The sequence below is a fragment of the Deltaproteobacteria bacterium genome, assembly GCA_026129095.1.
Classification (GTDB): Bacteria; JAGRBM01; JAGRBM01; order JAGRBM01; family JAHCIT01; genus JAHCIT01.
Genome location: JAHCIT010000012.1, coordinates 1 through 57,671, shown reverse-complemented (window position 1 = coordinate 57,671; position 57,671 = coordinate 1). Strand labels below are relative to the sequence as shown.

51 protein-coding genes (1 of these 51 running past the window's edge) are annotated in these 57,671 nt (G+C 61.5%); 19 read left to right on the top strand and 32 right to left on the bottom strand.

Features of this window, described 5'->3' with window-relative positions; genetic code table 11:
- On the top strand, positions 1 to 822 hold the 3' portion of the coding sequence (locus KIT79_14805) for a hypothetical protein (GenBank protein MCW5830574.1). Its footprint begins 51 nt before the window's first position; 822 of the gene's 873 nt are visible here — the last part of the coding sequence; its start codon lies beyond the left edge, outside the window; it ends in the stop codon at positions 820 to 822.
- A 43-nt stretch (positions 823 to 865) separates the two neighbouring features.
- On the opposite strand, the gene KIT79_14800 is transcribed toward KIT79_14805, so the two are convergent.
- The 9 genes from KIT79_14800 to KIT79_14760 form a co-directional block, all read right to left on the bottom strand.
- Positions 866 to 1,642: a YwiC-like family protein gene (locus KIT79_14800; GenBank protein MCW5830573.1), complete on the bottom strand. Its 777-nt coding sequence runs from the start codon at positions 1,640 to 1,642 to the stop codon at positions 866 to 868.
- A 144-nt stretch (positions 1,643 to 1,786) separates the two neighbouring features.
- Positions 1,787 to 3,463, bottom strand: a complete 1,677-nt coding sequence (locus tag KIT79_14795; protein MCW5830572.1) for a c-type cytochrome — start codon at positions 3,461 to 3,463, stop codon at positions 1,787 to 1,789.
- Positions 3,464 to 3,585: 122 nt separating this feature from the next.
- A complete protein-coding gene (locus KIT79_14790; GenBank protein MCW5830571.1) occupies positions 3,586 to 3,978 on the bottom strand; it encodes a cytochrome c in 393 nt (130 codons plus the stop codon).
- A gap of 7 nt (positions 3,979 to 3,985) precedes the next feature.
- On the bottom strand, positions 3,986 to 5,179 hold the full coding sequence (locus KIT79_14785; protein ID MCW5830570.1) for a protein nirF: 1,194 nt from the start codon (positions 5,177 to 5,179) through the stop codon (positions 3,986 to 3,988).
- Positions 5,161 to 6,345, bottom strand: a complete 1,185-nt coding sequence (locus KIT79_14780; GenBank protein MCW5830569.1) for a radical SAM protein — start codon at positions 6,343 to 6,345, stop codon at positions 5,161 to 5,163. The genes KIT79_14785 and KIT79_14780 overlap by 19 nt, the downstream gene beginning before the upstream one ends.
- A 73-nt stretch (positions 6,346 to 6,418) precedes the next feature.
- Positions 6,419 to 8,137 (bottom strand): VWA domain-containing protein, encoded by a 1,719-nt coding sequence (locus tag KIT79_14775; protein ID MCW5830568.1) that lies wholly within the window; start codon positions 8,135 to 8,137, stop codon positions 6,419 to 6,421.
- A gap of 5 nt (positions 8,138 to 8,142) precedes the next feature.
- The gene (locus tag KIT79_14770) at positions 8,143 to 8,973 is read right to left on the bottom strand and encodes a CbbQ/NirQ/NorQ/GpvN family protein (protein MCW5830567.1); all 831 of its coding nucleotides are present in this window, start codon (positions 8,971 to 8,973) and stop codon (positions 8,143 to 8,145) included.
- 54 nt (positions 8,974 to 9,027) lie between these two features.
- The gene (locus KIT79_14765) at positions 9,028 to 10,401 is read right to left on the bottom strand and encodes a cbb3-type cytochrome c oxidase subunit I (GenBank protein MCW5830566.1); all 1,374 of its coding nucleotides are present in this window, start codon (positions 10,399 to 10,401) and stop codon (positions 9,028 to 9,030) included.
- 53 nt (positions 10,402 to 10,454) lie between these two features.
- Positions 10,455 to 11,297 (bottom strand): c-type cytochrome, encoded by an 843-nt coding sequence (locus KIT79_14760; protein MCW5830565.1) that lies wholly within the window; start codon positions 11,295 to 11,297, stop codon positions 10,455 to 10,457.
- Positions 11,298 to 11,496: 199 nt separating this feature from the next.
- Between KIT79_14760 and KIT79_14755 the strand changes: the two genes are divergently transcribed.
- Positions 11,497 to 12,591, top strand: coding sequence for a TIGR04053 family radical SAM/SPASM domain-containing protein (locus tag KIT79_14755; GenBank protein MCW5830564.1), 1,095 nt, complete (start codon positions 11,497 to 11,499; stop codon positions 12,589 to 12,591).
- Positions 12,592 to 12,600: 9 nt separating this feature from the next.
- Here KIT79_14755 and KIT79_14750 read toward each other — a convergent pair whose 3' ends face one another.
- Positions 12,601 to 13,314, bottom strand: coding sequence for a Crp/Fnr family transcriptional regulator (locus tag KIT79_14750; protein MCW5830563.1), 714 nt, complete (start codon positions 13,312 to 13,314; stop codon positions 12,601 to 12,603).
- Between the two features lie 130 nt (positions 13,315 to 13,444).
- Here KIT79_14750 and KIT79_14745 point away from each other — a divergent pair, with 130 nt between their 5' ends.
- The 14 genes from KIT79_14745 to KIT79_14680 all read left to right on the top strand — a co-directional run bounded on the left by KIT79_14745 (position 13,445) and on the right by KIT79_14680 (position 24,627).
- Entirely contained in the window at positions 13,445 to 13,921 is a 477-nt protein-coding gene (locus KIT79_14745) for a DUF2249 domain-containing protein (protein ID MCW5830562.1), read from the top strand.
- 9 nt (positions 13,922 to 13,930) lie between these two features.
- Entirely contained in the window at positions 13,931 to 14,434 is a 504-nt protein-coding gene (locus KIT79_14740; protein MCW5830561.1) for a pyridoxamine 5'-phosphate oxidase family protein, read from the top strand.
- Entirely contained in the window at positions 14,424 to 15,065 is a 642-nt protein-coding gene (locus KIT79_14735) for a hypothetical protein (GenBank protein MCW5830560.1), read from the top strand. The genes KIT79_14740 and KIT79_14735 overlap by 11 nt, the downstream gene beginning before the upstream one ends.
- Entirely contained in the window at positions 15,062 to 15,448 is a 387-nt protein-coding gene (locus tag KIT79_14730; protein ID MCW5830559.1) for a hypothetical protein, read from the top strand. Before KIT79_14735 ends, KIT79_14730 begins: the two co-directional genes overlap by 4 nt.
- The gene (locus KIT79_14725) at positions 15,445 to 15,648 is read left to right on the top strand and encodes a DUF542 domain-containing protein (GenBank protein ID MCW5830558.1); all 204 of its coding nucleotides are present in this window, start codon (positions 15,445 to 15,447) and stop codon (positions 15,646 to 15,648) included. Before KIT79_14730 ends, KIT79_14725 begins: the two co-directional genes overlap by 4 nt.
- A gap of 18 nt (positions 15,649 to 15,666) precedes the next feature.
- Positions 15,667 to 16,137, top strand: a complete 471-nt coding sequence (locus KIT79_14720) for a cytochrome c (protein MCW5830557.1) — start codon at positions 15,667 to 15,669, stop codon at positions 16,135 to 16,137.
- A 97-nt stretch (positions 16,138 to 16,234) separates the two neighbouring features.
- Positions 16,235 to 16,711: a Rieske 2Fe-2S domain-containing protein gene (locus KIT79_14715; protein MCW5830556.1), complete on the top strand. Its 477-nt coding sequence runs from the start codon at positions 16,235 to 16,237 to the stop codon at positions 16,709 to 16,711.
- A 59-nt stretch (positions 16,712 to 16,770) separates the two neighbouring features.
- Positions 16,771 to 17,181, top strand: coding sequence for a cytochrome c (locus tag KIT79_14710; protein ID MCW5830555.1), 411 nt, complete (start codon positions 16,771 to 16,773; stop codon positions 17,179 to 17,181).
- A gap of 25 nt (positions 17,182 to 17,206) precedes the next feature.
- Positions 17,207 to 19,105, top strand: coding sequence for an FAD-dependent oxidoreductase (locus KIT79_14705; GenBank protein ID MCW5830554.1), 1,899 nt, complete (start codon positions 17,207 to 17,209; stop codon positions 19,103 to 19,105).
- Positions 19,098 to 20,699 (top strand): cytochrome b N-terminal domain-containing protein, encoded by a 1,602-nt coding sequence (locus KIT79_14700; protein ID MCW5830553.1) that lies wholly within the window; start codon positions 19,098 to 19,100, stop codon positions 20,697 to 20,699. Before KIT79_14705 ends, KIT79_14700 begins: the two co-directional genes overlap by 8 nt.
- A gap of 18 nt (positions 20,700 to 20,717) precedes the next feature.
- On the top strand, positions 20,718 to 22,115 hold the full coding sequence (locus KIT79_14695) for a c-type cytochrome (GenBank protein MCW5830552.1): 1,398 nt from the start codon (positions 20,718 to 20,720) through the stop codon (positions 22,113 to 22,115).
- Between the two features lie 100 nt (positions 22,116 to 22,215).
- Positions 22,216 to 23,592 (top strand): alginate export family protein, encoded by a 1,377-nt coding sequence (locus tag KIT79_14690; protein ID MCW5830551.1) that lies wholly within the window; start codon positions 22,216 to 22,218, stop codon positions 23,590 to 23,592.
- Positions 23,593 to 23,702: 110 nt separating this feature from the next.
- Positions 23,703 to 24,137: a hemerythrin domain-containing protein gene (locus tag KIT79_14685; protein ID MCW5830550.1), complete on the top strand. Its 435-nt coding sequence runs from the start codon at positions 23,703 to 23,705 to the stop codon at positions 24,135 to 24,137.
- A gap of 28 nt (positions 24,138 to 24,165) precedes the next feature.
- Positions 24,166 to 24,627 (top strand): hypothetical protein, encoded by a 462-nt coding sequence (locus KIT79_14680; protein MCW5830549.1) that lies wholly within the window; start codon positions 24,166 to 24,168, stop codon positions 24,625 to 24,627.
- Positions 24,628 to 24,631: 4 nt separating this feature from the next.
- On the opposite strand, the gene KIT79_14675 is transcribed toward KIT79_14680, so the two are convergent.
- The 8 genes from KIT79_14675 to KIT79_14640 form a co-directional block, all read right to left on the bottom strand.
- On the bottom strand, positions 24,632 to 25,612 hold the full coding sequence (locus KIT79_14675) for a class I SAM-dependent methyltransferase (GenBank protein ID MCW5830548.1): 981 nt from the start codon (positions 25,610 to 25,612) through the stop codon (positions 24,632 to 24,634).
- A gap of 29 nt (positions 25,613 to 25,641) precedes the next feature.
- On the bottom strand, positions 25,642 to 26,106 hold the full coding sequence (locus KIT79_14670) for an SCP2 sterol-binding domain-containing protein (protein ID MCW5830547.1): 465 nt from the start codon (positions 26,104 to 26,106) through the stop codon (positions 25,642 to 25,644).
- A 19-nt stretch (positions 26,107 to 26,125) separates the two neighbouring features.
- Positions 26,126 to 26,653, bottom strand: a complete 528-nt coding sequence (locus tag KIT79_14665; protein ID MCW5830546.1) for a hypothetical protein — start codon at positions 26,651 to 26,653, stop codon at positions 26,126 to 26,128.
- The gene (locus tag KIT79_14660) at positions 26,650 to 28,251 is read right to left on the bottom strand and encodes an NAD(P)/FAD-dependent oxidoreductase (GenBank protein MCW5830545.1); all 1,602 of its coding nucleotides are present in this window, start codon (positions 28,249 to 28,251) and stop codon (positions 26,650 to 26,652) included. Before KIT79_14660 ends, KIT79_14665 begins: the two co-directional genes overlap by 4 nt.
- A gap of 51 nt (positions 28,252 to 28,302) precedes the next feature.
- The gene (locus KIT79_14655) at positions 28,303 to 29,931 is read right to left on the bottom strand and encodes an NAD(P)/FAD-dependent oxidoreductase (protein ID MCW5830544.1); all 1,629 of its coding nucleotides are present in this window, start codon (positions 29,929 to 29,931) and stop codon (positions 28,303 to 28,305) included.
- A 196-nt stretch (positions 29,932 to 30,127) separates the two neighbouring features.
- Positions 30,128 to 31,222, bottom strand: a complete 1,095-nt coding sequence (locus KIT79_14650) for a hypothetical protein (protein ID MCW5830543.1) — start codon at positions 31,220 to 31,222, stop codon at positions 30,128 to 30,130.
- A gap of 5 nt (positions 31,223 to 31,227) precedes the next feature.
- Entirely contained in the window at positions 31,228 to 31,521 is a 294-nt protein-coding gene (locus KIT79_14645) for a metal-sulfur cluster assembly factor (protein ID MCW5830542.1), read from the bottom strand.
- A gap of 33 nt (positions 31,522 to 31,554) precedes the next feature.
- Entirely contained in the window at positions 31,555 to 32,130 is a 576-nt protein-coding gene (locus KIT79_14640; GenBank protein MCW5830541.1) for a hemerythrin domain-containing protein, read from the bottom strand.
- 335 nt (positions 32,131 to 32,465) lie between these two features.
- On the opposite strand from KIT79_14640, the gene KIT79_14635 reads away from it, so the two are divergent.
- Both KIT79_14635 and KIT79_14630 read left to right on the top strand, forming a co-directional pair.
- Positions 32,466 to 33,899 carry an NAD(P)/FAD-dependent oxidoreductase gene (locus KIT79_14635; GenBank protein MCW5830540.1) on the top strand — a complete coding sequence of 478 codons (1,434 nt, stop codon included), beginning with the start codon at positions 32,466 to 32,468 and terminating at the stop codon, positions 33,897 to 33,899.
- Positions 33,900 to 33,925: 26 nt separating this feature from the next.
- Positions 33,926 to 34,573 carry an SCP2 sterol-binding domain-containing protein gene (locus KIT79_14630; protein ID MCW5830539.1) on the top strand — a complete coding sequence of 216 codons (648 nt, stop codon included), beginning with the start codon at positions 33,926 to 33,928 and terminating at the stop codon, positions 34,571 to 34,573.
- Between the two features lie 63 nt (positions 34,574 to 34,636).
- Here the strand turns inward: KIT79_14630 and KIT79_14625 are convergent, their stop codons facing one another.
- Positions 34,637 to 36,064 carry a GMC family oxidoreductase gene (locus KIT79_14625; GenBank protein ID MCW5830538.1) on the bottom strand — a complete coding sequence of 476 codons (1,428 nt, stop codon included), beginning with the start codon at positions 36,062 to 36,064 and terminating at the stop codon, positions 34,637 to 34,639.
- Positions 36,065 to 36,300: 236 nt separating this feature from the next.
- Here KIT79_14625 and KIT79_14620 point away from each other — a divergent pair, with 236 nt between their 5' ends.
- Entirely contained in the window at positions 36,301 to 37,218 is a 918-nt protein-coding gene (locus KIT79_14620) for a radical SAM protein (GenBank protein ID MCW5830537.1), read from the top strand.
- On the opposite strand, the gene KIT79_14615 is transcribed toward KIT79_14620, so the two are convergent.
- The 13 genes from KIT79_14615 to KIT79_14555 all read right to left on the bottom strand — a co-directional run.
- Complete coding sequence (locus KIT79_14615; GenBank protein MCW5830536.1) at positions 37,201 to 38,532, bottom strand: cation:proton antiporter; 1,332 nt, start codon at positions 38,530 to 38,532, stop codon at positions 37,201 to 37,203. The genes KIT79_14620 and KIT79_14615 overlap by 18 nt on opposite strands.
- Before the next feature lie 57 nt (positions 38,533 to 38,589).
- Positions 38,590 to 39,060, bottom strand: coding sequence for a YbhB/YbcL family Raf kinase inhibitor-like protein (locus KIT79_14610; GenBank protein MCW5830535.1), 471 nt, complete (start codon positions 39,058 to 39,060; stop codon positions 38,590 to 38,592).
- Complete coding sequence (locus KIT79_14605) at positions 39,057 to 40,856, bottom strand: hypothetical protein (GenBank protein ID MCW5830534.1); 1,800 nt, start codon at positions 40,854 to 40,856, stop codon at positions 39,057 to 39,059. Before KIT79_14605 ends, KIT79_14610 begins: the two co-directional genes overlap by 4 nt.
- Before the next feature lie 38 nt (positions 40,857 to 40,894).
- Positions 40,895 to 41,839 carry an alpha/beta fold hydrolase gene (locus KIT79_14600; GenBank protein ID MCW5830533.1) on the bottom strand — a complete coding sequence of 315 codons (945 nt, stop codon included), beginning with the start codon at positions 41,837 to 41,839 and terminating at the stop codon, positions 40,895 to 40,897.
- Between the two features lie 5 nt (positions 41,840 to 41,844).
- A complete protein-coding gene (locus KIT79_14595) occupies positions 41,845 to 42,879 on the bottom strand; it encodes a nitroreductase family protein (GenBank protein ID MCW5830532.1) in 1,035 nt (344 codons plus the stop codon).
- 32 nt (positions 42,880 to 42,911) lie between these two features.
- On the bottom strand, positions 42,912 to 44,036 hold the full coding sequence (locus KIT79_14590) for an acyl-CoA/acyl-ACP dehydrogenase (GenBank protein ID MCW5830531.1): 1,125 nt from the start codon (positions 44,034 to 44,036) through the stop codon (positions 42,912 to 42,914).
- Positions 44,037 to 44,056: 20 nt separating this feature from the next.
- The gene (locus tag KIT79_14585) at positions 44,057 to 45,502 is read right to left on the bottom strand and encodes an acyl-CoA/acyl-ACP dehydrogenase (GenBank protein MCW5830530.1); all 1,446 of its coding nucleotides are present in this window, start codon (positions 45,500 to 45,502) and stop codon (positions 44,057 to 44,059) included.
- A 24-nt stretch (positions 45,503 to 45,526) separates the two neighbouring features.
- On the bottom strand, positions 45,527 to 47,281 hold the full coding sequence (locus KIT79_14580) for an AMP-binding protein (protein ID MCW5830529.1): 1,755 nt from the start codon (positions 47,279 to 47,281) through the stop codon (positions 45,527 to 45,529).
- Positions 47,278 to 48,765, bottom strand: a complete 1,488-nt coding sequence (locus tag KIT79_14575; protein ID MCW5830528.1) for a thiolase family protein — start codon at positions 48,763 to 48,765, stop codon at positions 47,278 to 47,280. Before KIT79_14575 ends, KIT79_14580 begins: the two co-directional genes overlap by 4 nt.
- A 6-nt stretch (positions 48,766 to 48,771) precedes the next feature.
- Positions 48,772 to 53,055 (bottom strand): hypothetical protein, encoded by a 4,284-nt coding sequence (locus tag KIT79_14570; protein MCW5830527.1) that lies wholly within the window; start codon positions 53,053 to 53,055, stop codon positions 48,772 to 48,774.
- Entirely contained in the window at positions 53,052 to 54,626 is a 1,575-nt protein-coding gene (locus tag KIT79_14565) for a HAMP domain-containing histidine kinase (protein MCW5830526.1), read from the bottom strand. The genes KIT79_14570 and KIT79_14565 overlap by 4 nt, the downstream gene beginning before the upstream one ends.
- A gap of 44 nt (positions 54,627 to 54,670) precedes the next feature.
- Positions 54,671 to 56,779: a bifunctional aldolase/short-chain dehydrogenase gene (locus tag KIT79_14560; protein MCW5830525.1), complete on the bottom strand. Its 2,109-nt coding sequence runs from the start codon at positions 56,777 to 56,779 to the stop codon at positions 54,671 to 54,673.
- Positions 56,772 to 57,671: hypothetical protein (locus tag KIT79_14555; protein MCW5830524.1), on the bottom strand; the 900-nt coding region annotated here is incomplete at its 5' end. The genes KIT79_14560 and KIT79_14555, both read right to left, overlap by 8 nt.

The window sequence follows — 57,671 nt, the reverse complement described above, 5'->3', positions numbered from 1 at the left end:
GGGGCACAGCAGCCCGCCGTCCTGGACAAGAAGAAGCTCGAAATGGCCCTCGCCAGGGTGGAGGCGGCGCTGAAAGGCCAGGAAGTCCACGGTGATGTCGCTTTCCTGCTCGGCCAGGTCGAGAAGTGGTCAGGACACCGCGTGGATATCCGGCTTCCCGGCTACGTCGAGGCAAAAAAAGACATCTACCCGGTATCGCTGGAGTATTACCTCTGGACCATACGGCACGAAGCCATCGCATTGCCCCAGTCACCGCAACCCCGCGCATCCAGTCACGGGACCTCCGCATCTGCAGGAATTCCCGCCAAGGCAGCTCGCGACAACATGCGCTGGAGCCAGGATTTTGACCGTGCGTATCACCAGATGGGCAAAAGGGTCATGCAGATCATGTCCGATGCCATTACTTGTGAGCCTTTGGGAAAGGACGGGAAACCCCGGAAAGGGCGGAATCTGGTCGGATTGCCGGATCAGGGCTACGTGCTGACGCACCAGGCAATCGGCCTGCTGATCGCCCGTTTCCGGAAATGCTTTTCGACGGATTCCGACATGGAACTGGGAGCCTATACCCGGCGTATCCATGACGAGTTTATCGTGAACCTCGACATTCTCTCCGACCTGCAGGCCGAGCGGGCGCTGACGCTGATCCTGACCGGACAGAAGCACCTCATCCCCGCGGAGTTCGCAAACCGCCTGGCCAGATCCCAGCGCCCGGATGGCACCTGGGCATTCGATGAGCCGGTCATTACTCAGAGGCTTATGCTGCCGGAACATACCACGGGGCTCGTGTTCGCCGTTCTGGCTGCATTTGCGGGTGATATCTAACTATTACGCCTGACCCATCCGGGGAGGGTCCAGTGGCTCAGGACTATGGCTGGAACTGGATTGCCAGCCCCACCGCAGCCACGACCAGCCCCGCCGTCTGCGCGATGCCCAGCTTCGGAAATGATACCTTGCGGCCGAACCGGGAAAGTGTGGCGATGACGACAAGCCCTTCTCCCACTCCCGGCAGCAGCGAATAGATAGGCAGCCAGCCCAGAAAGCAGAAGACACCCACCAGACCGATCAGCCCGGTGTGAACCAGCAGGCTTATGTTGCGGAATCTCGCCCGCCGGTCCTCGTCATGGGCTCCAAGCGCTTCGATCCAGAGGCGGACATGCACCGTGGCGGCCACCTGGACAAGTGTATAGACGAGTGCCGCCTGTGCGATCGGAAGGGGTATCAGTTTGTACCCGGCCGAGCCGGAAACCAGCATCCCGAAGCCGAGAACAAAGGCCGCCACCGACTCAAACTGAACGGAGCGCCGTTCCTTCGGCGGCGACATCAGGAAATGGATGGCCAGCGAACCCAGCCCCATGCCGCAGGCAACCATGAGCCCGGCCGGGACACCTGACAGCACAAATCCCGCCAGTGCGATCAGCACCGCAAGCACGACAGGAGCCGTCACATAGGGACGCCGCGACGGATGGACTATCCAAGTCTTGACCCCCGTGCTGGAGAGCACGAGCAGTACCCACGAAAGCCCGGCCATGGCTGCCGAAGCCGCGTGCTCCCAGTTGAGCGCAACCCCCGCCGCCGCAGGCAGGATCGCCATCACATAGAACCCATGCTCGCGTGGGAACAGTTCATGTGCCTTCAAACGCATACGGGGCCTCCACAGCCCCAGTCTGGCACCGGCCGGAACCGGGCAATATGACCGATTTCATACTCTCAAAAGGGCTCCGCCCGGGCCCTCAGGAGGCCCAGGCGGAGCGGCAAGAGAGGCGGGGCTGCCCGCCCGCCACACTTATCAGTAGACGTCGTTCTTCGTGTTATACACGTTGAACTTGCCGGTCGGGGTGATCAGCCAGTCACCCTTGATGCTCTTCTTCAGGGTCATGGTCTTGTCGTCATAGACCAGGATCTCGCCTTCCTTGTCCCACACCGACACCCACACCTCGTCACCGGCCTTGTTGTATTCGAAGTGGACGATACGGCCCCGGTCAGTCGCCCGGAAGCACTTTTCAATTGCCGCCGTCTTCTTGCTGAGAACGCAGATCGTCTGCGCCTTTTCGGCGTCGGAGTTCAGAGGCGCGTCTGTCCACACCCAGGGGGACTTGTCATGGGTCTTGATGAACAGCCCGCCGGCGCGGCCCTTCAGCTCGATGTCACGGACAACCTTCCAGGCGTTCTTCTTGTACTTGCGGCTCTCCGGATCGGTTCCGATGAGGCTCATCCGCCCCTCGCCGATATGGGTTGTTGCCCAGACCGGCCCGTATTCCGGGTCCACCCAGTTGGCACCGCGCCCGGGATGCGGCTTGTTGCCCGTCACGATGTTGGTGACGAACTTCTTTTCCTTGACATCGATAACCGACACGGTGTTCCGCATGTTGGCGGCCACCAGGAAGTAACGTTTCGTGGCGTCCCATCCGCCGTCATGGAGGAAGCGTTCCGCCTCAATGTTGGTGATCTTGAGATTCGTCAGGTCGGAGTAGTCCACCAGCGCGACATATCCTGATTCCTTCAGGCTCACGACCCAGAGCGGGTCATAGTGGGAGGCGATGATGGACGCCACGCGGACTTCCGGCAGGTATTCGTTCGTATCGTATGTGTAGCCTGATGTCCGGACCAGCTTCTTCGGCTCCAGCGTGAGTCCGTCGACAATGGCGTAGTGTGGCGGCCAGTAACAGCCGACAATCGCCAAGGTGTCGGAGAAGTTCAGCTCGGGCTTCTTCCCCTTGAACTTGCTGGAATCGACTGACCGGGCATCGATGCACGGCTTCACCTCCGCCACCAGCGATGGCTCGGTGGTCCAGAGGTCAATCAGCGAGATACGTCCGTCACGGCCAACGACGTAGAAGTACCGGCCGGACATGCTGCTCCGGAGGATATGCACGGCGTATCCGGTCTTGATCGTGCTGATCATTTCCTTGGTATCGCCGTCAATGATCGCCACCTTGCCCTCGTCCCGGAGGATGATTCCGAAGTAGTTCTCCCAGTTGCGCTTGTGGGTGGGCTTGCCGGGACGCTGATCGACCGGAACGTAGGTCTTCCAGCTTTCCTTGATCTGAGCCAGCGACATCTCCGGCGGCTGCGGAGGCTCCTGCTGGATATACCGGGCAACCATGTCGATTTCCTTCTCGGTCAGGATGCCGTCCTCGCCCCACGCCGGCATTCCGCCGGGCATGCCGTACTGGAGGATGTCCCGCAGCCGGCTGGTGCCCATCTTGATCGTCTTCGCAGGAAGGATTTCAGGTCCGGTGGCACCGGTCCGCAACGTGCCATGGCAGCCCGCGCACCGGTCGAAATAGATGGACTTGGCAGCCTCGAACTCCTCCGGCGTGATTGTTGGCGCCACCTGGACTACCGGTGTGCCGGGAGCCGGTTTCTGCGCGACCGCCGTGAGGCCGAAGTAGGCCGAAACGGACAGGGCCAGAGTGAGTACCCATTTGAGAGGCTGATATCCCGACGCAATTCGTTTATTCATGGCGCTTACCCCTAATCATGCTCCCGGTTACCGGAAGTCCTTTCCTTGTGCTTACGCTAACTGCTTGCCCGGTTTCGGCTTATGAGACTGGTCATATATCCGTCAGGTAAATCCCGCCGGGTTCATTTTGCAGCGGGGCTGAAGCGGTTCGACAGGTAATACTGGAGCGCGTCGATCTCCGCTTCCGTAAGCATCGCGCCATAGCCGGGGGGCATGAGTCCTGCCTCGTATCCGGGCGTAATAATGGCGTCCGGATCGAGGATGGATTCACGAACGTAGGTCGGGTCTGCCACGCCTGCGAGTTTGTCCAGATTCGGTCCGCTTTTCCCGCCCTCTCCCTCGCGGATATGGCATTCCATGCAGCCCTTTTCCCTGAACGTGCGGCGCCCAAGTTCGGCGAGCAGGCTGTCACTGGGGCCCGGTTCCGCCACTGGCGGCCTGACCCTGGGGGCGGGTGCGCAGCTGTATACGGTGAAAACGGCGGCGGCCACCAGCAGGAAATACGGCCGGTCCATCGTGCGCTCAGAATCCGATCTGGAAAGCGCGCCAGGGGCCGAAGATTCCCGACGGAGAGGGGATTTCATATTCACCGGTAATCTGGCGCGTGCGCGTATCAATCACAATGAACCGGTTGTCCTGGTTGGCACTGACATACATTTCGTCGCCCCGCGGGCTGAATGCCAGATGGAAAATCTTTCTTCCCGCCTCTATCTGGCCACGCACGGCTCCGGTCTCGACATCGATGATCTCGATAAACCGGTCGTCCTCGGAGCCCGAGAACGTCACCCAGATCTCCCGCCCGGCTGGCGACATCGCCGCATAGACCGGATTTCCCCGCAGCGGGATCGATTTCCGGTACTGCCAGGTCTTGCGGTCCAGCACGGCAAGCCGCTTTTCACCGACCACCGGAATGTAGGCCTCGTCCCCGGATGCGGCCCACATCGCCATGTGCGGCATCTTGATGGGGCGGCTTCGCTCCACCTCGCTCGCCATGTCACGGATGGTGATCTCCCGTGGCTCGGCATCCGGGTACCAGAGGTCCATCAGTGTCAGCTTGTCGCTTTCGAAATGTCCCGCGACATAGAACCGTCCCTCGGAAGTCTGGAACGCATCAAAAGGGTTGGGAGCCGGCGTCTTCCATTTTTTCTCGACCGGGAAATCCGGCCGCGAGGCATCAATCATCCATATCTCGTTGCCGTCCATGAGGCCGCACACGAACCGGTTTCCGTCCGTATCGCCTAGACCGGTCACGCGGGACCGGACTTCCTGCCCGTCCACCACGGTCAGGGCGGGAATCCGGGCCACGACCTCCATCGTGTCGGCCGCCACGATGGTGATGCCGCCGGGCTTGTACTCGGCGACTGCGACAAAGCGGCCGTCCTGCGATATCGCCAGCCCGATCGAGTTGTCCGACGTCTGGATCTGCACGTCAGCCTCAAGGGTGTTCAGGTCAATTCGGGACAAAAGGCCGTTACGGGTCGCCACGTAGCCCCACCGGAGATCACGGGAAAAGACCATCGTCGCATGGCGCATGTTGCCAAGACCCGACACTTTTACCGGAAGTATCTTGCGGTTCACGCTGTCATACACCGAGAGGCTTTCGGTCTCGCGCTGGACGATGAACAGGCGGCCGCCCACGCCGCTTCCGCTGGCGACTGGAGCACAGGCAGAGATGGCGATCGTCAGCAGAAGGACAATCAGGCAGTTGCTTCGCACACGGTCTCCCTGCGGATCTCGGCATCGGTCAGGTAGCACGACGGGTCGGGACTCCAGAGCCCGCCGCCGGAGGCCAGCGCCCGCTCCCGGTGGGAACCCCGGCAGGCGGCCTTGAAGGCGCACTCCCGGCACTTTCCCTCCAGGCGCTCGACCCGCGACCTGAGCTCGCCGACAAGCGGGTGCCGGAGGATTTCGGCTATCGGTGTGTGCCGGACATTCCCGAGCCGGGCGTCGGTCCAGAACTGGTCCGGGTGGACATTCCCCCGGTTGTCGATGTTGATGACCTTCTCGCCGGCCGAGTTGCCGCCGCGGGCTTCCAGCCGTTTCAGCACCCGCCGGGCGGCCAGCTCGCCGTACCGCTTCAGCACATAGAAATACAGGAACGGCCCGTCCACGTCATTTCCGCCAGTCACGACCCGCGTGACCGCACCTTCATCGAGCAGCCGGTCGGCACGGGTGAACAGTTCCTCGACGAGAGCACGGTTTTCCGTAACCGACAGGTCATAGGAATGATCGTCCCTTGCACGGCCCGAGTAAACGAGGTGGGAAACGTAGAACCGCTGTATCCGGCGGCGAACCACCTCATCCAGCAGTTCATGGATCTGCCCGCTGTTCTGGCGGGAAACCGTCATCCGTATACCCACCTTCATCCCGGCCGCCAGGCTGGCATCGGCGCCCCGGAATGCGCGCTCGTAACCCTGTTCCATGCCCCGGTAGCGGTCATTGAACTCCTGCGTGCCGTCAATGCTGATTCCCACGTACTCGACTCCGGCCGCGGCCAGATCGCGGGCGACTTCGTGGGTAATCATGACGCCGTTGGAGGAAAGCTGCGGGCGGTGGCCTATCTTTTTCGCATAACGGATGAGCGGGAGGATATCCCGCCGCAGCATCGGCTCCCCGCCCGAGAAAATAACCGCCATCGCATCGATGGTCCTGAGATCATCCAGCAGATGGCAGCCTTCCTCAAAGCCCAGATCCTGGTCATCCGGTCGGGTGATGGCCGCCGCATAACAGTGCGGACAATGCATGTTGCAGTGCTTGCAGACATTCCAGACGACCACCGGCCCCAGCCCCGTCACATAGCGCCCCTGGCCGGCACCTCCGGGCGGAACGATCTTCGGAGGGGTTCCCCGCGCCAGTTCAAGAAGTTCGCTGACCATCAGCATGAGATAAAAGCTACCTGCCCAAACGTGGACATATTATGACGTTACTCATGCAAACGCCATTTCCGCAGCAGCTTCAGGCAGTGCAGGTTAATGTGACATAAATCTTGGCCAGGCGCTCCGGCAGGGTTCCGGGATCATCATGAACCGCCCAGTCCCGGCCGAACATGGCAGGCAGGTGATTGCGGGCCTCATCGCCCAGAGCGAGACAGAATGGCCGGACACCGTTCCGGCGGGCTTCACGGACAGCCTGCCGGACATCGGCAACGGCATAAGCGCCGTCGTATCCGTCGTCGTCCTGGGGTCTCCCGTCCGAAAAGACCAGCAGCAGCCGCTGCGCGGTTCGCTGGGGCCTGATCTGGGCAGCCGCATGCCGGATCGCAGCACCGATCCGGGTAAACCGCCCCGGGCCGACAGCTCCAAACCGCTCGACGAGTTCGGGACTCCACGGCTCGCCAAACGATTTCAGCCGCCCCACGCGCACGTTGTCCCTCCCCTGCCCCGAAAACCCGTATATCGAAAACGGATCTCCGAGCTTGCCCAGCGCACTGGCAAACATCGCCGCGCTTTCCTGGCCGAGCTCAAAAGCCCTGCACCGGCCCACCCACCGTTCGGTCGATGCGCTCCAGTCGATCAGCAGGGCAACGGAAACCGAGCGTTCGCGCAGCACCTTCCGTTCATAGATACGGTCGTCCGGGGTGCGTCCGGCAATGAGATCGCAGCGCGAACGGACATAGGCATCGAGATCGACGTCATCCCCGTAGGGCTCGCGGGTCAGCTTCCGGGGCAGCGGCATGAGCGAAAGCAGGATCCGCTCGATTTCCCGCTGGGTGGCCCGGTGGGCAGCCATCCGCTCAGCCCAACCGGATGAAGGTGCATCCACTCCGGCTGCTGATTCCGTCACGGCACAATACTTCTGGCGGTATGACGTTGTGCTGGCATCCCACTCGTCGTAGAGGAACACCTTGCCCGAAAGGCTTCCGCCCGCTTCAGGGCGACTATTGCCCGCTGCCACGGTCTTGCCTGCCGACGTTGAGTCCGGATCGGCCATGGGGGACAGGGGCGCATCGCCCGCCTCGGATGGGTGCGCCTCATTCTCCTCATCCTTCCGGAGGGTAGTCCCGTATGCCCGGGTGCCGAACTCGAACTGGGAACCAATGTTCAGGTTGAGTCCCTGCTTCTGCGATTTCGGATCTACCCGCTTGCCCCGCCTGAAAAGGGAAGCGGGTTCCTTGCCGTCACCGGTATCTCCAGATGGAGGGGGCGGCGCTTCGGCGGGCACCGCCGGCCGGTCTTCCACCGGCACGATCATCAGCTCGAGGGCCGGATAGAGCCGCCGTTCCTTGTTTTCGAAACGCATCAGCCGCTCCCGCAAGCTGAATATGCCCGGAAGTTCTTCCTGCAGATAATGGTCAATCCGGCGGTTGCGCAGGTCATCCGGGGGAAGCCGGCCCGTCTCGTTCCAGGCGTGAACCACCGCGAGCTGGAACCGGTGCCATTCGAGCCGCTGATCTTCCGGGATGTCGCGGGATTCCCGTACCGGGAGGCCGGCCATCTGAACCGGCCCGTCGCCGGACAGAACCGAAACGGCATTCCCCTGGACCAGCATGACATGGGGGCCCAGCAGCGCCCTCGCCAGAACGGTCAGCCGCTGGAGGATGTCATGGTCGCGGTTTTCCGCCTCGTCGATAACCCGGGCGGCTTCCTTGATCTCGGAAAGTTCCCGGTAATAGAGCAGGAAGCCGACGAACGCGAAGGCGAACAGGCCGATAAATGCCCATGCGCCATAGTCCATGAGGCCTAGGACTCCTGTTCAGGGAACGACATGCCCGCAAGGGTACGGATCGAATCGATGAGCTGGGGTTCCTCGGTCAGCGGCACGCCAAGGGCCGCAATGGCCGCTTCCACCGGGGCAACGCCTGCCTTGATCAGGTTCGCTGCATGGATAATGGCCCGCGTGCCGGGGATCTCCTCCAGCCCCTGTTCCCGCAGGGGCCGGATCTTCCGGGCAAGCCGGACCAGGCGGTGAGATGACTGGGGATCGATACCCGTCTCATGGCAGACGATCTTCTCTTCCAGTTCCGGCTCCGGCCAGGTGAGATCGATTCCGACGAACCGCTGACGTGTTGACGGCTTGAGGGCCTTCAGCGGGCTCTGGTAGCCGGGGTTGAAGCTCATCACCAGCATGAACGAAGGCGGCGCGTGGAGTGTCTCGCCGGTCCGTTCGATGAACAGGGTCCGGCGGTCATCGGTCAGGGGGTGAATCACGACGACCGTGTCCTTGCGTGCCTCGATGACCTCATCGAGGTAGCAGATGGCGCCTTCGCGGACGGCCCGGGTCAGCGGGCCATCAACCCATTTCGTCTCGCCACCCTGAATCAGGTGGCGCCCGACCAGGTCGGCCGCCGTCAGGTCGTCGTGGCACGGGACCGTCACCACGGGAACGCCCAGACGGACAGCCATGTGCTGCACGAACCGGGTTTTCCCGCACCCGGTCGGCCCCTTCAGCATCACTGGCGCCTTGCGGCTGTATGCCGCCTGAAAGACCTCCACCTCCCTACCCGTCGGGATGTAATAGGGAAGTCCTTCTCCGGTTTTCACCTGCGAAACCGTGCCGGGCTGCTTGACCATGGAACTCCTCAACTTACTTCACCCGCGCATCCTGAGAAGCGGCGGGAGACGTCTTCAACCACCGGCCGCTGTGGCGACTTTTGCCGATGCGGCCTCTTCGGCCGACACCTTCTGTGGCGCGAAGAAATCATAGATGAACAGGAGCGCTCCGGCGGTGAAGCAGAGTCCGAACACCAGCCAGAGCTGGTAGGAAAGCTGCATCGTGCCGTGCTCCTGCACGGTAATGTACGGGATGCCGTTCACCCGCTCGTAGACCGTCTGGACGATGCCGGCGACCATGACGGCCGTGGACAGGCCGATCATCGAAAGCACCATGATCCAGAAGGACGCGACGCTGCGCGACTGTTTCCACTCTTCTGCCTCGATCTTGTTGAGGATCGGCAGCATGTAGGTGAAGAACGCAAGGTTTATCATCGCGTAGGCACCGAAGAATGCGTAGTGTCCGTGCGAGGCCGTCACATGCGTGCCATGCGTGTAGGAATTGATCCCCGGCAGCGTCTGGGCGAAACCGAGCATGATCCCCACGAATGCCATGATCGTGCAACCGATGGTCCAGATCATCGCCGCACCGTTGGGGTGATCGCGCCTGGATTTCTGCTTCGCGTAGACGGCGTAGATGATCATTGCCACGAACGCGAGCGGTTCCAGCGCGCTGAAGAACGCCCCGACGAACAGCCAGTAGTTCGGCGTGCCGATCCAGTAGTAGTGGTGCCCGATGCCCAGGATTCCCGTGAAGAAGGTCAGCGAGACGACCACGTAGAGCCACTTCTCCATCACCTCGCGGTCCACGCCGGTCATCTTGATCAGCATGAACGCAAGCATCGCGCCCATGATCAGTTCCCATACGCCTTCCACCCAGAGATGGATCGTCCACCACCAGTAGAACGACTGAAGCGCCTCGTTGCGGAAGAACATGTTGCCGGGGAAATAGAGCAGCGCCATCAGCACCAGTCCCAGAAGCAGCACCATTTCCACCGTCGTGCGGCGCTGGCCCTTCCAGACAGTCATGATGGCGTTGTAAAGGAACGCCAGGACCACAATGACTACGGCGACATCGAGATAGAGGGGTAGCTCCAGGAACTCGCGTCCCTGCCAGTGGTGGAAGAAGATATAGCCCACCAGTCCCGCCACGCCGCCGCCCACGAACGCCGCCAGCGTGATCATGGCCAGCTTGGGCGAGTACAGCTCCCGCTGGGATTCCTCGGAAACGATATGATACGTCGCGCCAAAGAAGCCGATCAGCAGCCAGACCACCAGCAGGTTGATGTGGCAGGTGCGGACGACGTGAAACTCCAGCAGCGTGCCGGACAGGGCATCCCCGTTCACGTAGTGAATTACCGACAGCAGCCCGAACACCAGCTGCAGGGCAAACAGAAGCAGCGCGATCCCGAAGTGCCATCTGACGACTTTGTTGGTTTCCGGATACATGGGTTTCCCTTTCCTTAATCTCGATAATCTGGAACGCTGTTCTCAGTTACCCGTCATTGCCCGCCAAAGAGGTCATCTTCTGATCCCGGCGGCGGTTCCTCCACCTTGGGCGGAGTCGCCAGCGTGATCTTGGTGCGGGGCCCCTTCGGATGGCCTCCGATAATGCCGCCGCCCTTCTCGTTGATATAATCAAGATATCTGATGATCAGTTCGGTGTCTTCGTCGGAGACACTGAAGTCCGGCATCTTGGTTTCCGGATAGTCGGCTGCCGGAACCTGTATCTCCTGCTTGATCCATTCCCTGGGAAGCCGGCTCGACACATAGGTCAGGTCGGGACCGACCGGCGTCCGGCTCCGGCGGCCGTTGGCTCCGTGACATTCCCTGCAGCCGAGTGTCTCGAACAGGTGCTCGCCTTTGGCTTCATCGGTTCCCGGCGGAATCGGAACACCGCGCGGCCAGCTTCCTTCCGGCGGCCAGTTGTTCCGGTTGATGCCGTTGAGGAACTTCAGGAACTCGATCATGTCGGCGACTTCCTCATCGGTCATCTTGAGGTGCGGCATCTTGCGCCGTCCGACCGCATTTTCCGGCGGGCCCCAGTAGGCGGTCTGCGGATCCTTGAGCATGTGCTCGATCCAGCCCGCACCCATCCGCTCGTAAGCGACGGTGAGATCCGGTGCGTAGTAGGCGCCTTCGCCGAGCCGGCCGTGGCAGTTCACGCAGTTGTATTTCTCCCAGACCTCCTTGCCGCGGACTGACGCTTCCGTGAGATTTTCCGCCTCGCGTGTCCGCTCGGCGGCGACCCGGTGGAAGTCGATTGTCATCGCCAGCAACGCCACGGCGCAGCCGATACTTCCCAGAACAAAAATATTTCGCGATGCAGTGCGGGACAGCGCCATATTCCCAACCTCCAGCAGCCGCGGAACACATCGGGATCGTGTGCTCCGGTGACTTTCACGCCTGACGATGCACCAATTTCAGGTGGTAGTTTTATGACACCTATCATTACGGGCGATTAATCGGCACGTCAATATCTAAATGTCAGGGCTGGTACCAATTGTGGTCATCCAGCGGCTGAACATCTTAAAGGAAAAGCGCATGGCTGCCCCCACGCCGATCCGTCCGGTCACCACTTACGAACAGGCCCCGCTCATCACGATCTGGGAACTGACCCGGGCCTGCGATCTCACCTGCACCCACTGCCGGGCCGATGCCGTCAGCCACCGGGATCCCCTGGAACTGGATACGGACGAGGGGAAAAGGCTCCTGGAAGATATCCGTGCCATGGGTGGAACCGTTGTGGTGTTCACCGGCGGCGATCCGCTGAAGCGGCCCGACGTGTTCGAACTCGTGAGCTACGGCAGCGCACTCGGCCTGCAGATGACAATGACACCTTCGGCAACTCCATTATTGACCGAAGCGGCGGTGCTGCGTCTTAAAGCCTCAGGCCTGAAGCGCCTTGCCCTGTCGCTCGACGGCCCCACCGCCGCCATTCACGACAGCCGGCGGGGCTGGAGCGGGTCCTTCGAGCGGACGCTTGCCATCGCGCGCTACGCGGCGGACATCGGCCTGTCGCTCCAGATCAACAGCGCGCTGGACCGCCGGAATGCCGGTGAACTCCGGGCCCTCGGCGCCCTGGTAAGCACGCTCAATGTGGCGCTCTGGAGCGTGTTCTACTGCGTCCCGACCGGAAGATCGCGCCGGGAAGAGGAGCTGACGGCCGGAGAGATCGAAAAGAGCTGCCGGGAACTGGTGCAGGTGGCGGCCGAATTCCACATCCCGTCAAAGACCACGGCGGCACCGCAGTTCCGGCGGCTCTTTACCCAGATGGCCAGCCGCAGGGACCAGTCGCCCAATACGGAGTTTGTCCGCCGCCTGTCGACCTTCGGCGTTAACGACGGAAAAGGGTTCATCTTCATCTCCCATCACGGAGAGATTTTCCCCAGCGGATTTCTTCCCGTTCACTGCGGGAACGTCCGGTCGCAAAATCTCGCCGAGGTTTACCGGCATCATCCGCTTCTCGTCTCGCTCCGGGACTCCAGCCGCCTCGAAGGCAAATGCGGGATATGCGAGTACCGCGAAATCTGCGGTGGTTCCAGGGCCCGGGCGTTCGCCCATACCGGAAACCCGCTGGCCGAAGACCCCGGTTGCCCCTACCAGCCGCCTTCAGGAGCCCGGGCCATCGCCGTCTGACTGCGTCGGTCAGGAACCGGAGGTGCCGCGGGAGGCGGAAACGAGGGCTTCCAGCCGCTTGCGGTCACGGATGATCAGGTGCTCGGGATCGGACTCGATAATTCCCATCGTTTCCCACTTGCGGAATACCCGGATGGATGTCTCGACGGATGTCCCGACCATCTCGGCCATCTCCCGCCGCGTCAGTATCCGGGGGAGCACGTTCGGGTCACCGCCGATCTGGACCATCCGGTGGAGCAGTTCGACGCACAGTTGCGCTAGCCGGGATTCCACGGTCGCCGCGGCGAGCATGGTCTGGGAGCCCGCCGTCTGGCGCAACCGCCCGCTGACCATCGAAAAAAGCTGCTTCACCAGCCTGGCGTTGGAGTCGAGTACCCCCACGATGTCAGACCTGGGAATCGCGACCATCCGCCCGGCCGTCGCAGGTATGGCGGTCGCGGGATAGGGGCCACCTTCATAGGCGACGGCCACACCGAGTGCCTCGCCGGGGCCGATCAGCCCCACGATGCTGGGCTTGCCGTTCGGCGCCGTCTTGATGAGTTTCACCCAGCCTTCCAGCACGAAGTAGCCGGTGGCGGAGTCGCTGCCCTCATGAAATACGGGCCGCTCCCGTTCGAACCTGACCTCACGGGCCCGCTCCAGAAGCCGTTCCCGCAGCGCCGGCTCCATTTGCTGCAGGAATTCGATATTCTCGATTCCCGGAAATCTGATAATGACCGCCAAGCTCTCGACCAACTCCCTATGATGACTCTCATAAGAAAAACAGGTTCCGGCCCCTACAGTAGCCGGAGAGAAAGGGATTGTTGCCCATGCCTTAGGCGTTTTGAAGGGGCAATATCAATGAGCCGGGTTCATGGAATACACCATTGTCGATGTGAGGGGAATGATCGAAAGCGGCACGGATCCGTTCGAGCACGTCGTTGCGGCGTTTGACCGCCTCAAGGCTGGCGAAGAGTTCGTGCTGGTAACCCCGTTCGACCCCAAACCGCTCGTCTCGTTCCTCAGCCGTCGTGGCGCCCAAACCAGCCTGATGCAGAGCACGCCCGGCGATGTCCGCTACCGGATCAGTTCCACGGGGGAGAGATACGCCAGGAAGTCCGGCGATTCGCGCAAAAACGCGGAAGGAGTCCTGGACCTTCGCGGGCTCGAACCGCCGGAACCAATGGTGCTCATACTCGAGGCCGTTGATCGGTCGGGACCGGCACAACCGGTCCGGGCTATTCTCAGCCGCATGCCCGGCCACCTGATCCAGATGCTCGAACAGCGGGGTATCCCGGCTTCAATCGAGGAACGTGACGAGGCATATTTCCTCACAGTCACCAAACCATGAAAGGCCGTCATGCAGGAACTTGATCACAACGAAATCGCCAGCCTGCTCCAGTCGGCGCCACTGGCACGGCTTGGAATGATTGGCCCGGACGGGCCGTACATCATTCCGATGCCGTTCTATTTCGACGGCGAGGCATTCTACATGCGGCTGCCCCAGCGGGGCCGGAAGCACGACTGCCTCAGCCATGATCCGCGCATCTGCATCGAAGTGGACGGTTACACCCCGGACCTGACGGTCTACTGGTCGGTCATCGCAGACTGCGTCCTGGATCCCGTGCCTGAGGCAGCCCTCATCGAAACAGTCCGGCAGAAAAACCACGACAAGTACGAGCAGCTCCGCGGTGCTTCCCGGAAGGGGCACGGGCGGCCGAAAGCGGCGCCGGGGCAGAGCCCCATCCGGCGGTTCGCCGTCCGTTCCATCGGCGGCAGGCGCTCCGACCGCGGGATCATCGACTTTTCAACCGCCGAACTGGCGCAGCAGCCGGTGACGGGAACGAATACCAATGCCGCCTGACCTGTCTGGCACCGCCTTCGAGATCCGCATGCGCGATCCGCTGGCGGAACTGCTCGGTTCCGTGCCTGAAGGATATGTCTTCAGCTACCGGCTGGAAGACATGATTCTGATGACCGGGCATCTCTGCCCGACAGTTACCGGTGCCTATCTCGCGGCATGGGCCGCCATCCGGAAACTTTATGGCGATGAACCCGGCAGGCGCGGAGAGGTCGTCATCGACATACCCGGCGCAGTCACCGATGGGTCCAACGGCCCGATTTCCCAGGTGTTTACCTTCATCACCGGCGGCGCGGCCGAAAACGGATTCGGCGGACTGGGCGGACGGTTCCGGCGGCGGGGCCTGCTCCGGTTCCATCCGGATGACCTCAAGCCGTGGACGTTTTACTTCTCGCGAACAGATACTGGCGCCTCCGTGGCCGTTACGGCCGATCTCGGCCGTGTTCCGCCGGACCCCGAACTCGGCGTCCATCTCCAGACTGCGCTGGGAGAGGGGACGACAGACCGGACGGCATTCCAGAGGCTGTGGAATGAACGCATCCGGAAACTCGTCAGGCAGGAATGGGATAAGCCCGGTTCCATTGTCCGTGCCGAGACCGCAGCCCCGCAACATGAAGGCGGCGTGCGCTCATGAACCCCCTATCCAAGGCATTCATCGGCACCGCGCTGCTCGTTCACGTCCTTGCCTCACTCCTTGGCGCAGCCCTCGCCGTCGACAATCCCTATGCGCTGCAACTCCGGTATGTTCATACCCATGGGCAGACGATCGGTTTCGTCGCGTTCCTGATCTATGGCGTTTCGTACCATATTTTCCCCAGATTCCAGGGACGCCCGCTCCGTTACCCCGGCCTGGGCTGGCTGCACTACGGGCTGGCGGTGACCGGGCTGCTGCTGCTCTGGCTCGGACGCACGACCGGGGCCATCCCGGCGCAGCTCGCCGGCGGGGTCATCTCCGCCGCCGGCGTTCTGGTATTTGCCTTCAATATTGGTTCAGTCATCTTCGGGAGGCGCCCATGACCACAGAACAGGTGAGCAAGCAGACCATCAATGAACTCGTCAAGCGCGAGCCCAGGGTCCTGCGGATCCTGGGCGAGTACGGCATCGACACCTGCTGCGGCGGCGCACGCACCATCGAGGACGCGGCGAAAACCGGCGGAATCGACCTGGCGAAGCTCGAAAGGGAAATCGAAGCGCTGCTTGCCGCCAAAACCTCCTGACGGGTAGCATCCGGGGAAATGCGAACTCCGGCCATCCCGGCAGGCAGGTTTCTTGCCTGCCTCTTTCTCGCCGCCGCTGGCTGCGCCACTTCATTGCAGACCTCCCGGCCGGCAGGGGAGGTTCCTCGGGGCAGCCTCTCTCCCCAGCCGGAACCGGCGGATCCCGTAACCGCTGACCTGCCCACGGATCCTGAATCTCTCAGACGCGGCGAGCGCCTGTTCAAAAGACACGCCTGCAATGGATGCCATGGCTTTGGCGAATACTTCGGGAAGTGCCCGGACCTGAAGGGCGTTACGTCGCGCCGGACGCCCGGCTGGCTTCGTGAATGGCTCCGCGACCCGGAGCAGATGCGGCAGGCGGACAGCGATGCACGGCAGCTTTCAGAGCAATATGAGGCCGTCATGCCATTTCTCGGCCTCAGCGAAAACGACATATCGGACCTGATGGGCTACCTGGCCACTGATGGCAACCGTCCGGAGAGCCGCTAATAATGGCAGGTCCTATGACATCCATCATTCGGTCCCCGGCATTCCACCGAATAGCGTGGAGCAGAAGGGCGCGACTGCCAGCAAGGAGGCGATAGCAATGGCCCATTCACCAGCCGATACGGCCGGCGCCAGCGTGACCAGACGCGAATTCCTCGACACCGCCGCTTTCGGCACCGCCGCCGCCGCCCTGTTCGCGGGCCTGCTGGGGCTGCTCCGGATGCCCAAACCCAACGTGCATTACGAACCCGATTCGAAGGTCCGGCTAGGGTTTCCAAACGAGTTCCCCGAAGGAACTTCCCGCATTCTCGAACGGCATAACGTCATGGTCCTGCGTGATGAAAAGGGACTGCATGTGATGTCGCTCATCTGCACGCATCTCGGCTGCATCGTGCAGAAAGCCGAAACGGGATTCAGGTGCCCGTGTCATGGCTCCATGTTCTCACCGGCCGGCAATGTGGAGAGCGGCCCCGCACCGAAGGCCCTGGAGTGGCTGGATGTCTCCCGGGCCGAAGACGGGGCGCTGGTGGTCGACCTGAAGAAGCCCGTAAAGGCTGGGACCAAGACTCTGGTATGAAATCAGGACTGAACACCCGCACCGGCAGGACCGGCAGGCGGACAACGATGGAGGTAATCATGATCAGGAAAACGTCTTTTCTGGCTGTTGGGCTCGGAATGTTTCTGGCGGCGGGGCTGACGGCCACGCTCGTCACGTCCTCGCAGGCGTCATCTCCACGCAAGGTGGATGCCGAGACGTACGCGAAGGCTCTCAGGGTCTTCAAGCGCAAGCAGTGCTCCGGCTGCCACGTGCCGGATTCGTCCGAACTCGGAGAAAAGGGACCCGGTCTGAAGGGCGTGTACAAGGCCCGGGGAGAAGACTGGCTGAAGAAGTTCCTCGCCAACCCCGCCGAACTGGCCAAGACCGACCCCCGGCTCATCGAGCTCAAGAAGACCTACCCGGACGGCATGCCTGATCCGGAGCTGTCAACGGAACAGATCGACCTGCTCCTGTCATTCCTGTCCGTGGACGGAGTCGAACCCAAGTAGCCCCGGACGGGCTGGCAGGCGTCGCATGGAAGATGAACCCAGATACCGGGCCTCAATTCCTGACGACAGCTACTACAAGGAGCTGATCGCCTGCCAGTCCGGCTGTCCGGTGCACACCGACTCGCGAGCCTACGTACAGGCTATCGCCCGCGAGGAGTTCGAAAAGGCCTACCTGATTGCCCGCGCCCCGAATCCGCTGGCCTCCATCTGCGGCCGGATCTGCGGCGCCCCGTGCGAGGCCGCCTGCCGCCGCGGGAAGATTGACGCTCCCGTGGCGATACGGCCGCTGAAGCGGGTGGTCACCGAGCTGTATGGCCCCGAATCGGGCGTGCATACCCGGACGGAACTGCTCGAATGGATCGTCCGGAGCGACCCAGAGACCGAAAACGTCGATCGCGAGGATATCCGCCAGCTGCGGGACGAGCTGCTGAACCGGCTCAAGAATCCGCCGAAATCGCAGCACTCGGTGGCCATCATCGGTTCAGGGCCGGGTGGACTTGCCGCGGCCCATGACCTCGCCATTTTCGGTATCAAGAGCGTGGTTTACGAACGTGAGCGGGTTGCAGGAGGGATGCTGGCGGTTGGCATACCTGACTACCGGCTTCCCCCCCATCTCATCCAGACGGAGATCGATGTCATCCGGTCCCTCGGCGTCGAAGTCGTGCCCGGGGTCGAGGTTGGCAAGGACACAACGGTCGAAAACCTGCTCGGCACCCATGCCGCCGTTATCGTGGCGGTTGGCGCCAAGGTTCCACGGCCCCTGCGGGTCCCCGGCGGCGACGCGAAGGGCGTGATTGGCGGGGTCGATTTCCTGCGCTCCGTGGCGCTGGGCGAGGCCAGCGGAATCGGAAAACGAATTGTCGTCATCGGCGGCGGCAATGTCGCCTACGATGCCGCCCGGACGGCGGTCCGGCGTGTCTACGTGGAACGGGACGCCACCCGGCTGGCCCGTCAGGTGGCTGAGCCCGGAGCCGAGGTCCATCTCGCCTGTCTGGAAGAACTCCACGAGATGCTCGCCGACCAGGTGGAAATCCTGGAAGGCGAGGAGGAAGGGGTCGTTCGGCACAACGGATGGGGCCCGGCCGAGGTCATCACGGACTCCGAGGGCCGGGTCAAGGGCATCAAGCTGCTCAAGGTGCTGTCGCTACGGGATGCCAGTGGCCGGTTCAACCCGACCTATGACACGAACCAGGTCAAGGTGATCGAGTGCGATACCATTCTGGTGTGTATCGGGCAGTCAGTGGACTGGTCCCTGCTGGACGGCATCGAGGGACTCCAGAAGGATGCACGGGGGAACATCCCCTGCGACGCCGAGCACGGGCGGACCGCGAACCGGCGGGTCTACATCGCCGGTGACGCGGCCTACGGCCCCAAGCTGGCCATACATGCGGTGGCATCGGGAAAAAAGGTAGCAAGGGCGGTCGCCCTGGACCTGGGCTACGCGGTTCCACTCAAGACCCGGACCGAGAGCAGCCACACCCCCTGCGGCAACTACTACCGCGAAGCCGGATACGAACGCCTGCAGCGGGAGGCACCCCCTGCCCACAACGTGGCGGAACGGCTCCGCTCGGTACAGTCTCCGGTCGAGCGGACCTTCTCGCTGGACGACGCCCGGCAGCAGGGGCATCGCTGCCTTTCCTGCGACGTCAACACGGTGTTCGATTCCAGCCTGTGCATCCTGTGCGGTGGCTGCGTTGATGTCTGTCCGGAAGACTGCCTCAAGATCATTCCCATCACGAAACTGGAGCGCACCCCCGAAATCGGGCGCCTTGTCGATGAACTCGGCGGGGAAGCGGACCAGACGAGCGTGATTCTGAAGGACGAGGACCGGTGCATCCGGTGTGCCCTGTGTGCGGAACGCTGCCCCACCGGGGCAGTCACCATGGAGCAGTTCAGGTTCCGGGAGGTTTACGAGAATGGCTGAACATGGACAGGAGCCGCCCGTCCGGCGGGATACGGTGAACGATCCCGCCGGAAGCGCCGAAACCCGGGTATCCGGCATCCGGGCGTTCACGAACAACCTGAAGCAGCTCGGCAGCTCGGCAAAGAATGCCGTCGTGCGGCACGGCTGGCCGCTCAGTTCGGAGCGGGAACGCTCGCGGGCCGTGTTCCAGAACTTTTTTCTCCATATTCACTCGACACGCACCCACCTGTGGAGCCTTCGGCCGGTGTTCACCCTTGGGCTCGGCATCATGGCACTGACGGCATTCCTGATCCTGTGCATTACCGGCGTGTTCCTGATGATCTACTACCAGCCGGGAGTTCCCGAAGCGTACTACACGGTGAAGGATCTCAGTTTCGTGTCGAGCGCGGGCAAATATGTCCGCAACATTCACCGCTGGGCGGCGCACCTGATGGTCTTTACGGTGCTTCTGCACATGACGCGGGTATTTTACACCAACAGCTACAAGCCGCCCCGCGAGGCGAACTGGGTGATCGGCATGGGGCTGTTCGTGATTACCCTCGGCCTCTCCTTTACCGGATACCTCCTGCCGTGGGACCAGCTTGCCTTCTGGGCCGTCACCATCGGCGCGAACATCGCGGCCAGCCCCCGGGAGATCACCGATGCCCTCGGTATCACGCACCGGTTCGACATTGGCGGCCTTCAGAAGGAACTCCTGCTCGGCGGTGACATCGTCGGGCAGGGCGCACTGACCCGGTTCTACCTGCTGCACGTCGTCATCCTGCCGGTGGCGGCATTCGCCCTGGTAGGACTCCATTTCTGGCGGATCCGCAAGGATGGCGGACTGACCCGTCCGCCGGATGCCTCCAAGCCCGGCGATCCCGGCGTGACCGGAAAGGCCGCATTCCCGCTATCGAAGACCTACGGTCTCATGGCGGTTGTCCGCGGGAAAACTCCCGCTGTAGACCGGGCACCCGAGGGAACCGTGGCCACATTCCCCCATGCATTCCGGGCAGAACTGGCGGCGGCGATGGTACTGATTGCCATCACCTGCGTACTCAGCTTTTTCTTCGACGCCCCCCTGAAGGAACTGGCCAACCCGGCAATCCCGGAAAACCCCGCCAAGGCCCCATGGTATTTCCTCGGGCTGCAGGAACTGGTCAGTTATTCCGCGTTCGCCGGCGGTGTGATGATTCCGATGCTCGTCGTCGTGGGTCTTGCCCTGGTCCCGTTTCTCGACCGCGAGAAGGGTGTATCCGGCACATGGCTCGACAACGGCCGGGAAAAGAAGGTGTTCCTGGCCTCGCTTGCCTACGGGCTTGCCACGGTCATTGCGCTGGTCGCGTTTACCGTGAAATTCGGCTGGATACGCCAGTGGGTTCCCGATATTCCGCAGATCGTCATCACCCTCATCAATCCGGGGACGATACTCACCGCGCTGTACGCGGGCTATTCCCTGGCGGTACTCCAGAAAACCCGCAGCACGCGAAAGGGTGCCGTCGCCCTGTATACCTGTTTCCTGTGCGGTTTCGTCGTCCTGACGATTGTCGGCACCTACTTCCGGGGTCCGGACTGGCAGTTCTTCTGGTCGCCGAAAGACTGGCCCATACACTGACGGAGGATAATGACCAACATGCACAAAAAACTGTACTCGTCAGTGCTTCTCGTCGCTTCCGCGATCACGCTGGTGTTCGCCGGAATGTCGGCCCTTGAGGACAACTATTTCCGGGAGTGGCGGAGCCACCAGCGCGAGTATGCACGGATGACCGCCGGTAAAACGCCATTCGAGCCCGGCCTCAGGCAGCATTTTCTTACCGAGCTGGGCCGGATCGACCGCTGCTCCACCTGCCACACGGGGCTGATGAACACCGACATGGTGAACGCGCCCCAGCCATTCACCGCACACCCCGGCAACCTGCTCGCCTCTCACCAGCCCCAGACCTACGGGTGCAGCGTTTGTCACCACGGCCAGGGACTGGCGACAAACTCGGCCGAGGCGCACGCGAACAATCCGCACCTGCATGTCTACTGGGATGAACCGATCTACTCGAAGGATTTCATCCAGGCGTCCTGCCGCACCTGCCATGCCTCGGAGTGGCTCGAAGCCAACGGCGCTCCGCTGCTTTCGGGCGGTGCCGACCTTTTCATCAAGATGGGATGCAACTCCTGCCACAAGACCGGCGGCGTGGGCGGATCCAGCGGGCCGGTGCTGGACGGCATCGGCTCAAAACCCATCGCTCATTTTCCCATGGCACACCTTACTGGCCCGCATACCGTCGAGAACTGGCACGTGCAGCACCTCCTGAATCCCCAGGAAGTCGTGCCCGGCTCAGCCATGCGGAAATATGCACTGACACCCGAGGACGCCACGAAACTGTCGGTCTACATCATGTCGCTGCGGGATATGAGAATACCGAGCGCACTGGTCCATTCCCGGGATTCCATGGACAGGGACAATCCGAACGGCGAACTGCTGTACAAGCGCAACTGTTCCGGCTGCCACGATGCTGGCCTGAAGAGCCGCAAGGATGAGATCCTCGACTGGATGATACCGGCTGCACGCCATCCGCAGATGCTCAAGGCCGCCGGCCCGGAATTCATCCGGCGGACCATCATCGAAGGCCGGCCCGGAACGCCGATGGAAAGCTGGAGCACCGAATCGAGCGGTCTCAGCCGCAAGGAGATCGATGCGCTGGTCAGCTACATCTACTCCAACGCCGCCAGCGAGGATCCGGAGCCTTGGGCCTACAAGGCCCAGGCCGATGTGGAATCCGGCAAGGAGCTATATAACGAAAGCTGCAAGATGTGCCACGGTGCCAACGGTGAAGGCGGGCCCAAGGGAACCCGGCTGACGCACCGGGCGCTCGCCGACATGCCCGACTCGTTCCTCGCCATCACCATCCGTGACGGGCGCTCGGGAACGAACATGAACTCATTCAGGGAAGAAGCCGATTTCACCGACGAGGAGATCGCCAACGTCGTCGGATACGTCCGCGAACTGCAGCGGAAAGTCCTTGAAAAACGCCCCTAAGCAGATTTTATCCGACCTGCTAACTGTCATATCGCTGCCCCTCCCGTTTTGGCACCCTGTAGCCAGGGAAACCAGAACGGCCTCAGGGAGGAGGCCATACATGAAAAATCATCGAAAAGTCCTGTTTGGGCTGGTAACAGCCTCGGTCTTGGCGCTAGCGGGAACAGTAAGAGCGGACCCACCCGGCGAAGGTGGAGACATCTGGGACAAGATCACACCCGGTGCCCAGATCCGGGCCCGCTATGAGTTCCGCGGCAACTACGATTTCGACCGGCTTTCACCACCCAAGGATGACAACGACAACTTCGCCCTGCTCCGGACCCGGCTCCACCTGACCGCCAAACCCGATGACGGCGTGACCCTGTTCCTGCAGTTCCAGGATTCCAGGGAGTTCGGCTCGTCCCTCCTGACGGGATCACCTTACGGGCCGGGCAATGTTCCACGCGGGGTATCAGCCGACGATGAGGGCACCACCCTTCATCAGGCCTGGGCACGGCTGGATGTGTCCGGCGTGGAGGGGCTGTCGGTCCAGTTTGGACGCCAGGAGTTCGTCCTGGGAGAGCACCGGCTGGTCGGCACACTGGACTGGTCCAACCGTGCCCGCTCGTTCGACGGCTTCGTTGTTGCCTACGAGAAAGACAAGTTCCGGGCTGATGCCTTCGGCTTTCTGGTGTCGAGGGGAGATCCGGCGGGCCTAATCACCCCGGCCTCGGCCGCTGAAAACGGCTATTTCACCGGCATCAACGGCAGGATCAAGGACGAGAACTTCGGCATCGCCGAAGCCTACTACCTGAACTATCTCGACCGCGACGCCGGCGCATTGCGGGCCGCCCCGCCGTCATTTCCAGGCGACAACGATCTGGTACTTCACACGATAGGCGCCCATCTGCTGCGTGCGGCCAAGCGGGGCGAACTGGACTGGAGCCTTGAAGGGGCCTACCAGTGGGGCGAGGACGGATATCTCCGTCACCGTGCGGGGGCCTTCCATGTGGCTTTCGGTTTTACGGCTGACACGGATATCGAACCACGACTTGAGTTCGAGTACAATTTCGCATCGGGTGACAAGAATGCGGCCGACAACCGGAGCCGGGCGTTCCGCAATCTCTTCCCGACCAACCACAACAAATACGGCCTGATTGACTTCATGCAGTGGTCGAACCTTCACGAACTGAACCCGGAACTCTCCGTGAAAGTCTCGGGGGTGACGCTGGCGGCCGCCTACCACGAGTTCCTGGCCGTGAAAGAAGAAGGCGCGATCGGAGTCGGCCCCGCCGCCCTCACACCGCTTGCCGGACGGACGTCACGGCAGTTCGGCCGTGAACTGGACCTGACGGCAACCGCCAAACCATACAAGCCGGTCGGTGTGCTGGTTGGATACTCCATGTTCAACCCGGGCAAGATGTTCCGGCAGTCATTCCCGGTCATCAAGACCCATTGCGCTCACTTCCTCTACCTGCAGGCGACCGTGACCCTGTAGGTTTGCAGGGTGGCAAGGATCGCCAGCCGAATGGAACCGCCCGCCGATGGAAATAGAAACCCGGCGGGCGGTTCTGTCTTTCAGGAACCTGTCCGGCAAGGAGGCGCTCCATGAACTACCGTTTTCAGGAAATCACGCTTCAGCATGACGAGCTGATGATGGTTACAGACCGGCTGTCCCTCATTCTCGATGCCCCGCCGGACCGGCTGAGCGATGACCGCTTGCGGAAACTGATCGACTACGAAATCGGGTTTCTGTACGAAACCCTGTCCGAGCACTTCCTCTTCGAGGAGATGGACGGATATCTTTCCGAGGCCTTGGACAAGATGCCAAGCATTTCCGTACAGGCCGAATTCCTCCGGAATGAGCACGCGGAGATACGGAATGCCCTGCTGAAGCTGAAAAAGCAGTCGGCCCAGATGTCCACCAGCGAGCTACGGCAGGCCCTGCGGGAACTCCTCGGGAAACTTGCCGACCATGAACGGGCGGAAAGGGAGATCATGAATGCGATCAGCCTGGAAACGCCGGCCGGTTCCACGGGCTGAAGGGTCCTCCCTGGCAGCAGCGGCCCTGATGGCCGGACTTGCTCTCTATGCCACTACAACCGGCGCAGCGCCTTCGAACCCCTGCACCTGTCTGCAGGGCCGGATTCCGCTTGAGTTCGAGCAGACTGTCCGTACTGGCGATCTCAAGGGCGATCTGCAGGCCGCGCTCGACGAGACGGGACAATTTGCACTTGCCCGTGCGGTCCTTTCCCTGGCTTTCTGCGGATCACCGCCGGAAGGAATGCTCCAGGATGGCCCCAACCGCATCGACTGGCCAGCCGCACGCTGCACGGCCAGCTTCAGGGGCCAGCGGCCCTGGCCCGAACTGGTCGAAGTAACCTGCAGCAGGCCGATGTCAGCAGTGGTTCTGCCTGCGGGCTATCAGGCAAGGCTCCCCCTCGACTGGGTAGAACATGGAGAGGAACTGAACCGGTTCTGGACGGCTTCGGTGGAAGTCTCGCGCGAATGCCCGGCCTCACGCCGGCAATAACCGCCTACCCCGCAGCTACCGGCGGGCGGAGAACCCTGACCACATTGAAGGCGGGTTCCACCCTGCCAGCCTCAACGGTGGCCTCCGGTGCGGCCACCCGTGCGATGAGTTCCAGTTCTGCCAGGTGATACATGCGGAGCGCGCTCCAGGTGGCATCGGCCGCGAAAAACGGGTTCCAGGTAACGAAAATTGTCCCGGTTGCGAGCAGAACCGGGAGCACTGGCGATCTCACCGCATCCACAACCACCATGCCGCTGCAGGACACTCTCAGCCCCTCGTGAATGATCCGTGCCAGTTGCCCCGGCCGGAAATGGTGCACCGCCTGAAGGATACTCGCCGCGCAGTAGCTGCTGTCCGGACAGTCATCCATGTTCAGCGCATTCAGCACCCGGAAGCTGGCATTGCCGAGCCCCGCTGCGCGGCTGGTGGCCGCAGTGACATAGGCTGGCTGTATGTCCGAACCGGTAACTGGAACTGCGGGAAACTTTCCCGCAAGAAAGACCGGAAAACCGCCAAATCCGCTGGCTATATCCAGGAACCCGCGGCTTCTGAACCGGTCTGGAACCCGCTCCAGCAGTTCCCCCAGAGCCCTGCTGGCTGCACGGTAGACGCCGGTCATCCGGTTCAGCTGGTGAAGCTGGAATATCTCGATTTTTCTGAGCAGTTCAGGATAGCCGGGACGGTCCATGAACTCCGGCGGCCCCTGCCGCACGGCCATGTCGCCCCGGCAGAGGTACCGTGCCACGGCCCGGCTGCCGCATACCCGGAGGAACCTTTCCTGGTAGTCTTTCCAGATGCGGTCGGTCAGCGTCTCCAGCCGTTCCAGATGCGCCGACCGGCTGGTTCCGGGAGTCCGGTGCAGATCGCCTATTTCAGGCCGGAATGCCGCCGCCGTTTCGCCAGCCGCCTGATGGCGCTCGCGTGCGAGAGGATCCCACATCGGTGGAAGCTTCGCCCGGCTGTCCGGCTCACGGTGAACCTCCACTACTCCTCCCGGATTTCATCGGCAGGGGGTCATGCGACCGATTCCTGCCGGCTGTAGGGCGGACGCCCCTTCGGCCACTCAGTGTTGTTCTGGTGACCGTACATATCAACCAGTATCTTGACTGCCTCGGCGTGCTGCATGAGGAAGCGCATGTCACCGCGAACCTTGATGGTTCCCCTCAGCCCGAGCTGGATCGGGTCCGCAATACCAGCGGCGATCTCCTCCCACAGGGATGCCGGGGCGGTGAACCTGAAGTTCAGTCCCTTGCCGTCATGGCGTCCCGGCAGCGGGCCGTACTCGGCCACCTGCCCTCCTTCGAGACGGATGAGATAGTACAGGGCGTTTCCGGCAGTCACATAAGGCGATTTTTCGTCGCCCATGACCTCGAACGTCGCCAGTATCTTCTCCCGTGGAGCCAGCTCACGGAACTTCTGTGTGCTGTTCACGAGCTGCTTCATGTCTTCATACCACTGGTCTGTATAAATCACGCTCATCGGGGTTCTCCTTCCGGTGTCAGTTCAGCCATGCGTAGAGGCCGCCAGCCGCCGCAGCCGATGCCGCCGCAGCCGCCAGTGCCACTTTCTGTTTCCGGCGGAACGTGCGTTCACGAATCTCCGGAGCCATCAGCTCCGGCGGGATCTGCATGAACTGGAGCACGCGGACCAGAAACGGTATCTGCCCGGGCCTGAACCGCGCCCGGATCCGGCGCCTCACCAGCAGTTCAAACGGACCCTGCTCTCCGGTCGTCAGGTGCGCCACGGAAATGAAATCGGCACGGATGGAGGCGCCGTCCGGGGCGGGGGCTGTCACATCAGACAGCTCGATATGGTCGCCAAGGAAGCGGATCTTGACGCAGATGTCGTCCTCGGCGGCCTCCAGGTAGACCTCGCCGGAAAGCGATTTTGCCTGCACTCGTTTCTGCTCGGAATCCGCGACATTCTGGCTCAGGTACTGGTGAATCATGTCCGCCAGTCCGCTCGCCTCCTGCCCGCCCGCGAGGTAGACGGGAGGCGGAGCGGAAGCAGCAGCGGTGGCACTCATACCCGGTCCCACCATTTCTCAAGACCGAAATCCTCGGCGATCACCCCCAGGCAGTTATATCCGGGGGCAAAAGTGATGTAGCCGTGCGGATGCTGCGAAGCCCCGCACATGTACAAACCCTGGATAGGCGTCCGGTAATGGGATAGGGAGTCGGACGGCCGGTGTTCCAGAAGGTTATCCGGGTGAATCCGGCCGACCATCCAGTCCCCAAACCGGTAGTTGACCATCTTCTGGCTGATGTCGAGAGGGGTTTCCGTCACCCAGCGCCGGATCAGGCCCTCATCCATGTTCTTGCAGACGCGGCGCCACCGGTCGATACAGTGCTGGCCATAGATCCGCTTTCTCGACTCCCAGCCGCCCGACCCCCAGCCTTCGATTTCATAGGGAACGAACACACGAATAAGCCCGGTTGCCTTGCCTTCGGGCGCATCGGTCGGGTCGTAGATCGAGTTGACAGCGACGTTGAGGCGGGGTGTTTCGGGCACGATACCCTGCCTGATCTGGCTGAAATCCTCATCAAAGTCGGCGAGCGATTCGTAGCCGATGTTGAGGATCCAGGCCCGGTCAATATCCGGATCGAAGTCCGCCGCCCGGTATCTGGGAAGTCCGTTCATTGCCAGATGCACGTTGAACAGGGTCGCATCCTGATACTTCACCTTCTGGACCTCTTCGGCCAGTTTCTTGGGAACGTACTGGCGTGGAAGGAGTTTTTCGAAGGTCTGGTTGACGTCGATGCTTGAGGCTACCAGCTTTCGTGCCCGGATGATCCCGTCCGGAGTGCGAACCCCCACGGCGCGGCCGTCCTCGATGATGATCTCCTCAACCGGGACTTGGGGGAAAACCCGCCCGCCCGCCTTGACGATGACCCGCATCAGGGTATGCGCCAGCCGGTGGCTCCCGCCCTTGCAGACGTGCCAGTTGGCGATCTTCCCCAGCAGTACCGGATACGTGACCGCCAGCCCCTTGATATGCGGCTGGTAGGCACAGATCGTGGCGTGGAAGGCCAGCATCGCCTTTATCCGCTCGTTCTCGAAATGCTTGTTCAGGAAATCGGCGACAGACATCGTCCGCAGCTTTGCCGTGAGGAACTCCGACTTTTCCTCCACTCCCCACGCCGCCAGCGCTTTCGTGATGTCGTTCAGCTCGATCGGCGGCGCATACATGAGGGTACGGACCATCAGGTCGAGATATCCCTGCACCTCGTCATAAAGCCGGAGCCAGGTATCGGCGTCCTTCTTGGAGAACCGCGCAAAACTCTTCCATGTCTTGTGCTGGTCGGTATGGATGGTGATCGCCGTGTCGTCCGAGAAGATGCTCCCCATCTGGACGTCGGGATGAACGTATTCCACCCCGTTATCGAGAAGCTCGAGGTCGTCGTAGACGGGGCACAGGCCCACCAGGGAGTGGTAGTTCGAGTGCAGGTTGTGCAGGAAGTTGGGCTCGGTGACCTCCTCGGTGCAGAGCCCCCCGCCTTCTTCCGACCGCCGCTCCAGAACGGCCACGGACCACCCGGATTTCGCCAGATAGGCCGCCAGCGACATCCCGTTGTGGCCGGCGCCGATTACGATCGCATCGAAACCCTTGTCGAACATTCCCATCAGACTCTCCTCGCGGTTTTGCCTCAGTGTCCGCACCATTCCGGGGCGCAATCAGTACATTCGCTTCGGGTTTCTCCAGACTTCCTTGTACCCATGGTCCTCGCAGAGTATCTTGAAGCAGTTGTATCCGGGCCCTGCCGTCACGCCGCCGCCGGGATGACAGCAGCTCGCCGCCAGATAAAGCCCCGGAATTTCGGTCTTGTACCGGCCGGCTCCGGCGAATGGCCGCATGTGGTTCAGCTGGTCAATGCTCATCGCCCCGTGCCCGAAGTCGCCTTCGCGCATCCGCATCCCCCGCTCCTGGTCGAGCGGCGTGTGCAGGTAGTCGGCGATTACGTTGTCACTGGTCATGTTCGGCGCGAACTTGCCGTAGAGTTTCAGGAACTTCCCGTTGTATGTGGAGCGTATCTCCTCCCATTCGCCCTCGCTGAGTGCGCTGGCGCGGGGGAAGAAATACCACCCGGTCAGGTTGTGCTTGCCCGGAGGCGCCTGAGTCCGGTCCCAGATCGAGTTGATCCAGACGCCCGCACCCGGCAGGTCGGGTATCCGGTCGATATGGCCCGCCCGGCAGTAGTCCAGGACTTCCGTGGCGCTGTCGAATCCGACCACCTGGTACCAGGCCCGGTTGATATCGGAGTTCTTGCGCGCCGACTTGTAGTCAGGCGGCTCATGCAGGGCCATGGCGACACTGCCGAGCACCTGGTCCGGTCCGTCCTTGTAGTTCTTCACCCGCCGCTTGTAGTAGTCGCTCAGGTGATCCTCGCCGATCAGGTCCAGGAACGTGTCCTTGACCCCGATGGCGCTGACAACGGCATGCCTGGCTCGGAACTCCTTGCCGTCCACAAGCTGCACGCCGACCGCACGCTTGTCCTCAAGGATGACCTTCTTGACCCGGCTCGACTCCCGCATGGTGGCGCCTTCCTTCAGGCATGCGGTCACCATTGCGCCGTTGAGCCGGTGCGTTCCGCCAACAATCATCCGCCAGCAGCCGGGCATGAACAGGCAGGCGAATATGAAAATCCCCCCCATCCCTGGCCATTCCAGCGGCGGCCCGCAGAACTCGATCGCAACCCGGTAGAAAAGGGCCCGGATCTCGTCGCTTTCAAACAGCTCGTCAATGCAGTCGCGGATGGACTTGTATGCCATCTCCTCGTCCAGGCCGAAGGAGCGCATCAGGACCGTCCATGCGGCATAGGCACTGGGCAGTCCCTTGGCGAGATCCACCGGCGCCGGCGGCGTGTAGAGCCCCATCGCCATGAGGGGTTCGAACATGTTTGCCTTGGTCTTGAGGGCCCGCCAGGTTTCCGCATCGCGCTTCGAGTAGACCGCGAAGTTCCGGCAGGTCTCCTCGATCATGTCGTTGCGGTAAATGATCACCGGTGGGCGGCCGTCGCTGAATGCGATTCCCGCCTGCGCCTCCGGGAAAATCGTTCGCGCCCCCAGACTCGGCAGGTCGAAGTCCGAGAAGAACGGCATGATATGGAGGAACTCCATGAAATTGGCATGGATGTTGTGACAGAAGCCGGGCGCCGTATGCTCATCGGTGTAGACGGCGCCGCCGAACTCGTGACGTCCCTCGAGTATGAGGGTGTCGACACCCGCCCGGGCCAGATAAGCGGCGCACGTCAGCCCGTTATGACCACCGCCGATGATGATGACATCGTAATCTTTCTTCTGCATCCGTACCAGACCTCTTTGGGGTTAGGGCCCTGGAACCAGCGCCGGATCCCTCTCCGGGCTCCTGCCTGTGCGGCTCCGCCAGACACGGCGAAACCACACCTGTAGAAATGATACGGATGTCAGTTTTCCACTATGATAGCCGTCATAGGTCGGCAAAGGTGACCAACGCAGTGCGATAAAATGCCGTTTGTATGTGCTATTCCGGGCGGTTTCGCCGCAGGGAACTTGCTGTCACCAGAAAATAAAACAGGATTGCGGCGGCACTTCCAAGTGCACCCCATTCCCGAAGCGTCTGGCTCAGAAACCAGTCCCCCGCAATCCGCAGGGCAAGCGTGATATTCAGCAGGAGCAGCGGCAGATAGGCGAGCGTCCGGAAGCGGATTGGCAGTTCCAGAATCGCCGGGAAAATGATCGGTGCATGACCAAAAATCATTGAAAACACGAACCCGAGAAAAATGGCGTGCAGGGCCGCATCGTACATGGGTCCGGCCACGAGCGGACTCCAGCCAAGCAGGATAACGCCTCCAAGAGCGAGCCAGACGAATCCGCTCATCAGGCAGATTGCAACGAACTTCGGCAAGCCTTCGCCCCGCACCGTATGGCGGACCACGTCATAATGCCCAAGCCAGCCCGCCAGCATGAGATAGCCCGCCCCCGAAATCCGGTCCCCGGCCGCCGGCACAGCGAGACCTGTCAGGTACCCGCCCAGAACCGTTCCCGTGGCGGCCAGAAACAGCGGCCAGGTCCAGGGTGAGGGCCGCAAGAACCGGTTCAGTTCAAGACGCTCACCGACGATGGTCAGGACCAGAAAACCCGCCCACCAGTGCACCACCCGGAATACTGGCCAGCCCAGTGCGTACAAAATGTTTCCAGCAAGCCAGCAAGCGGCGCCGATCGCCATGACCCACAAGTGGCGGGAAGGAGATTCACGGATAACGGTGGCATACGCCGCGCACAGGATCAGCGCCGCAAACACACCTGGCAGCGCCGCCATCCCCGGCGGCAGGGTTCCCGCCAGCGTCAGGACGGCAAACAGGACCGCCATCAGGGGAGCGGCATAAACCCACCCTTTCCCGATGCCGACGGCCCTTTCGAGACTGATCAGTATCCCCAGAAATCCGGAAACCATCAGGGGCCCGTGCGATTCGATGGCGGCCGGTGCGGGCACGGGTGCGGCCCATCCGATCCGGATCAGGCCTCCCCAGATGGCCACCACCATCGTGACTGCCCCGGCCACGAGCAGCGGTGCCCGGTATAACCGGCGGCGGACCGAACCGGAGCCGTCCGGCATACCGGTCACTTCCATCCCAGACGGCTTTTTGCTTCCGGGGACATTCTCGAGGGTTCCCAAGTGAGATCGCTCCGCAGATTGACCGTCACCCGGGCACCGTCCGGCATTGCCTTTCGTACGGCCGTTTCGGCATTGCTCTTCAGGACGGGGCCCAGAGGACAGGTGGGAGAGGTCATCCCCAGATCCACCTCGACGGCAAGATCGTTCAGCCGGACATCAAAAACGAGCCCCAGATCAACGACGTTGATCCCCAGTTCAGGGTCGAGAACCTCCCGGAGCGACTCGCGTATGGTGTCCACACTGGCCATCTCCGGCTTTATACGTTCTTACGGTCAGAACGGGCAAGGTCCGATGGCATCAGCCGCCGCATTCAGCCGGTTCCAGGCATCGTCCCCCGTAATGACCGAGAGCGCCAGCGGATACAGGATCTCGTTTTCCTTGTGGATATGAAGCTGGAGGTTGTTCACCAGCGTCCTCGCCGCCCGGGCCAGTTGCTGCTTCGCACCGGCATCCAGAACCGCAGAAGCCGAAATATCGTGGATTTCATGCTTGAGGCGCCGCAATTCGACATGCTCGGCGGACATGGCCTGCGGCGGGCCATTCAGCCCCTGCTTCTCCAGTTCCGGGAACAGCACGTCTTCCTCGCGCTGGTGATGCGGTTCGGCTTCAATGAGCAGGTGCGCCAGTTCATGAATCCGGGCGATGCCATTACTGCCCAGTTCCGCGGACGTCTGCATCCTGGTAACCAGTTCGCCCATCTCCGACAGCATCGCCAGAATCCGGTCGTGTTCGGCGTACAGGACACGAACCATATGGGTTGATGGAAGTGCCGCCAGCTTGGCCTTGAGGGCCTCTGGAGACGGCAGTTCATGGCAGGCCGATGCCGGACGTGAGTGTGGATACATCATAAGCTGCAAATACCCCCCTGCAGGTGATCTCGGCGTCCAGTATCAGCGGCGGAAAGCATCGCCGTTATGACAGGCCACATATGGAGTGGTTGCAGCCAGTATGAGGCCTGTCATATCGGGCGTGGCCCCCTGCGCCTATCTCTTTGGAGAGACGACTGACACATGCGTCATTTCCAGACCGGGAACCTTTCAGCCGATTGTGCCCGTTCAATAAGGAAGAACCAGTGACAAAGGCAGAGCCAGCAGCCAGACGCCGTCCGCAGCGGCCCGGTACCCGGAAAGCCGCCACCTTCGGCGACAGTCAGGGCTATGATGCGATCGTGATCGGTACGGGCATGGGCGGGTCGGCCTGCGGAGCCATCCTTGCCTCTCACGGCTTCCGGACACTGATCCTGGAAAAGAACCCGCGTGTGGGTGGATCCTGCTCCTGGTACGAGAAAGACGGCTTCCATGTGGACATGGGCACCCACATGTTCATCCGGGGAAACAAGGGACCGTTCGGGGAATGCACGCGGCGGCTGGGGATGGGCACTCCGCTCAAGTTCCGCCACGCAAAACGGATGGTCTGGTTCCGCGGCCTGAACATGGATCTCAAGTCGCCCCCGGAGCAGTGGATGCTCCCGCTGTTCGGGCTGATCGGCTTCTACCAGTCGGGGCTTCCGGTTTCCGCCATCCCGGTCATGGCCCGCATGTTCTTCGACATCCTCACGATGCCGCCAAAAGAGATCGAGAAGTGGAATCACCGGACCATCGACGAGTTCATGAGCCGGTATACGGACGACACGTTCGTCCACGGCGCGGTGGGATTTCTGCTCGGCCTCTATTTCATCCTGCCCACATGGCAGGCATCGGCTGGTGAATCGATCTGGAATCTCCAGCACTTCATCCAGGACAACAACCTCGGTTACCCGATGGGTGGAGCGGTGGCCATCCCCCGGACGTTCCTGAAAGGGGCGGAGCAGCACGGCGCACGGGTGCTCACCGGGGCACCGGTCGAGAAGATCCTCATCAGCAACGGACGTGTCAGGGGCGTCCGGCTGAAGAACGGCGCGGAGTTTCACGCACCGGTCGTCGTTTCGACCTCATCCGTCAAGGACACAATGTTCCGTATGGCCGGCAAGGAGCATCTCACCAGCGCCTATATCGAGCGGGTGGAAGCCATCAAGGGAAGCTATATCGCGGTTCAGGCGAAAATCGGGGTCCGCAAGAAGATTACCGAAGTCGGCTGCGTTGTTGGCGGTTCGCCGCTGAAGATCGGTCGCCGGGAGATCAACCGTACCATGCTGCTGGAAACTTTCCGGCAGATGGATTCGGGCGTCTTGCCAAAATACACCCCTATCTACAGCCCCATTCCCAGCAACTTCGATCCTTCCCTTGCTCCGCCCGGCCAGCAGATCATCACCGCCTGCGCGGTGGCTCCCACGGCGGATGTCGAACTCCAGGACGGCGAGAAGGCCTGGCTCGAAAACCTCCGCCAAACGCTCTACGCCATGATCCCGGGGCTTAGGGAAAACATCATCTTCGAAGACATGTTTTCCGTCCGGGCCATCGCCGGATGGGTTGGGAAAAGTTCGGGTGCGGCCGTCACGACCGCTCAGACCCCGGATCAGGTGGGCCGCCAGCGCCCTGGTCACCGCACGCCGGTCAGGGGGCTGTATCTGGCGGGCGACTGCGCCGGAGGCCGGGGCGTCGGCACCGAGCTCGCCTGCCAGTCCGGAATGGATTGCGCCGATCTCATAGACCAGGACCGGATGCGCGCATTTGTCTGAAACTTCACGAACAGGAGAAACCGACAATGGTACAGATCAACACCGACATGACCCCGAAGGAACTGATGGACCGGCTGCTGCCCGAACTGATCAGCTCGAAGCTGGCCGGAGTATCGTTCGGTCCGATCCGGGATACGGTCCAGATACACATTCCGGATACGGGCCACTGGGCCGCTCTCATTGAGAACGGGACGGTGTCAATCAGGCCCGGTAAATCCGAAATGGCATACGTCACGGTGGTGCTGCCGCCGGGCGCTCTCATGACAGCACTCGAACGGGCCGCTTCCGAAGCGGGGGACCTGGATGCCATCGATATCAGCGGTCCGCTTCAGACGGCCACCGGGTTCATCACGCAGGAACTCATCGATTCGCTCCGGGCCCAGATCCAGGGGACGATCCGGTTTACGCTGACGACGGCCAGCGGAACGGACGAGTCCCTGTTTGTGGGTTTCGGCGGCATCAATACGGACGCTCCCACCTGCACCGTGCAAACGAGTGAAACCGATCTTCTCGACATCGTCGAAAAGGGCCAGTCTCCCCAGGAGGCATTCATGGCCGGCAAGGTCCGACTGGACGGGGACATGTCGATCCTGATGGGACTGGTGGCGAACGTCCTGCCACTCATCGATACAGGAATGACGTTCCTCAAAAGCTACATGAAGGAACGACGGTAGGTTTACCGGATATTCCGTCACAAGACGGCAGATCCGTGCTTTATCGCATACGTTACCCGGCTCTCAGTTTGCCAGAAGGCCGGCGGCTACCGATGTGGCCAGCGCCATGACCGACATCTGCGGAGTAACGCCGGAAGCCGACGGGAACAGGCTGGCATCGGCCACGTAGAGATGCTCGTATCCCCGGACCTGTCCGGAACCTTCGCACACCCGTCCGATTGAACAGGTGCCCATCGGATGAAAACCACCCGTGACTACCCGTCTTTCCGGAAGAGGATCGGGAAGCCAGCGGTCAAGCGCTCCCGAATCCCTGAACTGGCGTGTCCCCAGCACAACCGGCGTGACCGCAGTGGCGCCAGCCGTGAATGCCGCCTCCGCAAGCCGCAGCATCGCCTTTCGCGCCGAGCGGCGGACCGAATCCGTCAGCCGGTAACTGATCCGGTAGCCATCCCCCCCGTCACTGGACACGGAACCAGTTCCTTCATCATGAACAAGTGCTGCCCACAGGCCTGCGCTGGAACCGCGAGAGAGGGCGCCGATCTGGCCAAGCGCGGCCAGAAGGGGAGCCATGAGCGCCTGGGGAACCGACTGGTTGAGGAGCAGAAACCCCTCGGACTCCAGGAACTCGCTGCAGTACGCACTTTGCGGAATGGATGGCGGCCCCATCTCCACCGGTCCGGGGAAGTGCGGAATCAGGAGAAACGCCGGATGGATGGAAAGGTTTTCGCCCACACCTGCGGTGTCAACGCCTGACCTCTGAAGCAGCGCGGGCGTGTAAAGGCTGCCTCCGGCAAGAACGATCTGGTCGGCATGGAATGTCCTCCGGACGCCATCACGGGTGGAAATGGTTTCGGCGCAACTGGCCCGGCGGCCCGCGAACCGGATGCGGACGGCACGGGTATTCAGATAAACTCCGGCACCTTTCTTCCGTGCCACCGGAAGATAGGAGATGTTGGTGCCGCGCTTGGCCTCTTCCGGGCAGCCCAGGATGCAGATCGTCCGGCCCGTGCATCCGGGGGCATTGCGGGGCATTGGCCCACCCTTCCAGCCCCGGTTCCGGATGCCTTCCAGAAGTTTCCGGCCGTTGTTTCCCAGCAGTTCCGCACCGGCTTCCGACACCTGCAGGAAGGTATCTACCCGGCGGTAGTAATCAGAAAGATCAGGAGCTCCGGCCCTCTTCCATGCACTGTGGATGGACTCCGGCAGCGGAAAACAGTTGCCGGTATTGATGGCCGTGGAACCGCCCTCGCAGCGTCCGTGAAGGACCACTCGCGGTGGAATCCAGCCGCCGCTGGAAACGACGTAGCTTCCGCTCCTGATGGCACGGATGGCACTTTGGAGCCCGGATTCGCCGAGCATTGCGCGGGGTGCCTCACCTCCCGCCTCCAGGACCGACACGGACGCTCCGGCCAGTGCCATTTCGGCGGCCAGTGCCGCCCCTCCGGCACCAGAACCGATCACACAAATATCGCTGTGAATGTCCGTCTCCATGGCGCTCCTGGGACAACGTGGTCTGGTCTGCAGTTTCCAGTGTGCGGGAAAAGACACCGGTAACCTATGGCACGTGTCATAAGACCGCCGAATATGGACAGGCAGCAGCTACTTTCAATGGGCGGCAGTCCCTCATCGCTGTGCTGGATTGCACGGAAGTTTTACAGTCAGAAAAATTACAACTGTAGGCATATTAGACATCCTGTTGTAATATCTGTGAGTGGAGGCCTTCCCCAGTGGATACCGAAACGGTGAACCAGAGTGCAGTTCCTGCGCGTTTCTATCCGCAGGCGATCGTCAACATCACCAACCGGTGCAACCTGCACTGCTCCCATTGCTTCGTCTACCGCGACGGCAATCCGAACCAGCCGGTATCCGAGCCGTCCGACGATGATCTCCTGGCCCAGATCAGGGAGATACGTGACCGTCACCGCATCGGTGCAATGCTCTGGATGGGTGGAGAGCCTCTCATCAAGAAAGACCTGCTCCGCAGGGGATTGCCGCTGTTTGCACGCAATACCATCACGACGAACGGGACCATTCCCTTGGCCGATTTCTCGGATGTGACGGAAAACCTGCTCTACGTCATCTCGCTGGACGGACCCGAAGCACTCAACGACTCAATCCGGGGCGAAGGCGTGTTCCGGCGGGTGATGGACAACATGGGCCGCCTCCCCTCCGGATTTCCCCATGTGGTGCAGTGCCAGTGCGTGGTGACAAGACGCAACCAGGATTCGCTGCCCGAGTTCGTCGAGATCATCTCCAGAAGCCCGTTCCGTCATCTGACATTTTCCTTCCACGTACCGGCCCGCAATGACACGACCGGGAACGCATGGGAAAGCGTAAGGCAGCGCGACGATGCCATACGGCTAGTCATGGAACTGAAGAAGCAGATGGGCGGCCTCATACGGAACCGCACTCGTTCGCTCGAAATGATGCTGTCGGAAAATAACCCCGGGAAGATCACGGGAAACTGCCCGGCGAAGCAGCTGATACTGCCGCTGTACCTTTCGGGCCGGACACTGGTTTCACCCTTCTGCTGTTACGGAAACGACGTGGACTGCGACCGATGCGGGGCCTGGGTTGTGTTCGAAATGGCCGCTGCGCTGGAGAACCCGGCGGTCGCCGCCCGGCAGCTACATCTGCCGGACTGAGCCGGCAGCTTCCACGGAAACCGTAAACTCGCTGCCACCAAGACTCGTCGAATACCTGACGTCCGCCTCCATATCCGCAACGGCTGGACTTCCGGCATTGACGAGCAAAACCTTGAGCGCCAGCGCAGCAAGCAGTGACGTTCCAACCGACATGATGACCAGCGCGACAAAAAGCGGTCCAGATATGATCCCGGCCCGCAGCGCGACAGTGCCAACGGCGATCTCCATCGCACCACGGGCATTCATGGCAAATCCGGTCGCCCAGGAACGCTGTGCATCCAGGCCGCCCATCCGGGCTCCGGCATAGGAACCCAGCAGTTTCCCGGCGCTGGCCAGTGCCAGCACCATCACGATCAGTCCCCCATCAAAGCTGGCTGCGAAATCAACCTGAAGCCCGATGCTGCCAAAGAACAGCGGTGCCATGACAAGTGTGACAAAGCGCTCAATCCCGGCGGCGACATGGCTCCTGACATGATGCAGGTCGCCAAGAGCCAGCCCCAGGACAAACGCGCCAAAGATTGCGTGCACGCCCAGCCATTCCGCGAAGGCCGCCGACAGGCAGCCCAGTCCGAGCACATAGACAAACAGCGAGCCATGCTCCGGAGGGACTCCGCCACGGCGCACCAGGACATACCGGAAAATCATCCGGCCAAGCGTCAGCATGATGGCAACGAACGCCACGACCGAAAGCCCGGTAACAGCCACCTCTGATATGGCCACCTTGTCCGCCGGCATCAGCTTCAGGATCAGGGCAATCAAGAGCCAGCCGCCCAGGTCATTGATCGAGGCAGCGGCAATCACCACTGCGCCCGTCTGATTCTGGAGGGCTTTCAAGTCCTTGAGGATCTTGACGATGACCGGCAACGCCGTGATGGACATTGCTGTCGCGAAAAACAGCGTGAAGATCAACGGTGACGCCGATGGCCCGGCGTGATCCATCAGGAAACTGGCCGACAGGATTCCTGTGACAAAGGGGACGAGAAACCCTCCGGCACTGACGGCAAGAATCAGCCCCGCCCTCTGGCGGATTCTGGTCAGCCCGATCTCAAGCCCGGAGAGGAGCAGAAATGCAGAAATGCCCAGGATGGTAATGGCATTGAACACCACGGCCGGCGGTCCTGACGTGGGGAAAAGCATCCGGATCGCATCCGGGAAGACGCGCCCCAGGATGGTGGGGCCGAGTATCACTCCTGCCAGGAGTTCGCCGAAAACGCATGGCAACCTGAACCGTTCAGCCCAGTTTCCCAGAAACCGGGTGGAGAGCAGCAGAAGCCCCAAACCGGCAAACAGGCCCACGACATCGGTATGGGACATGATCTCCACGGGGAACCTCGCAGGGCCACAAACCCTGCAGTTTCATCTCATGGCGGGTTACTGGGAGTAGTAGCCAACCAGTGCCGCCTGACCGAGGACATGGCTTGGCATGGATTTCCGCACTTCCTCCACGGACGGGGCCGTCGCCTTGACGTCGAGCCTGTCTGCATCAAGCGCATACAGCGTGAACTCGTACGGATGATCGCCTGTTCCCGGGGGTGGCTGGGGGCCTCCCCACCCGATATCCCCGTAACCGTTACGGCCCTGCCGGGAGCCATCCGGAAGCCGTTCCGTACAGGGCTGTCCGGCCTTTAGTCCCCCGGCAGCGGGCGGGATATCGAAAATGATCCAGTGAACCCAGTTCCGGGCCACCGGATGCGGATCAATGCACAGCAGCGCAAAGCTCCGGGTACCGGCGGGAGCCCCTGTCCAAACCAGTTCGGGAGAACGGTCGGGCTGCCCGCCGGTCCGGGTATGAACCGCTGGGATTCGGGCCTTGTCGCCAAACGCCGTGCTGGCGAGTTTCATGGCCGCAGGCCCACCCGGCGGGCGATTTCAGCCGGCCGGGGAAAATCCACGCGGACAGCACCGAGCGACAGGCCACCGAAATCCCTTGCGTATGGCCGGGAGGTCGGCCTGGCATCACGGCCGCGCCTGACAACCGGCTTCTTCACCGGGCCCTCGTTATAGTAGGTCCAGCGCGGTGGCGGATCGGACTCCCTGACCTCTTCGCCTTGCGCCTCGACACGGTCCATTCGCCAGTCATAAACGGCCTCGACGATCTTCTTGATCCCGCGAGCCGCCAGCGGTTCGGGACCAAAGGACTTTTCCGCAGCTGCCAGCAGGTCACGCACCCGCTTGTGAACTTCGGGAGACGGGGCGTGGTGGGCCACGGACTTCATGAACGGCGTCAGGCTCTGGGCCCGCTGCCGGGAGAGTTCCGCCTGGTGGCGCAGGAAGTCGCTCTTCTGGTTCTTCAGGTTCTCGTACGCCCGGAGGTTTGATTCGAATATCTGTATCAGTGGCGGGCCGTTCCGGGTGCGGAGTTTTTCGTGGGCGATGTCGAAATACTTCTTCATCTCCCCGGCCTCGAAGTGCGCGAGCTGGTACACGTTGTCTTTCCAGAGATGGAAGTCCGTATAGTTATAGTGATCCAGCACCCGGTTTTCGGCCATCATCCTCTCGAACAGCTTGGTACCGGGACAGGGTGTGAGCGGACCAATCTGGTAGAACGTCGGCTTGAGGTTGACGAAGTAGTCAATGTCCTGCTCGATGTTATCACGGGTGTGAAAGTCGAATCCCAGGATAGACGACGCAATCACCTCGATGCCGTTCCGCTGGAGGCCGTCTATGACCTCAGGCGGCTTCTTCGCGCCTTCCCTCTTGGCGAGGTTCATCTCGTCCTTGTTCTGCTCGCACAGGCTCGATTCGACACCGACCCAGATGGCTCCGACACCGCACTCCCGCAGCTCTTCCGGCTCATAGTGGGACAGGGCCCGCACCGAGCCGAAGGAGAACCACCGGATTCCCCATGTCTTGCGGTCAGACCGGATCAGCCGGCCCAGTTCCCGCACGTATTCGGGGTTCAGGAACATGTCCTCGTCAAAGAGAATCACGTTCAGGTTCTCCGAGTTCAGCTTCTTCTGGTAATGCTTCATGAAGTCATATATCTGCGCGGGTTCGGCGATATATATCTTCTTCTGGTGGAAGAAAGCCGATGTGTTGCAGAAGTCGCATCCTGCCGGGCAACCCAGCGATACCAGGAAAGCCGGCAGCCGCAGGTGGGCATTCGGGAAACCAGCCAGGGCAAATCCGCAGGTGGGCATGTGATACTGGTTGACCTTTTTCACTATCGGGTCATTCTTCAGAAGCCGCCGCATGAACTTGATCCCCTCTTCACGGCAGAGGAAATCGGCGTTCTCGCGGATGAACTCGCCGTCCTGGTCCTTGTCGCCGGGCATCTTGACGAAAAGCGATGAAACGCCATATCCGCCAACGACGATCTTGGACTTTGGCGCCTCCTTGCGGATCGCCTTGATCATTTTGACAACCTTTGGCGTATGGACGCTCTTGAGCTGGATGGCGATGTAGTCGTATCCCTTCCGGATCTCGTCAATGAACTCGTCCCAGTGCGGATGCTCCAGAACGGTGCTGGGGTTGTCGACATTCTCCGCCAGCAGGTACAGCGCGAAGGTATGCATGTGGGAGGTCATGTTGAAGATGCCGTGCCCGCGCGCGAGACGCGACTGCAGCAGGTCCATCATGTCCCGGCCCCAGGCGAGGTTGAACGGTCCGTACGGGTTGATGAACAGTACTTTTTCCATCGAAACAACTCCTTAAGGAAGGTCCAGGACCTTCCGGTTCAGATGACTGCGTGCAGTCTGCGTGATTTCATGCCGGGATCCTCCCGCTGCCCGAGGAACTCCCGGATTCTGGCAACAATGATCCCGGGGGTATCGTCCTGGAGAAAATGGCTTGCGTCGCCAATCTTCAGGGTCGGTGCATGGTTCGGCAAACGCCTTTCAAACTCCTCCAGGAACCACGGAACGAAGACCGGATCCTTCATTCCCCAGATGATCTGGGCGGGGACTTCCCATCCGCTGATCTCCTGCCCCGTTTCCTGCAGAAGCTGCCAGGTGGGATGGCTGGGAAGTATCGGGATCTGCCGGACACTTTCCAGATGCGCCTTGCGGGACTTCCAGGTCGGATACGGATCCAGGTAGCCGGCCATGACTTCCGGCGTCAGCCGTTCCCGGTGGCTGGTCCCAAGAGGAACCATGAACCGGGCAAACCCGTTCAGTCCCTGAACGAACAGTTCCCCCAGGACCGGTATTTTCAGCGACCACAGGAGGGGAAAGCCCCAGGGCACAGGCTTCATCCGCAGCAGTTCCAGCGGCTGCCTGGGAAGAAACGCGGCCGTATTCATGACCACAAGCCTCTTGACCAGTTCCTTGTGCCGTGCGGCCCAGCTGAGGCCGATGATCCCACCCCAATCCTGAACGACCAGCGTGATATCCTTCAGGCCCAGTTTGCTGATGAACGAATCCAGCCGCATGATGTGGGCACGCATGCTGTAGTCGGCCCACTTGGGTTTCCCGGAATACCCGAAACCCAGATGATCGAGGGCGATGCACCGGTAACTGTCCTTCAGGCCCGATATGAAATGCCTGTAGAGATACGACCAGGTGGGATTTCCGTGGACCATCAGGAGGACTTCGCCCTGTCCTTCGTCAACGTAATGGATCCGGTGCCCGTCGATTTCGACATAATGCGACTCGAAGCCATAACCGGGGAAAATGTCCGTCATGTGTGTCACTCCTCTGTGATCGGTCCGCTGCGGTTGGCAGGGAACCAGGTGATGGGTGGCCGCTCGCGGGCAACAGCCTTGTCGGTCCGCGTTCTCGGGTAACCCAGGGCGATTGACGTGATGATCTTGTAAGGCCATTCGATGCCCAGCTCGCGCTTGAGCGAGGGGATGAACTGCACCGCCTTGATGAATCCGACGTAGCAGGATCCCAGCCCCAGCGAATGTGCCGTCAGCACCATGTTGTGGGCTGCCAGGGAGCAGTCGAGCATTGGATCGCCGATGCCGCGGGTATCGGCCAGCACGATGATGAGTGAGGGGGCGTGCAGGAAGGTATCCCATTTTTCATTGTTGGCGACAGTGTCGCTTCCGGCGATGACGCGCTGGTCAAAGAAACTGGGGGCAATGCGGCTGAACAGGTTTATACCGATCTTTCGGACCGGTTCCGGACGGCCGTTCCTGTTCTTGTAGAGTGCCGGAAGTGCCTTGAGACTTTTCTTGCACTGCTCGCCGATACGGTCGAGCAGGTCACGATCCGATATGACGATGAAGCTCCACGGCTGGCAGTTTCCTCCCGAAGGTGCGAAGCGGCCCGCCTCCAGCACCCGGTGCAGGGTTTCCTCGGGCACCGGCTTTTTCGAGAAAAGGCGGTTGCTCCTGCGGCGGTAGATCACCCGCTCCACCTCGGTAAGATCGCCCGCGATGCTGTCGAACACAGGCGCCTTTTCCGAACGGAACGGATTAGGCAGAGCCGGCTCCCTGAGCAGCGTCTTGTAAAACCCGCTTTTCACGCGGTACTGCCCGCGTATCTCGATCGCCTCATCCGGGCAAACCGCATAGCAGTTATTGCAGCCGATACATCCGAACGGCCCCCCGGACGCCGCGAATGTATCCACGGGGAGCTTTTCCCTCAGTTCCAGTATCTGCCCGGGGCAGGTGGCGACACACTTGCCGCAGGCCTTGCACCGGTCCGGGTCGACCACGAACTGCGCGAAGCGCGTAGGTGGGAAGTGGGCGTTTCCGAGTCGGTCCTGTATTTCCATCGCAAGACTCCTTCAGTATCAGCGTCAGGTCATCAAAGCGCGCCTTCCCGCCCCAGCCAGTCCCCGACAAGCTCCTGCCGCAGCGGATCGCAGCGTCCAAGCAGGAACTGGATCTGCTTGGCATCCCGCATGCATCGTTCCTGCCCGTAATCTTCCATGTATCCATAACCGCCAAGAAGCTGTACGCCGTCGATTGTGGCCCGCGCCGCTCCCTCCTTGGCGCGGATGAACATCAGTGCGCTTTCCGTTTCCGTGAACTGACCGCCGTTCGAGAGCCGGTCGGCGGCTTCGCAGCAGGTGGCATAGTCGCTGAGCATGTCGGCCAGCATTGCCCGGACCTGCTGGTAATCGATGATGTTGCGTCCACCCTGGTACCGTTCCTCGGCGTAAGTTCTGGCCCGGTGGATCGAGCATGCGACGACCCCGGCAGCCATGGCGGCGGCGGGGCCCCGGAAACTCCGGGCCGTTTTTTTCAGGAGATCCAGGCCATCACCGGACGTCACAACGGAAGAGGGCGGAATTACAAGTCCGCGAAACTCGATATCGGCCGCCGGGCAACCGCGCAGCCCCAAAGTGAGGAGTGTCTCGCCTACCCTGATGCCATCGGCGGCCAGATCAAGGAGACAGAGCGAGACCTGGCCGCTGTCTTCCTCGCGGACCGGCACCAGCAGCAGAGACGCGATCGGCGCATTGACGACAAACTCCAGCTTGCCACTCAGGACAAGATCCGACCCCTGCCGCCCGGCAGTCACCACCGCGCTGTCAATCTCGGAGAACACCGGATACGCCAGGATCACCGGAGCGGCCTTCCCCTTCTTGCGGACCAGCCGGTTTGCGGCCCTTATGTTTCCGGACTGGATAACGGCATGCTGTGCAAAGCTGTGTGCGAACAGGATTCCCGCCGGTGCGGCCACCTTCTCGGCCAGCGTCTCCAGCACCACATTCAGCGTATCAATGCTGGCTCCACCGCCTCCCATCTCCGTATGGAGAAGCAGATCGAACAGACCGAGGCTGTCCAGTCCCTCAACGAGGCCATCCGGCATCGGATGGTCGGGAAAGTGGTTCAGATCCTCGATGCCCGGAACGACCGACTGCTCCGCGAACCGGGCCACGCTCGACTGGATCATCTGACTGTCTTCATTCCTGACGGTTCTCATGATGCCGCTCTCCTCACTGTTCAGGCCGCCCGGCTAGCCGCGTGCTTGTATATCTCGATCCTGTTGAGCTGGTTTGTCCCCTCGTAGATCTGGAGCAACTTCGCGTCCCGGTACAGCTTCTCCATTCCACGGTCGTGCCGCAGGCCATCGGCACCCATGATGTCGACCGCCATGCCGCAGTTGAGCATTCCCACGTCCGTGCCCAGCACCTTGGACGCCTCGCCATACGCGCACGCGGCCGAGGACTGCCACTCGGGTATGCCGGAAATCCGTTTCCAGACAGCCGCCCGGACTCGCGGGTCATGGGTAAACGCCTTTGTCACCGGATTATCGAATACCACGCCGGGAAGTTTCTTCATGATTTCCTGCGCCGCTGGCGCCGCAGAGATGAGCGACGAAAGCCCGAACAGTTCGTTCGAGAGCATTGCCTCGATGTATGCCGCCCGGCCCATCATCACGTTGCGATGCATGTCGGTCAGCCGGAACTGTACCCACTGCTCGTCGATCAGCCACCGGCCGTGGATTTTGTGCGTCCGGGCGTAAGCCAGCGCCCGCTCATAGGCACCGCGGGCGACTCCGGTTCCGAACACACCGACAGCGCCCCGGGTCGCCCCCAGAACCATGTCAACGCCACGACCCGCCACCGGCCGGGCACCGATCCGGTTTTTCTCAGGAACAAAGCAGTCCTCGAACACAAGCTCTGCCGCCGGGCAGGCCTTCTGGCCCATCTTCCGTTCAACACGGCCGATCGAAAAACCCGGAGTCCCGCTGTCCACCCTGAACGTCCACATCGATTCGGCCGGTTTCTTCCGGTCGGTCACCATGATGACGATATGCGTCCGGGCGATGCTGCCGTTGCTGATGAAGACCTTGCGCCCGTTCAGCCTGTAGCCGCCCTTGACCGGAGTGGCCTCACAGGCAAGCCGCGCCTTGCGCAGCAGCTCTATATCCTCGACGTCGGTCCCGGCGCTGGGCTCGGTAATCGCCGTCGAAAGCAGCGCGGGATCCCCGGATCTTTCGCTTTCGGACAGTTCCCGGCAGATCGTTTCCATGTGTCCCAGATCGCCCGTCGCCGCCACCGTCGAGAGCGCAAGGCCATGCACCCCCATCAGGTTGGCAATACCCAGACAACCCGCCGCCAGTTCTTCCATCCCGATCATCATGGCGCCGAAGGAGTAGCCCACTCCGCCGAACATTTTAGGCACCATGATCGTGAAGAACCGGTCATTCGCGGTATAACGGACCAGATCCCTGGCGATGTAGTGCGGATCATTCATGACCGCACGGTCAATACGGAGAGCATTCGGGTCGATATACAACCTGCGAAACCGCCGGGCCTTCTCGAAAACCTCTTCGATCTCGGCAATGGCCTTCGGCCTGTACTTGCGAAGGTAGACAAGTGTGGGGAACATCTCGTCGAAACCCAGATGACCCGGAACGCCGGAGCGGTCAGTCTTGCTGCTCATAGCCGTCTCTCCTTGCCGTCATATTCATGCGGCCGCCTTCTCTGCATCCCAGGTTGCTGCCGTTACGCCCCTGGCCTTCAGGACATTCTTCTGGACCCGGTGGGTTTCGGTCTTGGGAAGTTCGGGAACGATCTCGATGTACCGGGGAAGCGCATACCGGGCGATCTTGTCCGTCATGAACGCCCGTATCTCTGCCGGGGCAGGTGCCCGCCCCTCGATCGGAACCACCACCGCCATGATGTCGTGCTCGCCCAGCTCGGACGGAACACCGAATACGGCACATTCCAGAACGTCCGGATGTTTCGACAGGATGCTTTCGACCTCGTAGGCGGAGACGTTCTCCCCCCGCCGGCGCATCGAATCGGTATTGCGGCCAACGAAGTAGAGGTACCCGCGCCGGTCGCGGTAGAGCAGATCACCGGTATGCAGCCATCCGTCGCGGGTTTTCTGCCGCGTGGCATCCTCGTTGCGGAAGTATTCGACCTTCCGGGAAGTTTTCCCGCTCATGGAGACCACCAGCTCGCCCGGCTCGCCCGGAACCGCCTCTCGTCCGTCTTCTGCAAGAAGCCGGTATCTGGCTCCGCCCAGCGGCTTCCCGATGGAGCCAACAGGCGCATTTCCCATGTTCAGCGTCAGGAATCCGCCTCCATCGACTGCTGCATAGGCTTCTACCAGCCGGACCCCGAAGCGGCGTTCGAACGGACGCCATGCGTCGGCGGGACAAGCCGCACTGACGACCAGATTTACCCTGTGCCTCCAGTCATCTTCCGATGGCGGCTGCTTCAGCAGGATCGGAATCATCGCCCCCAGCGTGTTGAAAGTTGTCGCCTTGTAATGGGCCACTTCCCGCCAGAAACGGCTTGCGCTGAACCGGGTTCCCAGTGCGAGCTGGGCACCGGCATTCAGGGCCTGCATGGTCGACAGAAGCAGCGCATTTGCATGGAACAGCGGCAGACAGGTGTAGAGGATGTCCTTTTCGCTGTAGAGCAGATTCGCCAGAAGCCGCATCAGCTTCACGTTCGAGTCGCGGTACCGGTAGACGACACCCTTGGGGAGCCCCGTCGTCCCCGATGTGTAAAGAATCAGTGCCACGTCGTCGGGATTGGCTCCGTAGCCCTCAAACGGCCGTTCGCAACAGGAAGCAAAGAACTCGTCCAGGCGCGGCATCAGCCGCGGCGCGGAAGCCAGTTCTGGCGCTGTCCGGAGGTTGCCCGGAATGATGACAATATCCTTCAGTCTGGGAAGCCGGTCACGAATGGCCATCACCTGTGGCAGGTTCGCCTCATGCACAAAGAGGTATTTCGACTCGGAATTGTCGATCACATATGTCAGCCCGTCTCCGACAAGCGCGGTATTGACCGGGACCGCGCCCATTCCGAGTTTCTGGAGTCCGAAAAACACATACAGGTATTCCGGACAGTTGGGGCAAAGAATGGCGGCGTTTTCGCCCGCCAGCGCGCCCATGTCCCGCAGACCATTGGCGACACCGTTCGCATGGCAGTTCAGGGAGTTCCGGGTTATCTGCTGGTTTCCGAACCGTAGAAACACGGCATCCGGATCTTCGGCCGCCCTTTTTTCCAGAAGCTCCGAGTATGTGCTCTCTCCGGCAAAAGCGAGCCGTTTCGACCGGATGGTTTCCCGGACGGTCCCGGCGAGCGTCCCTTCACGAATCTCTCCGGCAATCGTGCGTGCCAGCGCACGGCCAGCCATGCCAGCCGCCCTCAGGCGCCCTTGCACCAGTTCCAGAGATTCACGAAGTCCCGCTTCCTGCATACTCATCTCCTGGCGGCTACACGCTCAAGAATGTGAATCCCCATGGCCGCCTCCTCGACGCCAAGCGCACCACCGCCATTCTGCGTCAGGCCGATCCGTGCCCCTTCAACCTGGCGCTCTCCGGCTTCTCCCCTGAGCTGCGTGACGACCTCGTAAATCTGGGCAAGGCCCGACGCGGCGATGGGATGCCCACGGGATTCGAGGCCGCCACTGGTGTTAAGCGGGATACGCCCGCCGATCCGGGTCGCACCGGACTCGGCCAGCTCCCCGCCTTTGCCTTCTTCACAGAAACCCAGCGCTTCGCTCTGGTGAAGCTCCCCAAATGCGGTGGCGTCATGGCATTCGGCCAGATTCACGTCACCGGGGCCGATGCCTGCGACGGCGTATGCGCGGCGGCTGAGCCGCTCGCCGATATCCGGCTCGTCTTCCGACCGGTTCCGGCCAGAACCGATGGCCGATGCCAGGATTCGCACCGCCCGCTGGCGGTCCTGCAGCTTTCGGAAAAACCGCCCGGAACAGACTATCGCGGCAGCCGCTCCATCCCCGATTGGAGCGCACATGGAGCGCGTCAGCGGCCAGGCGATGGACTTGTCAGCCATCACCTGATCGACCGTCATTGGCTTCTGGATCTGGGCAAGGGGATTAACCGCACTGTGGCTGTGGTTTTTTGCCGCGATGACGGCCAGTTGCCGCTGTGTCGAGCCATATTTTTTCATGTGGCGGCGACAGGCCATTGCATAAACGTCCATGAACGGGCTGTGGTCCATGCCGCCACTGGAAGCCCCGGCTCCCTTCCTGAAACGTGCCTCGACGTTCTGCCGGACCAGCTTCCAGAGATCGATCTGGTAGTGATCCGTGATGACGATCAGGTTACGGACAAGAACCGGAAGCTCCCGACCTTTCTGGGCAAGTCCCTTCAGCTGATCGGGAAGCGATCTCGGCGGGTGGGCCGCCACCGATGCCGGCGGCGGTGGAAGCCCGGTTTCGCGGCCGGCACTCCTGGCCTGCTCGATCAGGCTCTCCAGGTTCTCGACATCGAGTGCGCCGATGAAACTGGCGAACATCTTGATCCTGTCCGGCTGAAACACCTTCTCCGCGCCGACGGCCATGGCGACGTCATACTGCCCGCTCGCGATGCCGAGGAATGCCCCATTCAGTGCAGTCGCCCCGCCCGCGCATGCATTTTCCACATTGACGATGGGAATATCCTCCACACCCGACGGGCGGAGGGCGACCTGGCCACGGATACAGTCCTGTCCACCGTTCATTCCCCAGCCGCTGTTGGCGAACCAGAGCGCTTCGATCCGGTCCTTTTCGAGTCCCGCATCCTTAAGCGCAGTCCTGACCGCTTCGGCTGCCAGATCCTTGATACTGCGGTCCTGGTATTTTCCGAACCGGAGCATGCCGGCACCGATGATGTACACCGGCGGCACGACCGCAGGCGTGACCGCCTTTGACGCTTTTTCTGATACTGCTTTTCTTGCAACCATCGCTTCCTATCCTCTCGCGGCGGCTTCTACCCGGCGGCCGCCTGTTTCCGCAGACGGGCTTCGGGCTTCCTGGCGGCGCAACCGGAATGCAAAGCCGTTCAGCCTCCGCTCATCGATGGGCGAACCATCGTTGTAAACAAACAGCATGGGGATCTCCCGCTGATGCTTGAGCAGGCTCTCGGCAATGAGCGCCGGCCCGCATCCCCAGGGACCGACAACGACCACTCCGTCGGCGATTCCCTCCTCCCAGTTATGAAGCACACTGCCGACGGTGATCGGCGCCTCGCCCCTGGGGTGGCGGTCGATGATGGGGCGGGCCTTTTCGATCATTGACGGGATATCCGGCGACGGGAGCCACGGGCAGTAAGTCCTGGCGGCTTCATAGAAGCGCTCACGGGTCTTTCGCATTGCGGTTTTCATCAGGGTGTTTTCGACAATTCCCCTCGGAAGACCCACCAGCTCGGAGGAGCGCTCTTCGGCCAGATACTCGGCCAGAATCCAGAGCGGTTCGACAATGACACGCAGCCCCCGGTCATTCAGCCGGCGAACGATGCCGTCGCTGGCGAAATCATCCAGACGTACGTATATGTCTCCCGTAAGGAATACGGTCCTGAGTGGCTGTGACCTTCCCGCGTGTTTTTCCAGATCAGCAAACCGCTGGGCGGCCTGCCTGACCAGTCCTTCCAGGTTCCGGACGCCGCGGAACGCTTTCAGAATCCCTCCCAGCCCCGGCTGGACCGGCTGCTCCAGAATCCGGATCATTTCCCCGCAGTATTCCCGGTAAATCCGCTCGGCCATTCCTGGTTCGGACTCATAGGGCCGGTAATAGGCGACCAGCTGGTTGAGGAGATCCCACGTCAGGGTTCCGGTCCAGAACCTCGACATGAAAGCCGACTGGAACTCCTTTTCCGGCTCGGCATGCCGAAGTCCCACACGGTCCGACAGGCCCATCCGGGCAACCGACATCTGGTCCTTGATGGAGAAGTTGCAGTTACGGCATGCGCCATTACCGGTCACCTGAAGGAGGACCGTTCGCTTGTCCCCCGGATTTTCCTCCAGATAATTCCGGAACGATCCCCATATCAGCTGATAGGGAACGCATTCCTTTCCGGAACAGTCCCGGCGGCCCGCCGCCAGGGCGGCAGGAGATGTTGGTCCTGACGAAACGGCATCGTACCCATGTGAACGGTACACCGCCGCAATGATCGGCCCCACCTGATCGGCGATCGGGAAAACGACTATCCGGGAGTCCCTTTCGCTGGAAAGCGGAGGCCGCTTCAGCGGCTCAAACAGCTTCAGCCGGCTGGTGTCCACCGCTGAAGGACCGCCGGGATACTGGCGGACCGTATGCAGGAACGCCTGGATGCGCGTGACAAATCCGGCCGAGCCTCCATGGCCGTCGCTCTCCAGTGCCGTATGGGGATACCCTTCCATGAGGTGACGGAAAAAATGCTCGGTAAACGAGGCGGGACCGCAGCCAAAGGACGACAGGAGCAGCGGAAACACATCGCCACGTTCCCTGGCACCCAGCGCCGTGCGAAGCGCACGGTTGGCATCCTCCCACACCACACGGGGCAGCGGGGATATCCACTCCGGGACCGGGAAACAGTCCATCGGCAGAGGCAGCACGCCGTTCTGACGCAGCAGGTCCGGAATGCTGGCATTCACCGCCCGGTCAAAGATCACATGCAGGGAGCCGATAATCGCAACCACCGGGATCCCGTGCTGGCGGCCGTAGTCCAGTGTTCGCTGGCCGATTTCTGCCAGTTCGAGCTCATATCTGCGCTGGACTCCGGCGGCCTGATGGGCTGCCTCCGGAACCCGGGCTAGATCTGCTCCCAGCTCCTTCACCAGCCAGTGAAGCCGGCCCAGCAGGCGGGGGTGCAGGAAGCCATCCCTGAGGTTCAGGACCGGCTTGATGAATTCGATCGACCGGCCACGGGCCGCGAGGGCCTGATTGACCATGTCGGCCATGCCCTGCTCCATCGGGCAGGTCCGGCCACCGACACCTTCCCGGTCATGGAGATTCAGGAACTTCGGGAAGACCAGCGTATCGACATCCGCGTCGGCTACGGCATGGGCGACCTTCACCGGCGCACAGGCATCAAAGGAAAAACACCGCTCCTCGCCCCTTGCCAGCGACCGGCTGTCCGAGCGCAGCACCACTGGCTGCACCCCGATCTCGCGAAGAAACGTGACAAGCCACGGCAGATAACCCGACAGGGCCCCAACATAGGGAACGCCAACGGCACGGCCCTTCCCTTCCGGCGTTTCCCAGTACGGATCCAGGAGCCGCATCCTTTCTTCAAGTGCGTTCGGTGCATCCTTGGGAAGTTTCTGCGATCCCGCCGCGGACACTTCGTACTTGGGACAGGCCCCCCCTGAAAGAACCGTCCGGCTCTGCCCTCCTATGTCAACGGTCGTCTTGTCGATGTGGCAGAGCGTCTGGCACTTGAGATCGGCGCACTGGAATTCGGTGCGATCAACCACTTTCGCATCGTGCATCCGGCCAAGATCGAACGAGGAGTCCGCCAATAGCGTTTCTTCGCCGATTTCCCTGATGGCGCAGAGTCCAATTCCCCATGCACCCATCGCCCCCGGATTGTGAGGAACGATCACATCCCGGCCCGTGACTGCCGCCAGCGTCCATGCGAGCGACTCCCCGCTGGCGGGCTTTCCCTGGAAGAAAATCCGTTCTCCGAACGTACGTTCCCCCATCACCCGGTTGATGTAGTTGTAAATAACGGAATACTGGAAGCCGCCAAACAGGTCCTCGATGCTGAACCCCTCGTTATGAGCTTCAGCGGCGGCATCGGCCACAAAGACCGTGCACATCTGGCCGAGGTCGGGCGGGCGCGAGGCCCGTTTTGCCATCGCCGTGAATTCGGTGACATCATTGACCCCGTAAAAAACCGCCTGTTCCTCAAGGAACGAGCCGGTGCCTGCGCTGCAGGCCTTGTTCATGTCGCTCTCGACAATCTGGCCTCCGGCGATCTGTATGAACTTGGCGTCCTGTCCGCCGATTTCCACGACGGAGAGGCTCTCCCCCTTGCGCTCGTCGCAACGGATGGCTGCAGTCGCATGCGCCACGATCTCGTTCAGGACGAGTATCCTGCCGGCGAACTCCGGAAATGCCGCACGGAGCACCGTGGCGGCAGCCTCGCGTCCGGAACCGGTCAGTGCGATCGCACGGATGTCCGGGGCTGACTTTTCCAGAATGGCCGCGATCAGCCGCGAGGTTGCATCCACCGGATTTCCCCGGGTCCGGTCGTAAACATCCAGCAGTTGCTGGCCCGTTCTGACAGACGTGAGAACCGCCTTGCTCCCAGTGGAACCCAAATCCAGCCCCAGGACTGCTGGAGTGCCGTCTGCTGGCTCCGTCACCTCCGGAGGTTTCTGGTAGGTCACCTTTGCGGCCCAGAATTCGGGCGGCTTGTGAATGTGGAACCGGGACTGCCTCGGGGCGACCAGTTCATCGGGATTGGAAGGCAGCTTCTCCAGGGTCTCACCCAGACACTGATCAGCGGCGGCGACAGCCGCGCCAAGAGCCTCCAGCGACTGCGGACTGTCCAGAACCCGAACATCGCCTCCAGCTATCTCCTGAAAAGCGCGTACGAAGGAGCCTAGACGCGCACCGCCACCTATCAGGTACACCGGCCCCGGGATACGGGCTCTGGCCAGCAGTGCCGCCACATTCCGGGCGACAGATTCGAGATATCCCCGCATGAGCTGGTCGGTCGGCTTTCCCTGATTGCCGAAATGGGTCATTTCGCTTTTGGCAAAGACCGAGCAGCGTGCCGTGATGGGAATGCCCGCCTGAGCCGCCATGGCGATCCGGTCAGCTTCTTCCAGATCCAGACCGAACCGTCCGGCAATCTTGACGATTGTCTCGCCGGTCCCAGACGAGCATTTGTCGTTTTCAATGTAGTTGATGTGCCCGCGCTCATTCCGGGTAAACACCGAATACCCACGGGCACCCAGACTCACGAGATTGACCGGGCCATCGAGGTCCTGCCTCAGCCTGAGGGCGGAAGCCACACATGCGTCCTCGGGAAGCCCCGAAATGACAGGCGCAACGAGTTCCTCGGCATAGAGGCCCGTCGCCGACAATGCGGCACACGACGATATCCCCTGCTCCCAGTACCACTCCCGGAACACGTCAAAGGGGCGGCCATTGTGAGGAATACAGCGAAATGATTCGACGGCTAGCGCACCGTCGTCGCAGATTCTCGCCACCGCGAATTTCGCAGCCGCTTTCCCCAGATCGCATCCTGCCACCCGTTCACTCATACCGGCACACCGCCTTCACTGAGACGGCCATCGGTTGCGGCAGCGTAACGGGCGGGACTGCATTCGCAGCCTGCCTTCCCCTGCCTCCGCCGCTCCGTCCACGGCAAATCGATCCAGAATGTCGTCCCGCATCCCGGCGGGCATTCGACTGTGAGCTGCCCGCCGTGCATCTCCACGAACCGTTTGACAATCGACAGGCCCAGACCGGTACTCAGGGACATGCCCAGGCGGCGCCGCGCCGTCTTCCGGCGCATCGCCAAGGCGGTGGGATCAAACAGGATCGGCATGACATCGGAGGCGATTCCCGGTCCGTTATCACGGACCGCTATCCGTACACGACCGCCATCCGGCTCGCTGACATCGACCGTTATCCGGCCCCGATGGTCCGGTACGTGAATGATTGCATTCTGGACGAGGTTGGTAAGCGCCTGGGAGAGCTTGGAGCCATCGGCTTCAATCCAGACCGGGATCTCCGGTACCGTGCAGCTGACTTCTGCCTGCTTGAATGCCGCATTGGTCTGCTGGAGAGCGGCAACTTCCTTCACCATCCGTGTCAGCTCGACACTGCCCTTCACCAGCGGGATCCCATTGGATTCCAGCCGGGCCGAGTCGAGCAGGTTGTGGATCAGCTCAAGCATCCGGCTGCCATTTGCATGAATGTGCTGTGCATAGAGCGTCAGGTCTGAAACCGACACCGGACGGTCTCTCAGATTCGTGAGAAGCAGTTCGCTGTATCCTGTAACCGTGACCAGCAGGTTCTTCAGGTCATGCGAGCAGATCGCGAGCAGTTCGCTCTTGCTCCTGACTGCCTCATTTGCCTGACGCCGCTTGACTTCAATTTCGTAGGCAAGCGCACCCGCAATCAGTGCACTGCCGTAGGTGATGATATGGGCGCTCAGGATGACGGCTATGGGATAGGTCGGCCATCCGGCCACCAGAAATGCCGGATATTCATGTCCCAGCAGGGGTGAATAGGGCAGCAACCCGATCCCTTCCAGAACCACAAGCAGGGTATAGGAGAAGGTTACGGCTGCCGCATAAAATATCCCCGGCATGAATCCTATGGCGATCGTGATCAGGACCACCATCAGGGGGTAAAAGACAACGGCGACCGTCGTGATCGATCCAAGCAGGTGTACGAGGACCGTGACCGCCACGATGTCGATCAGAGTCTGGACATGAAAGACCGCTTTAGGGGCAATTCCCAGGAATGCGATTACACCCCCAGTGGCAACTGTCAGCCAGTAGACCGCCACGATCGGGAGATACTGCTGGAGCAGAGGGGTAAATGCGGACGCCAGCAGCAGCATCAGCAGGACCGGGGCCCGGACAACCGACGCCCGGACAAACCGCTGTGAATCGTCAACAGCGTCGCCAACGGTTGTCCTGGACCACAGCTGTCCGAGCAGTTCTCCAAGCCGGACCAGGTATTTTTCATAGGGCCGCAGGTCTACCCATCGTTCCAGCCTGCCAACATGGTTCTGGAAATCCCGCTCAAATTCCCAGGCATATACGGCCCGCTCATCCGCCAGGCGCCGGGCCGTTTCAGTCTGCTGGAAGCTCGCATTCACTCGGCATGTTCCTCGTGGCGGAAATAACCCGCCGGTGCTTCCGCCTACAGGGTTCGCTCGCTGCCACCATCGACGGGAATTTGCGCCCCGGTCGTCTTTGCGAATGATCCGTCCACGAGAGCCCTGACGGTCCGTGCGACATCGGCGCTGGTGATCCCGGTCTTCAGCAGGTTGTTCTGCCGGTATTCATCAACCGTCATTCCGTATGCAGCCGCCCGCGACGCCAGCATCTCTGGCGTCCATATACCGGTGTCGAAAACCATGTGAGGATGGATCGTGTTGACGCGGATCCCGTATTCGCCGCCTTCCAGGGCACAGACCCGCGCCAGCTGTGTCTGGGCCGCCTTGCCGACGCTGTACGCCGCCGCCTGCTTTCCTGGTGCCGGGACATTTTTTGAGGCGATGACCAGGATATCTCCGCCGTCATGATTCTGGCGCAGCCAGTGCATCGCCCGGGACATCACACGGAGTGCCCCATCAACATTTACCTGCATGGACAGGGACCACTGGCTGGAATCCATTTCCTCCACGGTCTGGTTGCGGGGGAAAACACCTGCATTCTGAACAACGATATCTATTCCGCCGGTCCAGATCGCCGTCTCGGCAAAGCACTGCGCAACTGCGGACTGGGAGGTCACGTCGACCGGGAAACCGCGGACAGCGTTTCCGCTCCGGCACCCCGAGCGGATGTCGGCCTCGGCCTCCCGGAGCCGGAGTTCGTCTCGGTCCAGCATTGCGACACATGCACCGGCGGCAGCCAGTTCCAGGGATACCGCCTTTCCGATGCCGCTGGCCGCCCCGGACACGATGGCCGTTTTCCCCTGAAGTGGCGCACCAGCCGCACGTTTGCCCAGCTTTGCCTGCTCCAGGGACCAGTATTCGACGTCAAATATGTCGGAGGCAGGAAGCGCCTCGTACTGGCCGCCGGTCTCCACCAGACTGATTACGGAGACCGTATGCTCGTAGATATCCCTGATGGCGGCAGCCTGCCGGGCAGTATTACCCGCAGCAATCACGCCGAGACCGGGAACGAGCACCACCCGGGGCAGCGGATCGAGCATTCGCAAGCCGCCGTCGCGACGGGCCGCCTGTTTGTGAAAGTAGGCCTCGTAATCACGGACATACCGGTCGAAGCATCCTTCCAGGCTGTTTCCGTAGCTCCCGCTTTCAAAAAGCCCAACCGGTACGGCCAGCGGCAGACGTTTGGTCTGAATCACATGATCAGGGGTGAGCGGGCCACGCTGGGCAGCATCCACAAGCCGCTTGTTGTCGCAGAATGCCACTGCCTCTGCAGAGTCCATGAGACTCAGCACCGGACGGAAACCGCGGCGAATGAATGCCTTCCGGAGAGCGGCCATGAAATGCGCGGCCCGGTCACGGGAGGGACCAGAACTGCGGGCAACGGCAGGGGTGGTCTTCAACCGTGCCCGCCTGGCGGCCTCTTCTTCGGCCAGCGTGACGAACTCAATGTGCCGGCTGTATGCCTCGGCTGCCGTGTCCGCGAACGTCACCAGGCCGTGCCGGTATAGAAGGAGGCCTTCCACCTCGCTGTCAGCATCGAATATATCCGCGCAGCATTTTGCCAGCGCAAAGCCCGGCATAATGTAGGGCACGAATGCGAGTTTCCGCCCGAACAGTCCCCGCACGGCCTTTTCGCCGTCGGACTGATTGGTGAGAGAGATGATGGCATCTGCGTGGCTGTGCAGGATGAACCGGTGCGGCAGGAAGGCGTGGAGCAGGGCCTCAACCGATGGAGTGGGAGACTCGGCATTGAGAAGGTGCGTCCTCAGTTCATTGACCATCTCGATATCACCGAGGGCCGCGAGGGGCCGGAGTTTACGGAGATAGTTGAGGTCAACGCCGGGAAACCCCGGCGCCTCGATGGTTGCCATGTCCCAGCCCGAGCCCTTCACAAACAGGACATCGAGCCGGTCACCGGCCAGATTCCGGACAGAATCCTTGGCGGAGGTGTTGCCTCCTCCATGGAGCACCAGAGAAGGGTCGGATCCAAGGAGACGGCTGACATAAACCAGCTTCTCCAGGGGGGTAGAGTGGCGGGCTGCCTCGGCGTCGTTCCACTGGTTCTGAACCATCGGGCTTTCCTTCTGCTGCTCGTCCGGGCGCCTGTCGCGCACCAGAGCGCGGTCAGGCAATCGCACCCATCAGGTGGAGTCCTTCCGCAAACAGCGCCTTTTCCCTCCGGCTCGTCAGAAGATCGTGATATGGCGATGCCGTATTGAACGGCTTCTGGACCGGGACTTCCCGGCCCTTTTCGCGTTCCTGTTCGATTCGTTTCAGCATCCGGATGTAGTCCCGGTTGGCGAACAGTTCCTTGTAGTACGCCCCGAGCTTGATGAACGGCCACGACCCGCCGACGATCGCATTTGGGGTCGTCAGCATCCGGTTGAGCGGCATGTGCCTGAGGAGCCCGGGACGGGCCCAGCGGCGGTAGAACTGCTGGTACGCCTTGAGACATCCCAGGTACAGCTCGGATGGACTCATGTTCCGCGGCCAGTAGACCACATGCTGGACGTCGTACAGTTCCCAGTCCTTGATGAATATCCGCCCCTCGGATTCCATCTCCTTGAAAAGTCCGGTTCCCGGAAACGGCGTCAGGGGCATGAACCCGGCGATGACACATCCGCTTTTCAGGGCGAACTCCCATGTCGCCTGGATGCTCTCCTTCGTATCGAAGTCCGAACCGAGCATGAAAAAGCCGTTGACGAGTATTTTTTCGTCATGCATGCGCGAGACGCAACGCTGGATCGATTCCGGCGTCTGCCCCTTTTGCAGGGACTTCAGGGTTTTAGGATTGATCGATTCAAATCCGAACGTTGCAAAGGCACAGTTGGTTTTCGCCATCAGCTTGACCAGCGACGGATCGGTGGCGACATCTGCCCGCATCTGGGAGTGCCAGCCCATCTTCGGGACCATTTTTTCGCTGATGAGCCCTTCCAGAAGCTCACGCATGTAATCCCTGTTTCCGGCAAGCGAGTCGTCCACAAAAAACAGGAACTGCTTGTCGGGATCGAAGTTGCGCCGTAG

Bases quoted from the DNA above. Each gene is read 5' to 3' on its own strand.
- KIT79_14800 (MCW5830573.1), bottom strand. From the start codon at position 1,642: ATGCGTTTGAAGGCACATGAACTGTTCCCACGCGAGCATGGGTTCTAT.
- KIT79_14795 (MCW5830572.1), bottom strand. From the start codon at position 3,463: ATGAATAAACGAATTGCGTCGGGATATCAGCCTCTCAAATGGGTACTC.
- KIT79_14790 (MCW5830571.1), bottom strand. From the start codon at position 3,978: ATGGACCGGCCGTATTTCCTGCTGGTGGCCGCCGCCGTTTTCACCGTA.
- KIT79_14780 (MCW5830569.1), bottom strand. From the start codon at position 6,345: ATGCTGATGGTCAGCGAACTTCTTGAACTGGCGCGGGGAACCCCTCCG.
- KIT79_14775 (MCW5830568.1), bottom strand. From the start codon at position 8,137: ATGGACTATGGCGCATGGGCATTTATCGGCCTGTTCGCCTTCGCGTTC.
- KIT79_14770 (MCW5830567.1), bottom strand. From the start codon at position 8,973: ATGGTCAAGCAGCCCGGCACGGTTTCGCAGGTGAAAACCGGAGAAGGA.
- KIT79_14765 (MCW5830566.1), bottom strand. From the start codon at position 10,401: ATGTATCCGGAAACCAACAAAGTCGTCAGATGGCACTTCGGGATCGCG.
- KIT79_14760 (MCW5830565.1), bottom strand. From the start codon at position 11,297: ATGGCGCTGTCCCGCACTGCATCGCGAAATATTTTTGTTCTGGGAAGT.
- KIT79_14755 (MCW5830564.1), top strand. From the start codon at position 11,497: ATGGCTGCCCCCACGCCGATCCGTCCGGTCACCACTTACGAACAGGCC.
- KIT79_14745 (MCW5830562.1), top strand. From the start codon at position 13,445: ATGGAATACACCATTGTCGATGTGAGGGGAATGATCGAAAGCGGCACG.
- KIT79_14740 (MCW5830561.1), top strand. From the start codon at position 13,931: ATGCAGGAACTTGATCACAACGAAATCGCCAGCCTGCTCCAGTCGGCG.
- KIT79_14735 (MCW5830560.1), top strand. From the start codon at position 14,424: ATGCCGCCTGACCTGTCTGGCACCGCCTTCGAGATCCGCATGCGCGAT.
- KIT79_14730 (MCW5830559.1), top strand. From the start codon at position 15,062: ATGAACCCCCTATCCAAGGCATTCATCGGCACCGCGCTGCTCGTTCAC.
- KIT79_14725 (MCW5830558.1), top strand. From the start codon at position 15,445: ATGACCACAGAACAGGTGAGCAAGCAGACCATCAATGAACTCGTCAAG.
- KIT79_14720 (MCW5830557.1), top strand. From the start codon at position 15,667: ATGCGAACTCCGGCCATCCCGGCAGGCAGGTTTCTTGCCTGCCTCTTT.
- KIT79_14715 (MCW5830556.1), top strand. From the start codon at position 16,235: ATGGCCCATTCACCAGCCGATACGGCCGGCGCCAGCGTGACCAGACGC.
- KIT79_14710 (MCW5830555.1), top strand. From the start codon at position 16,771: ATGATCAGGAAAACGTCTTTTCTGGCTGTTGGGCTCGGAATGTTTCTG.
- KIT79_14705 (MCW5830554.1), top strand. From the start codon at position 17,207: ATGGAAGATGAACCCAGATACCGGGCCTCAATTCCTGACGACAGCTAC.
- KIT79_14700 (MCW5830553.1), top strand. From the start codon at position 19,098: ATGGCTGAACATGGACAGGAGCCGCCCGTCCGGCGGGATACGGTGAAC.
- KIT79_14695 (MCW5830552.1), top strand. From the start codon at position 20,718: ATGCACAAAAAACTGTACTCGTCAGTGCTTCTCGTCGCTTCCGCGATC.
- KIT79_14690 (MCW5830551.1), top strand. From the start codon at position 22,216: ATGAAAAATCATCGAAAAGTCCTGTTTGGGCTGGTAACAGCCTCGGTC.
- KIT79_14685 (MCW5830550.1), top strand. From the start codon at position 23,703: ATGAACTACCGTTTTCAGGAAATCACGCTTCAGCATGACGAGCTGATG.
- KIT79_14680 (MCW5830549.1), top strand. From the start codon at position 24,166: ATGGCCGGACTTGCTCTCTATGCCACTACAACCGGCGCAGCGCCTTCG.
- KIT79_14670 (MCW5830547.1), bottom strand. From the start codon at position 26,106: ATGAGCGTGATTTATACAGACCAGTGGTATGAAGACATGAAGCAGCTC.
- KIT79_14665 (MCW5830546.1), bottom strand. From the start codon at position 26,653: ATGAGTGCCACCGCTGCTGCTTCCGCTCCGCCTCCCGTCTACCTCGCG.
- KIT79_14660 (MCW5830545.1), bottom strand. From the start codon at position 28,251: ATGGGAATGTTCGACAAGGGTTTCGATGCGATCGTAATCGGCGCCGGC.
- KIT79_14655 (MCW5830544.1), bottom strand. From the start codon at position 29,931: ATGCAGAAGAAAGATTACGATGTCATCATCATCGGCGGTGGTCATAAC.
- KIT79_14650 (MCW5830543.1), bottom strand. From the start codon at position 31,222: ATGCCGGACGGCTCCGGTTCGGTCCGCCGCCGGTTATACCGGGCACCG.
- KIT79_14640 (MCW5830541.1), bottom strand. From the start codon at position 32,130: ATGATGTATCCACACTCACGTCCGGCATCGGCCTGCCATGAACTGCCG.
- KIT79_14635 (MCW5830540.1), top strand. From the start codon at position 32,466: ATGGGCGGGTCGGCCTGCGGAGCCATCCTTGCCTCTCACGGCTTCCGG.
- KIT79_14630 (MCW5830539.1), top strand. From the start codon at position 33,926: ATGGTACAGATCAACACCGACATGACCCCGAAGGAACTGATGGACCGG.
- KIT79_14625 (MCW5830538.1), bottom strand. From the start codon at position 36,064: ATGGAGACGGACATTCACAGCGATATTTGTGTGATCGGTTCTGGTGCC.
- KIT79_14615 (MCW5830536.1), bottom strand. From the start codon at position 38,532: ATGTCCCATACCGATGTCGTGGGCCTGTTTGCCGGTTTGGGGCTTCTG.
- KIT79_14610 (MCW5830535.1), bottom strand. From the start codon at position 39,060: ATGAAACTCGCCAGCACGGCGTTTGGCGACAAGGCCCGAATCCCAGCG.
- KIT79_14605 (MCW5830534.1), bottom strand. From the start codon at position 40,856: ATGGAAAAAGTACTGTTCATCAACCCGTACGGACCGTTCAACCTCGCC.
- KIT79_14600 (MCW5830533.1), bottom strand. From the start codon at position 41,839: ATGACGGACATTTTCCCCGGTTATGGCTTCGAGTCGCATTATGTCGAA.
- KIT79_14595 (MCW5830532.1), bottom strand. From the start codon at position 42,879: ATGGAAATACAGGACCGACTCGGAAACGCCCACTTCCCACCTACGCGC.
- KIT79_14590 (MCW5830531.1), bottom strand. From the start codon at position 44,036: ATGAGAACCGTCAGGAATGAAGACAGTCAGATGATCCAGTCGAGCGTG.
- KIT79_14585 (MCW5830530.1), bottom strand. From the start codon at position 45,502: ATGAGCAGCAAGACTGACCGCTCCGGCGTTCCGGGTCATCTGGGTTTC.
- KIT79_14580 (MCW5830529.1), bottom strand. From the start codon at position 47,281: ATGAGTATGCAGGAAGCGGGACTTCGTGAATCTCTGGAACTGGTGCAA.
- KIT79_14575 (MCW5830528.1), bottom strand. From the start codon at position 48,765: ATGGTTGCAAGAAAAGCAGTATCAGAAAAAGCGTCAAAGGCGGTCACG.
- KIT79_14570 (MCW5830527.1), bottom strand. From the start codon at position 53,055: ATGAGTGAACGGGTGGCAGGATGCGATCTGGGGAAAGCGGCTGCGAAA.